Source organism: Kribbella sp. NPDC003557 (assembly GCF_040610805.1).
Classification (GTDB): Bacteria; Actinomycetota; Actinomycetes; order Propionibacteriales; family Kribbellaceae; genus Kribbella.
On sequence record NZ_JBEXMY010000002.1, the window covers coordinates 187,240 to 244,910 of the forward strand.

At 69.6% G+C, this 57,671-nt stretch carries 51 protein-coding genes (1 of these 51 running past the window's edge); 30 read left to right on the top strand and 21 right to left on the bottom strand.

All coding sequences use genetic code 11. From position 1 onward, the window contains the following. The 6 genes from ABZW60_RS06820 to ABZW60_RS06845 all read left to right on the top strand — a co-directional run. The coding region (locus ABZW60_RS06820) for a hypothetical protein (RefSeq protein ID WP_355474780.1) at positions 1–199 on the top strand (199 nt) is incomplete at its 5' end. Then, a complete protein-coding gene (locus tag ABZW60_RS06825) occupies positions 196–417 on the top strand; it encodes a formate dehydrogenase subunit delta (RefSeq protein WP_355474781.1) in 222 nt (73 codons plus the stop codon). The genes ABZW60_RS06820 and ABZW60_RS06825, both read left to right, overlap by 4 nt. Positions 418–533: 116 nt before the next feature. Then, on the top strand, positions 534–2,390 hold the full coding sequence (locus ABZW60_RS06830) for a molybdopterin-binding protein (protein WP_355474782.1): 1,857 nt from the start codon (positions 534–536) through the stop codon (positions 2,388–2,390). Positions 2,391–2,537: 147 nt separating this feature from the next. Continuing rightward, entirely contained in the window at positions 2,538–3,395 is an 858-nt protein-coding gene (fdhD, locus tag ABZW60_RS06835; RefSeq protein ID WP_355474783.1) for a formate dehydrogenase accessory sulfurtransferase FdhD, read from the top strand. Beyond that, positions 3,392–3,880, top strand: a complete 489-nt coding sequence (locus ABZW60_RS06840) for an SRPBCC family protein (protein WP_355474784.1) — start codon at positions 3,392–3,394, stop codon at positions 3,878–3,880. Before fdhD ends, ABZW60_RS06840 begins: the two co-directional genes overlap by 4 nt. 34 nt (positions 3,881–3,914) lie before the next feature. Continuing rightward, complete coding sequence (locus ABZW60_RS06845) at positions 3,915–5,030, top strand: MerR family transcriptional regulator (RefSeq protein WP_355474785.1); 1,116 nt, start codon at positions 3,915–3,917, stop codon at positions 5,028–5,030. 4 nt (positions 5,031–5,034) lie between these two features. Here ABZW60_RS06845 and ABZW60_RS06850 read toward each other — a convergent pair whose 3' ends face one another. Together ABZW60_RS06850 and ABZW60_RS06855 are read right to left on the bottom strand one after the other, a co-directional pair. Further along, positions 5,035–5,460, bottom strand: coding sequence for a MerR family transcriptional regulator (locus ABZW60_RS06850; RefSeq protein ID WP_355474786.1), 426 nt, complete (start codon positions 5,458–5,460; stop codon positions 5,035–5,037). Positions 5,461–5,480: 20 nt separating this feature from the next. Beyond that, positions 5,481–6,515: an aminotransferase class V-fold PLP-dependent enzyme gene (locus ABZW60_RS06855; RefSeq protein ID WP_355474787.1), complete on the bottom strand. Its 1,035-nt coding sequence runs from the start codon at positions 6,513–6,515 to the stop codon at positions 5,481–5,483. Positions 6,516–6,594: 79 nt separating this feature from the next. Between ABZW60_RS06855 and ABZW60_RS06860 the strand changes: the two genes are divergently transcribed. The 3 genes from ABZW60_RS06860 (at position 6,595) to ABZW60_RS06870 (ending at position 8,779) form a co-directional block, all read left to right on the top strand. Further along, the gene (locus tag ABZW60_RS06860) at positions 6,595–7,632 is read left to right on the top strand and encodes an aldo/keto reductase (RefSeq protein WP_355474788.1); all 1,038 of its coding nucleotides are present in this window, start codon (positions 6,595–6,597) and stop codon (positions 7,630–7,632) included. Between the two features lie 529 nt (positions 7,633–8,161). Next, on the top strand, positions 8,162–8,554 hold the full coding sequence (locus ABZW60_RS06865) for a transposase (protein WP_355474789.1): 393 nt from the start codon (positions 8,162–8,164) through the stop codon (positions 8,552–8,554). A 42-nt stretch (positions 8,555–8,596) separates the two neighbouring features. Continuing rightward, positions 8,597–8,779 carry a hypothetical protein gene (locus ABZW60_RS06870; RefSeq protein ID WP_355474790.1) on the top strand — a complete coding sequence of 61 codons (183 nt, stop codon included), beginning with the start codon at positions 8,597–8,599 and terminating at the stop codon, positions 8,777–8,779. A 66-nt stretch (positions 8,780–8,845) separates the two neighbouring features. Here the strand turns inward: ABZW60_RS06870 and ABZW60_RS06875 are convergent, their stop codons facing one another. Both ABZW60_RS06875 and ABZW60_RS06880 read right to left on the bottom strand, forming a co-directional pair. Next, the gene (locus tag ABZW60_RS06875) at positions 8,846–10,531 is read right to left on the bottom strand and encodes a DUF222 domain-containing protein (RefSeq protein ID WP_355474791.1); all 1,686 of its coding nucleotides are present in this window, start codon (positions 10,529–10,531) and stop codon (positions 8,846–8,848) included. Between the two features lie 482 nt (positions 10,532–11,013). Beyond that, the gene (locus ABZW60_RS06880; RefSeq protein ID WP_355474792.1) at positions 11,014–12,135 is read right to left on the bottom strand and encodes a peptidoglycan-binding protein; all 1,122 of its coding nucleotides are present in this window, start codon (positions 12,133–12,135) and stop codon (positions 11,014–11,016) included. Positions 12,136–12,252: 117 nt separating this feature from the next. Here ABZW60_RS06880 and ABZW60_RS06885 point away from each other — a divergent pair, with 117 nt between their 5' ends. From ABZW60_RS06885 to ABZW60_RS06915, 7 genes are all read left to right on the top strand, one after another. Next, complete coding sequence (locus ABZW60_RS06885) at positions 12,253–12,447, top strand: hypothetical protein (protein ID WP_355474793.1); 195 nt, start codon at positions 12,253–12,255, stop codon at positions 12,445–12,447. 51 nt (positions 12,448–12,498) lie between these two features. After that, positions 12,499–13,509, top strand: coding sequence for a LacI family DNA-binding transcriptional regulator (locus ABZW60_RS06890; protein WP_355474794.1), 1,011 nt, complete (start codon positions 12,499–12,501; stop codon positions 13,507–13,509). A gap of 91 nt (positions 13,510–13,600) precedes the next feature. Then, positions 13,601–14,890, top strand: coding sequence for an extracellular solute-binding protein (locus ABZW60_RS06895; protein WP_355474795.1), 1,290 nt, complete (start codon positions 13,601–13,603; stop codon positions 14,888–14,890). Positions 14,891–14,901: 11 nt separating this feature from the next. Further along, positions 14,902–15,843 carry a sugar ABC transporter permease gene (locus ABZW60_RS06900; RefSeq protein WP_355474796.1) on the top strand — a complete coding sequence of 314 codons (942 nt, stop codon included), beginning with the start codon at positions 14,902–14,904 and terminating at the stop codon, positions 15,841–15,843. Further along, positions 15,840–16,709, top strand: a complete 870-nt coding sequence (locus tag ABZW60_RS06905) for a carbohydrate ABC transporter permease (protein WP_355474797.1) — start codon at positions 15,840–15,842, stop codon at positions 16,707–16,709. Before ABZW60_RS06900 ends, ABZW60_RS06905 begins: the two co-directional genes overlap by 4 nt. Positions 16,710–16,745: 36 nt before the next feature. Next, positions 16,746–18,245 carry an alpha-N-arabinofuranosidase gene (locus ABZW60_RS06910; RefSeq protein ID WP_355474798.1) on the top strand — a complete coding sequence of 500 codons (1,500 nt, stop codon included), beginning with the start codon at positions 16,746–16,748 and terminating at the stop codon, positions 18,243–18,245. Positions 18,246–18,270: 25 nt separating this feature from the next. Continuing rightward, on the top strand, positions 18,271–18,897 hold the full coding sequence (locus tag ABZW60_RS06915; protein WP_355474799.1) for a TMEM175 family protein: 627 nt from the start codon (positions 18,271–18,273) through the stop codon (positions 18,895–18,897). On the opposite strand, the gene ABZW60_RS06920 is transcribed toward ABZW60_RS06915, so the two are convergent. Further along, complete coding sequence (locus ABZW60_RS06920) at positions 18,872–19,321, bottom strand: GNAT family N-acetyltransferase (protein ID WP_355474800.1); 450 nt, start codon at positions 19,319–19,321, stop codon at positions 18,872–18,874. The two genes, ABZW60_RS06915 and ABZW60_RS06920, sit on opposite strands and share 26 nt — an antisense overlap. 10 nt (positions 19,322–19,331) lie before the next feature. After that, positions 19,332–20,036, bottom strand: coding sequence for a siderophore-interacting protein (locus tag ABZW60_RS06925; protein WP_355474801.1), 705 nt, complete (start codon positions 20,034–20,036; stop codon positions 19,332–19,334). Positions 20,037–20,126: 90 nt separating this feature from the next. On the opposite strand from ABZW60_RS06925, the gene ABZW60_RS06930 reads away from it, so the two are divergent. Both ABZW60_RS06930 and ABZW60_RS06935 read left to right on the top strand, forming a co-directional pair. After that, positions 20,127–22,742: a GNAT family N-acetyltransferase gene (locus ABZW60_RS06930; protein WP_355474802.1), complete on the top strand. Its 2,616-nt coding sequence runs from the start codon at positions 20,127–20,129 to the stop codon at positions 22,740–22,742. A gap of 781 nt (positions 22,743–23,523) precedes the next feature. Then, a complete protein-coding gene (locus ABZW60_RS06935; RefSeq protein ID WP_355474803.1) occupies positions 23,524–23,946 on the top strand; it encodes a hypothetical protein in 423 nt (140 codons plus the stop codon). Between the two features lie 45 nt (positions 23,947–23,991). Here ABZW60_RS06935 and ABZW60_RS06940 read toward each other — a convergent pair whose 3' ends face one another. From ABZW60_RS06940 to glgX, 5 genes are all read right to left on the bottom strand, one after another. Further along, positions 23,992–24,843 (bottom strand): SAM-dependent methyltransferase, encoded by an 852-nt coding sequence (locus ABZW60_RS06940; RefSeq protein WP_355474804.1) that lies wholly within the window; start codon positions 24,841–24,843, stop codon positions 23,992–23,994. A 163-nt stretch (positions 24,844–25,006) separates the two neighbouring features. Further along, positions 25,007–25,201, bottom strand: coding sequence for a hypothetical protein (locus tag ABZW60_RS06945; protein ID WP_355474805.1), 195 nt, complete (start codon positions 25,199–25,201; stop codon positions 25,007–25,009). A gap of 156 nt (positions 25,202–25,357) precedes the next feature. Beyond that, the gene (gene treZ / locus ABZW60_RS06950; protein WP_355474806.1) at positions 25,358–27,085 is read right to left on the bottom strand and encodes a malto-oligosyltrehalose trehalohydrolase; all 1,728 of its coding nucleotides are present in this window, start codon (positions 27,083–27,085) and stop codon (positions 25,358–25,360) included. Positions 27,086–27,090: 5 nt separating this feature from the next. Beyond that, a complete protein-coding gene (treY, locus tag ABZW60_RS06955; RefSeq protein ID WP_355474807.1) occupies positions 27,091–29,487 on the bottom strand; it encodes a malto-oligosyltrehalose synthase in 2,397 nt (798 codons plus the stop codon). After that, a complete protein-coding gene (glgX, locus tag ABZW60_RS06960) occupies positions 29,484–31,598 on the bottom strand; it encodes a glycogen debranching protein GlgX (RefSeq protein ID WP_355474808.1) in 2,115 nt (704 codons plus the stop codon). Before glgX ends, treY begins: the two co-directional genes overlap by 4 nt. Positions 31,599–31,858: 260 nt before the next feature. Here glgX and ABZW60_RS06965 point away from each other — a divergent pair, with 260 nt between their 5' ends. The 10 genes from ABZW60_RS06965 to ABZW60_RS07010 all read left to right on the top strand — a co-directional run bounded on the left by ABZW60_RS06965 (position 31,859) and on the right by ABZW60_RS07010 (position 42,724). Further along, complete coding sequence (locus tag ABZW60_RS06965; RefSeq protein ID WP_355474809.1) at positions 31,859–32,245, top strand: hypothetical protein; 387 nt, start codon at positions 31,859–31,861, stop codon at positions 32,243–32,245. Further along, a complete protein-coding gene (locus ABZW60_RS06970; protein WP_355474810.1) occupies positions 32,242–34,362 on the top strand; it encodes a bifunctional polysaccharide deacetylase/glycosyltransferase family 2 protein in 2,121 nt (706 codons plus the stop codon). The genes ABZW60_RS06965 and ABZW60_RS06970 overlap by 4 nt, the downstream gene beginning before the upstream one ends. A gap of 9 nt (positions 34,363–34,371) precedes the next feature. After that, on the top strand, positions 34,372–35,142 hold the full coding sequence (locus ABZW60_RS06975) for a serine protease (protein ID WP_355474811.1): 771 nt from the start codon (positions 34,372–34,374) through the stop codon (positions 35,140–35,142). A 113-nt stretch (positions 35,143–35,255) separates the two neighbouring features. After that, the gene (locus ABZW60_RS06980; protein ID WP_355474812.1) at positions 35,256–36,836 is read left to right on the top strand and encodes an FAD-dependent oxidoreductase; all 1,581 of its coding nucleotides are present in this window, start codon (positions 35,256–35,258) and stop codon (positions 36,834–36,836) included. After that, on the top strand, positions 36,833–37,489 hold the full coding sequence (locus ABZW60_RS06985) for a Rid family hydrolase (RefSeq protein WP_355474813.1): 657 nt from the start codon (positions 36,833–36,835) through the stop codon (positions 37,487–37,489). Before ABZW60_RS06980 ends, ABZW60_RS06985 begins: the two co-directional genes overlap by 4 nt. A gap of 10 nt (positions 37,490–37,499) precedes the next feature. Then, positions 37,500–37,868, top strand: coding sequence for a cupin domain-containing protein (locus tag ABZW60_RS06990; RefSeq protein WP_355474814.1), 369 nt, complete (start codon positions 37,500–37,502; stop codon positions 37,866–37,868). A gap of 9 nt (positions 37,869–37,877) precedes the next feature. After that, complete coding sequence (locus tag ABZW60_RS06995; RefSeq protein WP_355474815.1) at positions 37,878–39,182, top strand: hypothetical protein; 1,305 nt, start codon at positions 37,878–37,880, stop codon at positions 39,180–39,182. A gap of 99 nt (positions 39,183–39,281) precedes the next feature. Further along, positions 39,282–41,024 carry a hypothetical protein gene (locus tag ABZW60_RS07000; RefSeq protein ID WP_355474816.1) on the top strand — a complete coding sequence of 581 codons (1,743 nt, stop codon included), beginning with the start codon at positions 39,282–39,284 and terminating at the stop codon, positions 41,022–41,024. Then, a complete protein-coding gene (locus ABZW60_RS07005) occupies positions 41,006–42,157 on the top strand; it encodes a DegT/DnrJ/EryC1/StrS family aminotransferase (protein ID WP_355474817.1) in 1,152 nt (383 codons plus the stop codon). Before ABZW60_RS07000 ends, ABZW60_RS07005 begins: the two co-directional genes overlap by 19 nt. Before the next feature lie 36 nt (positions 42,158–42,193). Next, a complete protein-coding gene (locus ABZW60_RS07010) occupies positions 42,194–42,724 on the top strand; it encodes a CYTH domain-containing protein (RefSeq protein ID WP_355474818.1) in 531 nt (176 codons plus the stop codon). Here the strand turns inward: ABZW60_RS07010 and ABZW60_RS07015 are convergent. From ABZW60_RS07015 to ABZW60_RS07045, 7 genes are all read right to left on the bottom strand, one after another. Further along, positions 42,721–43,524 (bottom strand): ABC transporter ATP-binding protein, encoded by an 804-nt coding sequence (locus tag ABZW60_RS07015; RefSeq protein WP_355474819.1) that lies wholly within the window; start codon positions 43,522–43,524, stop codon positions 42,721–42,723. The two genes, ABZW60_RS07010 and ABZW60_RS07015, sit on opposite strands and share 4 nt — an antisense overlap. Beyond that, entirely contained in the window at positions 43,517–44,494 is a 978-nt protein-coding gene (locus ABZW60_RS07020; protein ID WP_355474820.1) for an ABC transporter ATP-binding protein, read from the bottom strand. Before ABZW60_RS07020 ends, ABZW60_RS07015 begins: the two co-directional genes overlap by 8 nt. Next, a complete protein-coding gene (locus tag ABZW60_RS07025) occupies positions 44,491–45,429 on the bottom strand; it encodes an ABC transporter permease (RefSeq protein ID WP_355474821.1) in 939 nt (312 codons plus the stop codon). The genes ABZW60_RS07020 and ABZW60_RS07025 overlap by 4 nt, the downstream gene beginning before the upstream one ends. Beyond that, the gene (locus tag ABZW60_RS07030) at positions 45,416–46,393 is read right to left on the bottom strand and encodes an ABC transporter permease (protein WP_355474822.1); all 978 of its coding nucleotides are present in this window, start codon (positions 46,391–46,393) and stop codon (positions 45,416–45,418) included. Before ABZW60_RS07030 ends, ABZW60_RS07025 begins: the two co-directional genes overlap by 14 nt. Before the next feature lies 1 nt (position 46,394). Then, entirely contained in the window at positions 46,395–48,182 is a 1,788-nt protein-coding gene (locus ABZW60_RS07035; protein ID WP_355474823.1) for a peptide ABC transporter substrate-binding protein, read from the bottom strand. A 137-nt stretch (positions 48,183–48,319) separates the two neighbouring features. After that, positions 48,320–49,900 carry a malate synthase A gene (gene aceB / locus ABZW60_RS07040; protein ID WP_355474824.1) on the bottom strand — a complete coding sequence of 527 codons (1,581 nt, stop codon included), beginning with the start codon at positions 49,898–49,900 and terminating at the stop codon, positions 48,320–48,322. A gap of 106 nt (positions 49,901–50,006) precedes the next feature. Next, the gene (locus tag ABZW60_RS07045) at positions 50,007–50,447 is read right to left on the bottom strand and encodes a cupin domain-containing protein (RefSeq protein ID WP_355474825.1); all 441 of its coding nucleotides are present in this window, start codon (positions 50,445–50,447) and stop codon (positions 50,007–50,009) included. Between the two features lie 111 nt (positions 50,448–50,558). Here ABZW60_RS07045 and ABZW60_RS07050 point away from each other — a divergent pair, with 111 nt between their 5' ends. Further along, entirely contained in the window at positions 50,559–51,236 is a 678-nt protein-coding gene (locus tag ABZW60_RS07050) for a helix-turn-helix domain-containing protein (protein WP_355474826.1), read from the top strand. Here ABZW60_RS07050 and ABZW60_RS07055 read toward each other — a convergent pair. The 3 genes from ABZW60_RS07055 to ABZW60_RS07065 are packed head-to-tail and all read right to left on the bottom strand — an operon-like array spanning position 51,216 to position 55,556. Next, a complete protein-coding gene (locus ABZW60_RS07055; RefSeq protein ID WP_355474827.1) occupies positions 51,216–52,076 on the bottom strand; it encodes an LLM class F420-dependent oxidoreductase in 861 nt (286 codons plus the stop codon). The two genes, ABZW60_RS07050 and ABZW60_RS07055, sit on opposite strands and share 21 nt — an antisense overlap. After that, positions 52,073–52,630: a TetR/AcrR family transcriptional regulator gene (locus ABZW60_RS07060; protein WP_355474828.1), complete on the bottom strand. Its 558-nt coding sequence runs from the start codon at positions 52,628–52,630 to the stop codon at positions 52,073–52,075. The genes ABZW60_RS07055 and ABZW60_RS07060 overlap by 4 nt, the downstream gene beginning before the upstream one ends. Before the next feature lie 43 nt (positions 52,631–52,673). Beyond that, complete coding sequence (locus ABZW60_RS07065) at positions 52,674–55,556, bottom strand: S8 family serine peptidase (RefSeq protein WP_355474829.1); 2,883 nt, start codon at positions 55,554–55,556, stop codon at positions 52,674–52,676. 103 nt (positions 55,557–55,659) lie between these two features. Between ABZW60_RS07065 and ABZW60_RS07070 the strand changes: the two genes are divergently transcribed. Further along, positions 55,660–57,671 carry the 5' portion of a LuxR C-terminal-related transcriptional regulator gene (locus ABZW60_RS07070; RefSeq protein ID WP_355474830.1) on the top strand. The gene runs 535 nt beyond the window's last position, so 2,012 of the gene's 2,547 nt are visible here — the first part of the coding sequence; it begins with the start codon at positions 55,660–55,662; its stop codon lies off the right edge, out of view.

The window sequence follows — 57,671 nt, forward strand, 5'->3', positions numbered from 1 at the left end:
CACCCCAGAGCCGGTCACCAGCCAGGCCACCCCAGAGCCGGTCACCAGCCAGGCCACCCCAGAGCCGGTCACCAGCCAGGCCACCCCAGAGCCGGTCACCAGCCAGGCCACCCCAGAGCCGGTCGCCGGCGAGGCTGCCCGGGAGTCGGTGGCCGACGGTGTGGCGCCTGAGGCTGTCGTTGCCGGGGGCAAGCGGTGAGCGGCGGCGTGCCGCCGTACGTCCGGCTGGCGAACGAGATCGCCGCCCAGTTCGCCCACCGCACCCCCGATGAGGCCGCCACCGCCATCGCCAACCACATGAAGGCCGTCTGGGATCCGCGCATGAAGCAGGCGCTCATCACCCACGCCGCCTCCGGTGCGACCGACCTGGACCCGACCGCCGCCCTGGCCGCCAAGAAACTCCAGGCTTCCTCGTGACCCCAGGATCGGCGTCCGGGGTGCGGGACCGGTTCGACAAGCCGGGGCGGGTCGGAGAGGCTGGGCCTGTGGAGGACAGGCGCACACCTGGGGCCAGCCGTGGGCGCCGGGACGACATGCCGTGGGATGTTGCTCGGCAGCTGGCGCACGCCGCGGCGCGACCCGGTGCCGTGGTGACGCGGCCGTTGGCCGAGGCCGACGGATGCGTGCTGGCGACGCCGCTGGTGTCGCCGGTCGCGGTGCCCCCGGTAGATCGCGCCGCGATGGACGGCTACGCCGTCCGCGGCGCTGGCCCGTGGCGCGTCATCGGGCACGTGCACGCCGGATGCGCAGACGCCGGCACACTCGAGGACGGCCAGGCAACAAGCATCGTGACAGGCGCAGCAGTGCCAACCGGCACAACGTCCGTCATACGATCCGAGGACGCCGTATTCACAAGCGCGTTGCCGCAAAGCCCGTCCGAAGACACCGTCACCACAGGCGGGGTGCAGGAAAGCCCGTCCGAGGACGCGGGCGTCAGGGCCGGGTTACCAGAGGACCCGCCCGAAGACGCCGTCGTCACCGGCGGGATGCAGGAAAGCTCGTCCGAAGACACCGTCAACACGGGCGGGTTGCTGGAAAGCCCGTCCGAGGACGCAGGTGTCAGGGGCGGGTTACCAGAGGAGCCGTCCGAAGACGCCGTCGTCACCGGCGGGGTACTGGAAAGCCCGTCCGCGGACGCAGGCGTCAGGGCCGGGTTCGTGGAGGGCCTGTCCGCAGACGCCGTCCTCACGGGCGGGGTGCAGGAAAGCCCGTCCGAAGGCGCAGGCGTCACGCGTGGGTTGTTGGAAGGTCCGTCGGAGGAGGGGCGGCACATCCGGCGGGCGGGTGAGGAGTGCAAGCCCGGGGACCAGTTGCTGCCGGCCGGTGTGGTCGTTGGCCCGGCGGTTCTCGGCCTCGCCGCAACAGTTGGTCTCAACCGCCTCACCGTCATCCCACCCCCCACAGTCGCAGCCCTGATCACCGGCGACGAACTGATCCACCAGGGCCCGTCCTCCCCCGGCCGAGTCCGCGACGCCATCGGCCCCATGCTCCCCGGCCTGATCACCAGAGCCGGCGCCATCCCAGCCACCGCACCGACCGCCGCACCCGCCGCCGCGTCGGGCACTGCGCCGAACCCTGCCTCGGGCGCCGCACCGAGCCCTACCACGGGCACCGAGCCGGGCACCGGCTCGGGCGCTGCGCCGGGAGGTGCGTCGGGCGTTGCGCCTGGTGCTGCGCGGGGCACCGCACCGGGTGCTCCTGGCGGCACTGCGGCCAGCACCGCACCTGGCATCACACCCGGTGCTGCAGCCGGCACCGCAGCCGGCACCGCACCGGGTGCTGCGGCCAGTGCTGCGGTCGGCACCGCACCCGGTGCTGCGGCGGGTGCTACGCCCGGCACTGCGGGGGTTCGGTATGTGGCGGACTCGCTGGAGCAGTTGGTTGATGCTCTTCGGGGGACGCGGGCTGACCTCATTCTCGTGTCTGGGTCGTCTGCGGCTGGGCCTGCTGATCATCTTCGGGTGGCGCTGGATGTGCTGGGGGCTGAGTTGATCGTCGACGGGGTTGCCTGTCGGCCGGGGCATCCGCAGGCGTTGGCGCAGCTGCCTGACGGGCGGCTGGTGCTTGGGCTGCCGGGGAACCCGTTCGCCGCGCTCGTCGCGTTCTTGACCCTCGGTGTCGCGGCTATCAACCGCCTGCGCGGCCTCCCTCTCCCCGAGCTCCCCCAGATCGCGGTCCCCGGCGGCATCGCCTGTCACCCGACCAGCACGCGACTCGTCCCGATCCGCCTCACCCCCCAAGGCGCCGTACCGGTCGGCCACGGCGGCGCCGCCATGCTCCGCGGCCCGGCCGCAGCCGACGCCCTCGCCGTCGTCGCCCCCGGCCCCGCCGAAGCCATCGCCGCCCGCCTCCTCCCCCTCAACCCCGGACCCCACCCATGGCCCGCCTGACCGTTCCGGCGCCCGGAACCCGCCTCACCCCGGCGCCGGCCGCCTCACTCAACCCCGGACCCCACCCATGGCCCGCCTGACCGTTCCGGCGCCCGGAACCCGCCTCACCCCGCCGCCGGCCGCCTCACTCAACCCCGGACGCCGGCCATGGGTCGGCTGATCGCGCGTCGGCCGGTCGTCCGGATCACGCCGCAGGGCGGGCGCTCACGGCCGGACTCGATCGCGGTCGAGGAGCCGCTCGAGCTGCGCGTCGACGGGAAACCGCTGGCGGTGACGATGCGGACCCCGGGCCACGACGTCGAGCTCGCACACGGTTTCCTGCACACCGAAGGCGTGATCGGAAACGTCGACGACATCCGTGACGCGCGGTATTGCGACTCCCGCGACGACGACGGCCGCAACACCTACAACGTCCTCGACGTCGGCCTCGCCCCGGGCGTCCCCGCGCCGGTCACCGGCGTCGAGCGCAACTTCTACACCACCTCGTCCTGCGGCGTCTGCGGCAAGGCCTCGCTCGACGCAGTCCGGACGAAGACCCGCCACTCCCCGGCCGCCGACGACGTCACGATCAGGTACGACGTACTCGCCGCCCTCCCCGACGCACTCCGCGAACGGCAGCAGGTCTTCGACCGTACCGGCGGCCTGCACGCGGCGGGTCTGTTCACCCCGGCCGGCGACCTGCTCGTCGTCCGCGAGGACGTCGGCCGCCACAACGCCGTCGACAAGGTGGTCGGCTGGGCCCTGCTGAACGGCCGTATCCCGGCCCGCGGCCTGATCCTGATCGTCTCCGGGCGGACCTCGTTCGAGCTCGCCCAGAAGGCCGTGATGGCCGGTATCCCGGTCCTCGGCGCGGTCTCGGCCCCGAGCTCGCTCGCCATCGACCTCGCCACGGAGTCCGGCCTGACCCTGGCCGGCTTCATCCGCAACGGCAGCATGAACCTCTACAGCCGTCCCGAACGGGTAAATGTCGAGTCCGCCGAGGTGCGTACGACGTCCCGGGCATGAACGACTACGGAGTGACCGGTGCGACCACCGGTGTCGAGGTCCTGATCCAGCTGCCGATCCAAGAGGTCTGGTCCGGCATCACCGCGATCGACAGGTACGGCGAGTGGAGCCCGGAGTGCATCTACGGCGCCTGGCTCGAGAAGGACGCGCGGTTCGAGGCACGGAACCGTTTCGCGAACGGGCTCGAGACCTACGTGACCTGCACGGTCACCGCCTTCGAGGAGCCGAAACGCTTCGGCTGGGACGTGTACGGCGGCGAGCCGGTCCCGTTCGCGCACTGGGAGTACGAGCTGGAGGACCGCGGCGCTGCGACGCTCGTCCGGCAGTCCTTCACGCACGGCCCCGGCGACAGCGGGATGCGCATGGACGTCGTACAGCACCCGGACAGGGCGGCCGAGCACATTCAGCGCCGCCTGGATCAGCTGGCCGCCAACATGCGCTCCACTCTCACCGCCATGGAGTCCGCGCTCAACACACCCGCTTGACCCTCACGCGGCGTCAGGTCCCATAGTCGGTGGCGTGGACGATCACTGGACCGTGGGACGCGTAGCCGACCTGGCCGGCGTGAGCGTCCGCACGCTGCACCACTACGACGACATCGGGCTCGTCCGGCCGTCGGCACGAACCCCGGCGGGCTACCGGGCCTATTCGGCGGCCGACGTCGAGCGACTGCGAGAGGTCCTGGCCTATCGACGGCTGGGCTTCGGGCTGCGGGAGGTCGGCGAGCTGGTCGGCGACCCGTCGACCGATGCGGTCGCGCACCTGCGCCGGCTGCGCGGGCTGCTGGTCGAGCGGCGGGATCGTACCGACGCCATGGTGCAGGCGATCGACAGGGAACTCGAGACGCGGGCGAAGGGACTCAAGGTGACACCGGAGGAGCAACTGGAGGTGCTGGGCGCGCGGCTGTACGACGTGATCGGCGGCGCGTACCCGGCGACGCGGCGAACCGAACCACGAATCGCCGCGCGGATCTGGGAGGCGCTCGGAGACGCGCGGACCGTGCTGAACGTCGGCGCGGGCACCGGGTCCTACGAGCCGCCTGATCGCGACGTGACCGCGGTCGAGCCGTCGGCGGTCATGCGTGCCCAGCGGCCGGCCGGCTCGGCGCCGTGCGTGGCCGCCGCCGCGGAGAGCCTGCCGTTCGACGACGGCTCGTTCGACGTCGCGATGGCCGTCTCGACCGTTCACCACTGGGCGGATCCGATCGCCGGGCTGCGCGAGATGCGCCGGGTGGCGCGGCGCGTCGTGGTGTTCACGTTCGACACCGACGAGCCCGGCTGGCAGGACCGGTTCTGGCTGACCCGCGACTACCTGCCCGAGTTCGCGTCCGTCCTCGAGGGCTTCCCCTCGCTCGCCGGGATGGGCGACGCGATCGGTGCCCGTGCCCAGCCGGTACCCGTCCCGTGGGACTGCGCCGACGGGCTGTTCGAGGCGTACTGGCGCCGGCCGGAGGCCTACCTGGAGGACCGCGTCCGGCGCGCGATGTCGGTGTGGACGAGAGTGGGGCCGGAGGCCGAGCAGCGCGCGGTACGACGGCTCGGCGACGACCTCGCCTCCGGCCGGTGGGCCGAGCGCAACAGCGAACTCGTCGACCTCGACGCGGCCGACCTGGGCCTCCGTCTGCTCGTCGCCTGAATGCTCAGGAGGCTTCGCTGGCTGCCTGTGTCGACGGGGTCACCCACAGGCAGTCGGCGGTGCCGGCGTCGACGTGCTGCTGATAGATGTCGACCTTCCAGGTGATCACGTTGAGGCACTCGTTGAGTTCCTCGATCTGCGCGCGGACGAAGTCCTGGTGGCTCTTGAGCAGGGCCAGCCGGTCCGCCTCGTTGCCGACTCCCTGCCGGACCAGCTCCGTGTACTTGCGGATCGTGTCGAGCGGCATCCCGGACGAGCGGAACTTGATGCACATGGTCAGCCAGTCGACGTCGTCCTCGCTGTAGACGCGGCGCCCGTTCGACTCCCGCCGTACCGGATCCGCGAGCAGGCCCTCCCGCTCGTAGAACCGCAGTGCGTGCACACTCAGCCCGGTCCGCTCCGCCACCTGCCCGATACTCAATCCACCCATGGCGGCACCTTAACTCCCTGCTAGATCAACGGCTTCAGGGCCGAGAGCGCCTGCTGGACGTCGGCACGCGTGGTGTAGATGTGGAACGACGCGCGGAGCCGGCCGTCGCGGACGGCGGCGCGGATACCGGCCGCCGCGAACGCCTCCTGGGCGCCGGGCAGGCTTGTGCTGACGATGGCGCTGTTCGACGGTTCGAGGCCGAGACCTGCGCGGAACTCGTTGGCCAGCGCGAGGTTGTGCTCGTGGATGGTCTCGACGCCGATCTGCTCCACCAGTTCCAGGGCCGACGCCGCGCCGACGAAGCTGAACCAGGCCGGCGACTGGTCGAATCTCCGCGCATCCGGGGCGAGGTCCATCACCGGGCCGTAGTACGACCCGTGGATGTCGCGTCCGGCGTACCACCCCGCCGCCGACGGCCGGCAGCGTTCCTGCAGCCGCGGGGAGAGGTACCCGAAAGCCGCGCCCCGCGGTGACATCAACCACTTGTAGCCGTGGACGACCAGCGCGTCGACGCCGTCGACCGTGATCGGATGCCAGCCGACGGCCTGGGTCGCGTCGATCACCACGAGCGCGCCGATCCGCTTGCTGGCGGCAACAACCGCGGGCAGGTCCAGGACCACGCCGGTCGACGACTGCACCGCGCTGACCGCGACCAGGTCGATCCCCGGGGTGATCGCCGCGACCAGCTCGTCACCCGGTACGGCGAGGACCTCGACGCCGCGGTCGGCGTGCACCTGCCACGGGAACACGTTCGACGTGAACTCGACGTCGTCGGTCAGCACCTTCGCACGGTCCGGCAACGCGGCCGCGATCGGCGACATCGCCGCGGACACCGTGCTGCCGACGAACACGTCCGCCGGGTCCGCCCCGACCAGCCGCGCGAACGCCGTACGGGTCCGGGTCGTCGACTCGTCCCACGGCTCCCAGCTCGTCGCACCGACCCGCCAGTCGGACAGCGCCGCCTGCAGCGCCTCCCAGGCAGGCTTCGGCGGCAAGCCGTACGACGCGGTGTTCAGCCAGCCCGGCTCGGGATCCCACAGCCCTGCGATGTCCATACGCTCCACCCTAGATCGGACTTGACTTAGACAGCGCTCTAGCTTCTAGCGTTCCGGGCAGCGAACAAAGGAGCTGTAGATGCGGTATCGCATGTTGGGTGGGACCGGGATCGAGGTCAGTACGCACTGTCTCGGGGCGATGATGTTCGGCGCGGTCGGCAACCCCGATCACGACGACTGCGTCCGGATCGTCCACCACGCGCTGGACCAGGGGATCAACTTCGTCGACACCGCGGACATGTACTCGGCGGGTGAGTCCGAGACGATCGTCGGCAAGGCGCTGAAGGGCCGGCGCGACGACGTCGTACTCGCCACCAAGGTGCATTTCCCGCTCGGCGAGGGCCGCAACCGCAGCGGCAACTCGCGGCGCTGGATCACCCGCGCCGTCGAGGACAGCCTGCGGCGCCTCGGCACGGACTGGATCGACCTGTACCAGGTCCACCGGCCGGATCACACCACCGACATCGAGGAGACGTTGTGGGTGCTGAGTGACCTGGTCACCGCGGGCAAGATCCGCACGTTCGGGTGCTCGGCGTTCCCCGCGGAGGACATCGTCGAGGCGTACCACGTGTCCGAGCGGCGCGGGTACGGGCGGTTCCGGACGAACCAGCCGCCGTACTCGATGATGGCGCGCGGCATCGAGCGTTCGATCCTGCCTACGTGTCGGCGGTTGGGCATGGGGGTGCTGACGTACAGCCCGCTGGCCTTCGGGTTCCTGTCGGGGAAGATCCGCAAGAACCAGCCGCTGGATCTGTCCGCGCGGGCCGCGCTCGCACCCGACCGGTTCGAGCCGGCGCTGCCCGCGAACGCGGCGAAGTACGAGGCGGTCGAGCAGCTGGTCGAGGTTGCCGAGGGCATCGGTGTGTCGCTGCCGGAGCTGGCGATGGCGTTCGTCACCACGCACCCCGCGGTCACATCGGTCATCGCCGGGCCACGCACGATGGAGCAACTGGAAGGCCTGCTCAAAGCCGCCGACCTGACCCTCGACGACAAGACCCTCGACCGCATCGACGAGCTCGTCCCACCCGGCACAGACCTCTACCGAGCCGACGCCGCCTGGCAACCCCAGTCCCTCACCGACATCACCCAACGCCGCCGCCCACTCGCGGACCGCTGAGGGCCCTGGGAGACCAAGAGAGAAAAGGACAAGAGCTCAAAGGAGGTCTGTTCGGAAGTCTCGAGTTGGCATTTCAGGCAAGAGATTTGAAGAAGAGGGTTATTCAGAAGGTGGGATGGTCTGAAGACAGGAAAAGGTAAGAGAAATATAGAGTGGTTGGCCTGGTGAGAGTCGGCCGATCGGCCGCCGGTTCGGCGTGGCAGATACACATCGACTCACCGCGATAGAAGAATTGGAGTTACCAGGCTCCAAAACTTCATGCAGGTGGGTCGATGCGGTATCACTCTCTCCACTCGGGCTCGATCGCGACGAGATCGCTGAGTTGGTCGGGCGGGTCTTCCAGGTCCTCGACGGCCGGCCGCGGATACCGGGCCGCCAACCGGGTTTGGGGTTGACCGGCAGGTGGTGCTGGTACTGATGTACTGCGGCAGAACGTGAGCCACAGCGTGCTCGCGGACCTGTACGGCGTCAGTCAGCCGACGGTCTCACGGATCTGTCGCTCGGTGATGCCACTGCTGGATCAGGTGCTATGCCTGCACGAACCGAGCCGACCAGCGTGTTGGCCAACCGTGAGGTCATCGTCGACGGGACGCGCGTGCCGACCGGGAACCGGGCGCACAGCAAGCACAACTACTCCAGCAAACGGCTGCGGCAGGGCCTGAACATCCAAGTCGCCGCCGACGCCGACGGCACCCTGCTCGCCGTCTCGGCGCCGGTCGCCGGTGGCCGCCACGACCGGCGCGCGATCACCGAGTGCGGCGGGGAGGCCGTGCTGAACAACTACACCTGGATCGCCGACGCACCCGCAGGTCCGCCGTCGAACGCGCCATCGGCCACCTCAAGAACTGGAAAATACTCACAGGCGGCTCCGCGGCCGACTCACCGAACTACCCAATATCATCCGCACCACCAGCCGCCTTGAGTTCTACCGCCTCGGATGGTGACTTCTGAATAGCCCTCAGATTTGAAGAAGAGTAAGAGATTGAGAGTGGTGGCCGGCTTCGGTGGTCCGCCGTGGGTTTGCCCGCGTGATCTGGGCGTCACTCTGATCGTCAGCGGCCTGATCATGCTGGCCGGCGTCATCGTTGCGTTACTCGGCCCGGGGCATCCCTTCGCTGACTCCGAGAAGGGCTCCGCCGTTTCCTGATCCGCCGCAGCACAACGGTCTCCTGCCCGCAGGTCTGCGGGTAGGAGACCGTTGTGTTGGCCGGCCTCAGCCGGTGGCTGCGAAGTCGGCCGCTTGCTGGAGGGAAGCCTGGTCGGCCCGCCACCGCGAGCGATCGGCGACGGTCTGCACCGCGACGCCCTCGGCCGCCCGCGGGCCAGCCTCGGTGGCCTCGATTTCGCGCGAGCCAGTCATGCCGTCGGGTGGCTGGGCGCGCGGGGTTGCGGTACGTCGCGCTGTGGCAGGCGTGGGAGCGGGCTCGGCCCAGCTGGGGCGGGTGACGTGGACGATGCCGTCGCGGATGGTGATGTGCCAGTGGCCGGCGTGGACGTCGGTGTGGTGGCGGCGACAGAGCAGGGCCAGGTTGTCGACCTTGGTGTCGCCGCCGTCGATCCAGGAGAGCAGGTGGTGGGCGTCGCACATGATCGGCGGTGCACCGCAGACCACGCAGCCGCGGTCGCGGGCGTCCAGGGCGCGCCGCATCGCCTTGGTGACCAGCCGTTCGCGGCGCCCGACATCCAGCGGCTCGGAGTTCGAGCCCAGCACCAGCGGGATGACGTTCGCGTCACAGGCCAGCCGCCGGATCGTGGCCGCCGACAGCCCACCGCTGTACACGGTGCGCCCGATCGCGTCCGCGGTCGCGGCCTTCAGGTCCTCGAAGTCGATCGTGACCGTGATGGTCGCCTTCGCCCTGTACCTGGCCACCCGACCATCCCTCCCCGTACTGCCCGCGTTGCCTGCGCTGCCCGTGGCGGGTGCAGCTGCGGTGGGTGCGGTGGGTGCGGTGGGTGCGGTGGGTGCGGTGGGTGCGGTGGGTGCGGTGGGTGCGGTGGGTGCGGTGGGTGCGGTGGGTGCGGTGGGTGCGGTGGGTGTGGTGGGTCGCGTGGTGTCCCATGCGGCGGCGGCGATGCTGAGGGCGGTGGACAGCGCGTCGGCCTGGCGTTTGTCGCGGGGTCTCGGGTCGGGTTCGCCGTCGATGGTTTTGTGGGGGCGGGCGCCGGCGTGGACGACGGCGCGCAGGAGTTCGGCGTTCTCGCATGCCAGGAAGCCGGTGAGCTTCACGCCGTTGTCGGCGGCGGTGAGGGTGAGGGATTCGCGGGCGTAGGCCTTGTGTTCTTCGGGTTCGGGGCCGTCGGAGTCCAGCAGGTCGGCGATCTCCTTGGCGGCGGTGCGGAGTTCGCCGGGTGACAGGTGGCCGGCTAGCCCGACCAGCTGTTCCGCGGCGGCGTCCAGGTGTTCCACCGGGACCCGGGACCTCACCCGGTCGAGTCCGAACACGATCGCGGCCGCCTGCGCCGGACGCAGCAACCACCCACCGCCCCCGGATCCACCCTCTCCGGCTCCGCTGTCTCCGGCTCCGCCGTCCGATCCGCCGTCCGCGGATCGGCTGTCGTCCGACCCGCTGTCGTCGGATTGATTGGTGTCGGGTGCGGCGGTGGTGGCCGAGGAGGCGGTGCGGTCCAGGGCGGTGGATACGGCTGGGTAGTGGGTGGCGGATTGGGTGAGGCGGAGGGTGCGGCGCGCGGTGGGGGCGTCCAGGCGGTAGCGGAAGCGCAGGAGTTCGGCGGTGTCGCGGGCTCCGAGTTCTTCGGCGTACCCGGTGGTTTCGATGGCGGCGATGACGCTCAGCCGGTAGGCCTCCAGGCGGGCGAGCTCGGACTCGAGCGTGTCGAGGGTGGACAGCAGTTCGCTGCCACTCATCGACCACGCCGGCCGCCCGCCCAGGAGTTCCATGTCCTCGACACTAGACGGTGCCACCGACAGTTTCCGAACCGGAATCCCCTTATTTTGTGGGCTTTTCGTGGGCCCACACCCCAGTAAACACCTTCGCATCCTGCAGGCTGAGCGTCCGCGGCCACGTACGACAGCACCCACTTCGGTCCTCCGTCAGTACCAGCGTTCCTTCAACCAGTACCTTGCGGTTGGCGCGTCCAGATCCGCGAAGGCTGTCTGACTGACGTTTCGGCCCAGGTACATCAGCACCAGCACGAGCTGCCGGGACAACCCGAGCGCAGGCGACCCGCGAAGGCAGACCGAGCCAGCCAGGCACCCAGCCGCTCTATTCCCTTGTCCTTCTCTGCACTTCTTCCTCTGAGAGCTTCTGAGTACCCCCTCAGTGGTTGTATGCCTGGCCAGGTTGGCTTGCGTCCAGAGCCTGCCGAGGCGACGACTGTAAGCGCGGGCCGCGCTCGCGCTGGCCCACGCGACCGAATCCCTTACTTGCCTGACTGGAGGGCTGTCCAGGTGACTGGGCCTGCTACTCCGTCTGGTGTTAGTTGGCGGGTGGATTGGTAGTCCTTGGTTGCGGTTTCTGTTTGGGGGCCGAACTGGCCGTCTATGGTGACGGTTCGGGTCAGGGCTGCGGTGAGGGATCGTTGGAGGCGGCGGACGTCTGGGCCGGTGGCGTTCAGGCGGAGGGTTGGTTGGGTGCCGGCAGCAAGGAGTGCGGTCCAGGTTTTGGGGCCGATGGCGCCGTCGGCGGGGAGGCCTACCTTGGTCTGGAAGGCTTTCGTGGTGTCTGTTGTCGCGGCGTCGAAGGTGCCTGACGGTTCGTTGGTGCTACCAAGGAGACACTGGGCGGCCTTGACTGCCGCGCCGGTGGAGCCGGACTGGATCGTCGGGTACGCCGTGAAGTCCAGGTTCGTGCTCGCGCACGTCTGCGTGCTGTTCACGAAGGCGTTCGCCGCCGCCTCCCCCTTGCTCACCGCATCGGCCGCGTTCTCGATCGGAGTCGACGTGACGCCGGGGAAGAGGATGTACGTGACGACAGCACCGTCCACCCCGCCGGACGACGGGTTCGGGTTGATGCCGAGCTGCTGCGCCAACTTGTACGAGCCCTCCCCGATGATTCCGGTCGGCCCCTGGTCCCCGACCACGGCGTACGCGACCTTGTCCTGGTACACGACCGCGGCCACGGTCCCCCCGCCGACGCCCGCCGTCCGGTAGTCCCAGATCGAGCTCGGCAACGGTACGACGATGAACGGCAGCCCCGCCGAGTTGAGCGGCTTGCCGTCGGACTGATGCCACGACGTGTCGGGCTGGAACGACGGGTCGGTGTTCTCGTTGCACTGCGTCGTCCGCTGCCCGTCGCAGTCGATGTCGAGGTCCGCGGTCCAGTGCACCGCGTCCCCCGACCGGCACACCGCGGCGGTCTTGGCGCCACCTGAGTCGTGCGCGTATTTCCCGCTCGACAACTGCGACTCACACGATGCCCGGCCGCGCAGCTGGTCGGCGCTCGGACCAGCCAGCTCGTCGGCCTGGGATTCGCGGACGGGCACCAGCAACGCCAACCCGGCCAGCGCCAGGACAAGACAGGCAAAAATCCAGCGGCGAACCATCGCAACCTCCGAGGGGCGGAACGGAAGATGAAGGTTTTCGCCCAATACAGTACAGCCAGTCGTTACTAATTAACAGGCCGTACGCTGGTGCCAGCGACAACTGTCAGGGAGGGCGCGATGAGCTTCGACAGGCCGGGCCTGCCGCATCCGGGTCACGAGCTGGATCCGGCGGTGGAGGACACGCTCCGCGAGGAAGGTGTCGAGCTGAGCGGTGACGAGCCCGACATCCCGGAGCACCCGGGCAGCCGGTCGGCCGGTCCGCAGCCCAACCCGCCGCGGCGCCCGCCGCACGACGTACCCGCCACCGACTGAGCGCCGCATGAGCCGTGCACTACCGTGGCTGCCCATGACGGGGATGACGCCATGGCGGTGACGATGCGCGACGTCGCGCGCGAGGCGGGCGTGTCCCCGAAGACGGTCTCGAACGTGATGAACGGATACCCGTACATCCGCGAGGAGACCCGGACCAAGGTGCTCGCCGCGATCGACGCTCTCGGCTACCGGATGAACCTGTCCGCCCGGAACCTCAAGTCCGGCCGCACCGGCGTGATCGCGCTCGCGGTCCCCGAGCTCAGCAATCCGTACTTCGCGGAGCTCGCCGACGCCGCGATCGCGGCCGCCGGCGAACACGGCCTGACGGTGATGATCGAGACCACCGGCGCCGACCGGGAGCGGGAGCTGACCGCGCTCGCCCGGCCCCGCGGGCACCTGGTCGACGGCCTGCTCTACAGCCCGCTCGGACTCGGCCCCGAGGACGTCGACCAGCTGCGCACACACACGCCGATGGTGCTGCTCGGCGAGCGGATCTTCCACGGCCCGGTCGACCACGTGATGATCGACAACGTCGACGGTACGAAGGCCGTGGTCCGGCACCTGCTCGACCAGGGCCGGCGCAAGATCGCCGTGATCGGCATCCGCCCCGGCGAACTGGTCGGCACCGCCGCCATCCGGTACGGCGCCTACGCCGAGACCCTGCGGGAGTACGGCGTCGCCGTCCCCGAGAAACTGGCCGTCTCGGGCGGGAAATGGCACCGGTCGAGCGGCGCCGACGCGGTGGCGGAGCTGCTCGCCCTGGGCGACGACTTCGACGCTGTCTTCGCACTGAACGACACCCTGGCCCTGGGCGCGATCCGGGCGCTCGCCGCGCGCGGTGTGCGGATCCCCGACGACGTGGCGGTGGCGGGCTTCGACAACATCGACGAGGCCAGTTACAGCAGCCCGACGCTGACCACGGTCGACCCGGACCGGGTGCACATCGCCCGGACGGCGGTCGACCTGCTGGTCGAGCGGATGGCCGGCGACGTCTCCGAGCACCGCGAGATCGTCTCGCCGTACGTGCTCCACACCCGGGAATCCACGCTCGGCGCGAACTGAGGCCTTGACGGTCCAGGAGCACTTGGGCATCCTTTCTACACCGATGTAGTACATCGGTGTAGATCCGTGCTCCACTCCGGCTGGAGGACAGATGCGCCCAGACTCCCCACCCCTGCGTCCCGGGCGTCGAGCAGTACTTGGTGGCCTGCTCGGCGCCCTCGCCCTGACCGGCTGCGGAACCCTCCGCAGCAGACCGAAGGTCCGCGAGTGGAACCTGTTCGGCGGCGGCGACGGTGCCCGCCTGCTGCAGATCCACCAGCAGTACGTCGCCGAGCACCCGGACGTCGCGTTCGAGGCCCACACGCTCGCCTGGGGACCGCCCTTCTACACGAAGCTCGCGATGTCCGCGGCCGGCGGCCGGGCGCCCGAAGTGGCGACCCTGCACCTGTCCCGGCTCAAGGGATTCAGCCCGGCCACGATGCTCGACCCGATCCCGGTGGACCTGCTCGCCGACGCCGGCGTCACCGAGTCCGACTTCCTGCCGACATCCTGGAACCGCGCGGTCGTGGACGGCAAGCTGTACGCCGTCCCGCTCGACACGCACCCGTTCGTGCTCTACTACAACACCGAGATCTGCCAGAAGGCCGGGCTGCTCGAGCCGGACGGCCGGATCAGGACCGTCAAAGGCGTCGACGCGTTCCTCGAGATGCTGAAGGCCGTCAAGGACGTCACCGGCAAATTCGCCGCGTCGGTCGAGACCACCAACCCGTGGCGGCTCTGGTGGACGCTGTACGGGCAGCTCGAGGGGAAGTTCTTCGACGACACCGGCACCCGGCTGGTCCTCGACGACGCCAAGGCGCTGGAAGCCCTGAACCTGATGGCGAAACTCGCCGCCGACGGTCTCACACCGCGGTCGTCCAACTACTCGGCCCTGGTCGCCCAGTTCAGCAACGGCGACGCCGGCCTGAGCTTCAACGGCGAGTGGGAGGTGACGACGTACCAGACCGCGAAGATGCCGTTCAGCATGGCGCCGTTCCCGGTCGTGTACGACGTCCCGAAGTACGCCGGTGACGCGCACACGTTCGTGCTGCCGCACCAGAGCAACCGCGACAAGGCGGACACCAAGGCGACCGTCGAGTACATCGCCTGGATGCTCAAGCACAGCGCGGACTGGGCGGCCGGCGGCCACGTCCCGGCGTACCAGCCGGTGGCGAAGAGCCAGGAGTACCTGAACCTCAAGCCGCAGGCGGAGTACCGCAGTGTGGCGCCGGACGTGCTGTTCGACCCGGACGCGTGGTTCAGCGGGTCCGGCGCGCAGTTGCAGAACGAGGCCGCCGCGGCGTTCAGCGGCGTGTTCTCCGGTCAGGCGACGCCGAAGGCCGCGCTCGCGCAGTTCAAGGCCGCAACCCAGAAGCTCCTCGACACCCCGTCACCGGTCTAAGGAGGTCGGTCATGGCCGTAGAGACACCATCGCGCGTCACCACCGGTACGCCGCCGGCCGCGGCGAAGCCGGAGACCGGACAGCCGTGGAAAGAACGCTGGGGCGGCCTGTTCTTCGTCGCGCCGTTCCTGCTGCTGTTCGCCCTGTTCATGCTCTGGCCGATCGTTTCCGGCCTGTGGAACAGCTTCTTCAACACCAGTCTGGCCGGCGTCAAGCACGAGTTCCTCGGCCTGCAGAACTGGCGGGACCTGTTCGGCGACCCCGCCGTCTGGGCGTCGCTGAAGAACACCCTCGTCTTCACCGCGATGAGCACGCCGCCGCTGGTGATCATCGCGCTCGTGATGGCGCTGCTGGCCAACCGGCGCGGTGTGCTGGGCTGGCTGTTGCGGTTCTCGTACTTCGCTCCGTTCGTGCTGCCCGCCACGGTCGTGACGCTGATCTGGGTGTGGATCTACCAACCGGGGTTCGGCCTGGTGAACGGCCTGCTGACGGCCGGCGGGTTCGCCGAGATCGACTGGCTGAACACCGAGAACCGGGCGATGCTCGCCGTGGTGATCACGACCGTCTGGTGGACGGTCGGGTTCAACTTCCTGCTCTACCTGGCCGCCCTGCAAGGAATCCCGGCGCAGGTCTACGAGGCGGCCGCGATCGACGGCGCGAACGGCCGGCAGCAGCTGTTCCGGATCACGCTGCCGTTGCTGAGCCGGACCACCGGGCTGATCGTCGTGCTGCAACTGGTGGCGTCGCTGAAGATCTTCGACCAGATCTACCTGATGACCAACGGCGGCCCGAACTACGCGACCCGGCCGATCATCCAGTACATCTACGAGTCCGGCTTCACCAGCTACCGGATCGGCTACGCGTCCGCGATCTCGTACCTGTTCTTCGCGGTCATCGTGATCGTCGCGGTGGCGCAGTTCAAACTGTTCTCCGGCCGGGGGGAGGAAGCGTGACGACCGCAACGTTGCCAGTAGCAACCAGAACGCCGCGTCGCAGGCAGCCATGGACCTTCCCGAAGGCGGCGAGTGCCGTCGGCGCGGTGATCCTCGCCGTGATCTGGCTGGTGCCCTTGCTCTGGGCTCTGGACACGTCGCTGAAGCCCGAGCCGGAAACCACCCGGGCCCCGATCACCTGGTTGCCTGAGGCACCGACCGCCGACGCCTACCGCAGCGTCATCGACCAGGGCGACCTGATCCGCTGGTTCCTCAACAGCACCGTCGTGTCGATCCTCGTGACCGCACTGACACTGGTCGTCTCGGTGCTCGCGGCGTACGGGTTCTCCCGAACACGGTTTCCGGGCCGCCGGGTGCTGTTCGGGCTGATCATCGCCGGCATCCTGGTGCCGCCGCAGGTGCTGATCGTGCCGCTGTTCCAGGAGATGACCGGCCTCGGGCTGGTCGACACCTACTGGGGCATCGTGCTGCCGCAGGTGGTCGCGCCGGTGATGGTGTTCGTGCTGAAGAAGTTCTTCGACGGCATCTCCCGCGACTACGAGGACGCCGCCCGGGTCGACGGCGCGTCCCGGTGGCGGATCGTCTGGAGCGTGATGGTGCCGATGTCGCGACCGATCCTGGTCGCGGTCGGCATCTTCACGTTCATCGGGGCCTGGAACAACTTCCTCTGGCCCTTCATCGTGACCACCGACCCGTCAATGATGACGATCCCGGTCGGCCTCGCCAACGTGCAGGGCTCGTACGGCCTGCGCTACGCCCAGATCATGGCCTCGGCCGTGCTGGGCGGGCTTCCCCTGCTGATCGTCTACGCCTTGTTCCAGCGCCACGTCGTCCGCGGTGTCGGCGACGCGGGGATCAAGGGCTAGACGCCGCGGCTGATCCACCACGACAGGAGCAACCTGGTGCCCACTGCCCATCTGACCATCGATCCGGCGTTCACGATCGCGCCCGTGAACCGCCGGACCTTCGGGACCTTCGTCGAGCACATGGGCCGGTGTGTCTACACCGGCATCTACGAGCCCGGCCACGCGACCGCGGACGAGGACGGTTTCCGCAAGGACGTCCTGGAACTGACCCGCGAGCTCGGGGTTTCCGTCGTCCGGTATCCCGGCGGAAACTTCGTTTCCGGTTTCCGCTGGGAGGACAGTGTCGGCCCGCGCGCCGACCGGCCGCGGCGGCTCGACCTCGCCTGGCACAGCGTCGAGACCAACGAGTTCGGGCTGGACGAGTTCAGCCGCTGGTGTGCCAAGGCCGGCGTCGAGCCGATGATGGCGCTCAACCTCGGCACCCGCGGCGTCCAGGAGGCGCTCGACCTGCTCGAGTACGCCAACCACCCCGGCGGTACGACGCTGTCCGACCTGCGCGAGCAGCACGGCGCGGCGCCGTACGGGATCAAGCTGTGGTGCCTCGGCAACGAGCTGGACGGCCCGTGGCAGGTCGGGCACAAGACCCCGACGGAGTACGGACGGCTCGCGGCGGAGACCGCGCGGGCGATGCGGATGGTCGACAAGGACCTCGAGCTCGTCGCCTGCGGCTCGTCGTCCTCGCGGATGCCGCTGTTCGGCACCTGGGAACGCGACGTGCTGCGGGAGACGTACGAGTTCGTCGAGTACATCTCCTGCCACGCGTACTACGGCAACGACGACGGCGACACCGCGTCGTTCCTGGCGTCCGCGGTGAACATGGACCACTTCATCGACTCCGTGGTGGCGACCGCGGACCACGTCGGCGCGGAACTCAAGAGCAGCAAGAAGATCGGCATCTCGTTCGACGAGTGGAACGTCTGGTACGGCGACCGCTCCCGCCGGACCGACGGACCGGCGGATCAGTGGGAGGTGGCGCCGCGCCGGATCGAGGACGAGTACAACGTCACCGACGCGGTCGTGGTCGGCAACCTGCTGATCTCGCTGCTGCGGCACAGCGACCGGGTCGGCGTCGCGTGCCTCGCCCAGCTCGCGAACGTGATCGCGCCGATCATGACCGAGCCCGGCGGCGCGGCCTGGCGGCAGCCCACCTTCCACCCGTTCGCGATCACCTCCCGGCTCGCGGCCGGTCAGGTGCTCCGGATCGAGACCGATTCGCCGCTGGTGTCCACGGCGAAGTACGGCGAGGTGCCCGCGGTCGACGCGGTGGCGACGTACGAGGACGGCAAGCTCGCGCTCTTCGCGGTGAACCGCTCGACCGAGGGACCGGTCGAGCTGACCGTCGACCTCAGCCGGGCCGGCGTGACCTCGCTCGACGAGGCCGTCATCGTCCACGACGAGGACCCGCTCGCGACCAACTCGGCCAACCAGCCCGACCGCGTTACCGCACAACCGGCCGACGCACGGCTCGAGGACGGCAAGCTGACGATTACGCTACCGGCGATCAGCTGGACAGCGCTTTCTCTGTCGACCAACTGATCACCGTGGGCTCAGACTGTGGGCCGTGAGCACACAGTCCGACCTTGCCGAGACGAACCGTCTCGAAGCCTTCAGTGACGGCGTCTTCGCGATCGCGATCACCCTCCTCGTCCTCGAACTGCACAGTCCCGAGCTCGAGGAGGGTGAGCGGTTGTGGCCGGCCCTGTTGCACGAATGGCCGCAGTTCGCGGCGTACCTGACCAGCTTCGCGATCCTCGGCATCATGTGGGTCAACCACCACTCGATGTTCCGCCAGATCAAGCGTGCCGACCGCGGGCTGATGTTCCTCAACCTGCTCCTGCTGCTGTGGGCGACGTTGCTGCCGTTCCCGACCAGTCTGTTCGCCGAGCATCTCAAGGACGAGTCAAGCAACGCGCACGTCGCGGCTGCCGTCTACAGCGCGAACCTGACGCTCGCGGCGATCGCGTTCAGCCTGATCTGGTGGCACGTGCTGCGCAATCACCTGGTCGACCACGACATGTCCAAGGCGGAGGTCCGCAAGTCGCTGCTGCGCTACTCGATGGGCACGGTCGTCTACGGAGCCTGCATCGGCATCTCGTTCGTGTCCGCCCAGGTGACGCTGCTGATCGTGTTCCTGCTGGCGCTGTACTACGGATTCGAGCAGGTCAGGACGCGCGGCGGAACTGCGTGATGTAGATGCCGGAGGCAACCTCTACCTCGCCGACCGGGGTGTAGCCGCGGGACTTGTAGAGGTTGACGGCAGGGGGGTTGGCCGAGCCCGTCGAGACCTGGCTGATCGGGCGTGGTTCGATCCGGTCGAGGTGATCGAGGAGGGCTCGGCCGTGCCCGCGGCGGGCGTGCGCGGGGTCGACGATCAGGCGGTCGATCTCCACGGTGTCCGCCGAGACCTCATAGGCGACCGCCCCGACCAGCGTGTTCCCGTCGTACCGCCCGAGCCAGTGTTCGGTCGACGACATCAGCCCGTCGAGGTCCTCCTGCAGCGGCGGGATGCCGTCGAAGCCGATCAGCTCGGCCTCCACGGCGTACGCGGCGTGCTGGATCGTCAGCAGTCGCTCGGCGAGGGTGCGGTCGGTGACGTCGAGCGGCGTGATCACAGCCGTCAGGTTACGCGGCCTTCCAGTAGCCGAGGGACTTCACCCGATGCTTCGGGACGGCGAGGTTCTTCAGGACGTACGACGTGAGCGCGCGGGTGGTGACGGTGTCGCACGCGATCCACACGTAGGTGTCCGGGGTGACGAGCTCCTGGAGGCCGGCCTTCACCTGCTCGACCAGCTGCGGCCGCGGCACGGTCCGGAGGTCGTGGTGGTCCTCGACGCGGAACGGCAGCTCGTGGTCACCGTCGTGGGTGGTCTCGAACCAGATCGTGGCCGGTACCTTCGGCGCGACCGCGAGCAGCGAGTTGATGGCCGGCAGCGAGGCCGGATCGCCGACGACCAGCATCCGCGGCGGCAGCGGATCCGGTGCGTCGAACCCGGTCCCCTGCACGGTCGCCTCGATCGTGTCGCCGGGCTCGGCCTTGCGCGACCAGTCGCTCGCGCAGCCGTCGTGCAGCGCGAACTCCAGGCTGAACGTGCCGGCGTCGACATCCGGATCGACCAGTGTGTACGCACGCTGGTGCGGCTTGCCGGCGTTGTCGAACCACAGCCGCACCCACATCGTCGGGTGCACGCCGAGCGCCCGCAGCAGACCGCCGTCGGTGAAGTGCACCCGGCGGTACCGTTCGGTGACCTGCTCCGCGCCGGTCACGGTGAAGGTGAAGTCCTTCGCCCGGAACAGCTTGAGCACCACGCCTTCCCAGCCATGCCTCACGATGGACCTCCAGCGAGAATTGCGGTTGTCTGGAACGAATGCTGCCGAGTAAGTTAGCGCAGCCTAACCTAACTGAAATGGGGGCTGTTTGTGAACGCGAGGGTGTTCCGGGACACGTACGGCGTACCGCACCTGCAGGCCGGGGATCCGCTCGCGTTGGTGTACCTGCAAGGCGTGAACGCCGCGCGGGACCGGGCCTGGCAGATCGAGCTGGAGCGCCGGCGGTACCTCGGCACGAGCGCCGCGTTCCTCGGCGCCGAGGCGGCGCCGTGGGACGTGTTCGCCCGGCAGGCGCGGCTGGCGGACACGGCACAGCGGTGCTTCGAGTCGCTCGACGACGAGACGCGCGAGTGGGTCACGGCGTACGTCGAGGGCGTGAATCATGCGCTGCCGGGCGGGGCGGCGCGGGCGCCCGAGTTCGCGGAGACCGGGCTGACGCTGCAGGAGTGGGAGCCGTGGACGCCGCTGGGGATCTGGCTGGCGGTGCACATCCTGTTCGCCGGGTTCCCGTCCAAGCTGTGGCGTACCCACGTCGCCGCCCAGCTCGGGGAGGCGTCGCTGGAGCTGTTCTCGTCGGAGGGGCCGCACGGGGCGGGGAGCAACGGGTGGTTGATCCCCGGGTCGCACACCGCCGGCGGGCAGGCGATCGTGGCGGGTGATCCGCACCGCTACATCGAGAGCCCCGGTGTGTATCAACAGATCCGGCTGACCTGCCCGGAGTACGACGTGCTCGGGCTGGCCGTTCCCGGGATCCCTGGGCTCGCACACTTCGGGCATACCGGGGGTGTCGCCTGGGCGATCACGAACGCGATGGCCGACTACCAGGACCTGTACGCCGAACAGCTGCGCCGGACCGGATCGGCGGTGGAGGCCCTGGGGCCGGACGGCTGGGAGCAGGCTTCCGCGCACACCGAGACCGTCGAGATCGCCGGCGCGGACGCCATCGAGGTCGAGGTGATCGAAACCGCCCGCGGGCCGATCATCACCCATGGCCCGAGGAGCACTGGTGGTGTCGACGGAGCCGCGGTGGAGTCGGCGATCGCTCTCCGCTACCCGCCCCGGGTGACCGGGCAGCTGGGTTTCCAGGTGATGAGCCGGTTGCTGCGGGCAACCACCGTGGGAGACGTGGACGCCGCGTTCGACGAGTGGGTCGAGCCGGTCAACGTCGTCCTGGCCGCTGATACCGCGGGTGGGCTGCTGCATCGGACCGCCGGTGTAGTGCCGAGGCGGGAGCGGGCGAACATGCTGCGGGTCGTGCCGGCCTGGGACGCGGCGTACGCCTGGGACGGCTGGCACGAGCTGCCGCGGGCGGCGGTCGACGGGCCGGCGGTGATGGCGAACGCGCGCGGCCTCGCGGCGCCGCTCGGGGTCGAGTTCGCCGCGCCGCACCGCGCCGACCGGATCCGCGACCTGGTGGACGCGCGCGACGACTGGACGGTCGACGGCATGCCCGGTATCCACCAGGACACGTACCTGGGCTCGGCTGGCTCCGTCCTCGACCTACTGACCGGCCTCGACGACCTGTCCCCGCGCGCGGACGCGCTCCGCACCGAGCTGTTCGCGTGGGACCGCCGGATGGACGCCACGAGTACGACGGCCTCGTCGTACGCCGCGGTCCGCAAGGCGCTCGTCTCCCGGCTCACCGACCACTTCACGATGCTCGAGAACGCCGACGTGGCCGCGGTCTTCATGCCGTGGATGGACCCGCTCACCCACGTCTCGTACGCGCTGGAGAGCTTGCTCACCACCGACCTGCTCCCGGACGTCAACGTGCGCTGGCTGGCCCGCGAGGCACTCGAAGAGGTGGCCGCCAACAGCCCGCGCCCGCCGTGGGGCGAGACGCACCAACTCGCGCCGCTGCACGCACTACGCGGCCCGGTGTTCGCAGCGAACGAAGTCCCGTTCGACCTCGGGCTGTCCGGCGACCACCACTGCGTGATGTCGACGTCGAGCCTGCCCGGGCTGACCGACGTGTGCATCCGCGCGTCCGCCGCCCGGTACGCGTGGGACCTCGGCGACCGCTCGGCCAGCCGGTGGATCGTGCCACTCGGCGCGTCCGGCGTGCTCGGCGATCCGCACCACCACGACCAGTTGCCGTCGTGGCTGCGCGGCGCGCTGGTCCCCGCGGAGGGCCCCGCGGTCCGGGAGGATCGCACGTACTCGGTGACCGTCGACGGCTTCGGAGCGGTGCGGATCGAGGAGGCGGATCCGGCGCGCGACCTGGACCTGATCCACGCCTGGGTGACGGCGGAGCGGGCGACGTACTGGGGCATGGGCGAGCTGTCGCGGGACGAGATCGAGGCGACGTACCGGTTCCTGGACTCGGTGCCGACCCATCACGTGTACGTCGTGCGGCTGGACGGCGTGCCGGTCGCGTTGCTGCAGACGTACGACCCGCAGGCGGATCCTGCCGGCGCGGCGTACGACATCGAGCCCGGCGATCTCGGCCTCCACCTGCTGATCGCCCCCGGGGACGCCCGCCCCGGTTTCACCGGCCGGCTGGTCGGCGCGCTCGCCCGCTTCGTCTTCGAGCACCTGGGCCACCCACGCATCGTGGTCGAACCCGACGTCCGCAACACCCGCGCGATCGACCGCTTCCACCGCAGCGGCTTCACCCTCGGCCCGGAGGCAAAGATCACCCAACCGAACGGCACCACCAAAACCGCACAGTTCGCGTTCCTCACCAGATCACAGACCCTGGTCTGACCAGGCCCGGGCGGTGGGACCTGCCGTCCAACAGACGGGCGCATCCATGGGGGCCTGGAGGTCTGGGGCAGGTGGTCCTACCCAGTGAGTGATCAGCCAGAATCCGCCGGCACCGACACCGGTACAAACAGCTCCACGGAGCAGCCGCTTGATTTTCCGGCCGTCGAGCTTCCACTTTCCCGAGATGGTGACGTCGATCTTGACGTTCGGCATTTGCACTCCTGCGGGTGTCGTCGGGGTGATTGGGTTCTCACAACCCTGCTCCTGCCCGAGCCCGCTCGGAGTCGTTCCAGACACAATGCAGCAGCCACCTGACAAAGCCGGATAAAGGACTCCAGTGGCTGCGATACTGCGAGGCGGGCAAACCTGACAAAACCTGACGGAGTGATCGATGGTTGGTGTGGGGATGTGGGGTGAGGATCGCCTACCGCCGGGACCGCGCCGCGACTTGGTCTCCGCGGTCCGGGTCTTCTACGAGCTGGCGGGCAAGCCTTCCACTCGCGCGATCAGCCGGCACATGGAAAAGGCCAACTACGACGGCTGGCTGAGCCATGACGGAGTCCAAACCGCCTTGAGCGGTCGAAGGGTTCCGCGGTGGCCGAATCTCGCAGCACTCGTACGATCGCTGGTCGACCTGCGATCCGTCGGCGAAGGCCCGGATCCCGAGGTCGCCGTACGGCAGATTCATGCGCTCTGGCTGAAGGTTGACGATTCCGTGCAAGCTCCCACGTCTCCACGCGATCGGCCTGACAGCGACCGCGTGGTCCCGTCGGAGGTGCCGGTGCCGAATGAACGTACCGCCGACTCCGCGCCGGACCCGAAGCCACCCGCACGTCAGGTGCCGGAGCCGACGATGCCGGCTGCGGTGCCGACGTCGGTGCCGCGGAGTGCGTTGAAGAGCATCCCGAACTGGCCGAAGGTGACGATCAAGCTGTTCGACGACCACAACGCCGAGGTAAAGCTTGCCGGGCGGAGCCACCCGATCAACCACCACGACCCCCGGCAGGCCGCGATCGTCTTCGTCAGCGAACGCGCCGCCCAACTGGGGCGCCCGGTGAGGGTCACCGCGTTCGAACCCGACGGCTCCTCGTGGCCGTTGATCATCCATCCGGACGGCCAGGTCGAGGCGGTCGAGGAAGTGCGCAGTGCCCAGGCGACGAGACGCCGTCGCTGGCCCTGGGCGCGCGACGCCGAGGTCGAATGAGCCCTGCGTAGCACCGCGTGGGCTTGGTCCTCTCCCGGAGAACAGTCAGTTCTTGACGGCGAGGACGGCGGCGATCAGGCGTTGGTAGTCGGTGAGGTCTTCGGGCTCGTCGGGGTTGCGCCATTGGGAGGCGGGGACGAGGCCCGGGTCGAGGACGGTGAAGCCTTCGCCGAAGAGGGCGAGGATCTGGTCGTCGGTGCGCCAGCGGCCGCGGCCGAGGGAGCCCTGGAGGACCTGCTCGAGCTCCTGGCTGCGGGGGTCGTTCTCGCTGCGGAAGTGGCTGATGAAGACGTGGCTGCCGGAAGCGACCCGGTCTTTCCAGAAGCTGACGAGGCCGGCCGGGTCCTCGTCGTCGTTCACGTGGTGCAGGGTGGCGCTGAAGATCACGCCGACCGGCCGGCCGAAGTCGATCAGCCGCACGGTGTCAGGGTGCTCGATGATCGCCTTCGGCTCCCGCAGGTCGGCCTGGATGACCGTGGTGTTGTCGTTCTCGGCGAGCAGCGCGCGGCCGTGCGCGAGCACGATCGGGTCGTTGTCGACATACACCACCTTCGCGTCCGGCGCATACCGCTGGGCGACCTGGTGCACGTTGTCGGCGGTCGGCAGCCCGCTGCCGAGGTCGATGAACTGACGCACCGGCGTCGTGGTGACGATCTCGCGGACCGCGCGGGTCAGCGCGCCGCGGTTGTCGTAGGCGATCACCCGCGAGCCGGGCAGTTCGTTGATGAACCGGTCGCCGAAGGCCCGGTCCACCGCGAAGTTGTCCTTGCCCCCGAGCAGGTAGTCGTACGTCCGGGCGATACTCGGCTTGGTCATGTCGAAGCCCGGGAACGGTGCGTTCTCCGTCACCTGCTCGTCCGCGTCGGCCATCGCCCGGAATCCTTCCTGTCGAGACATGCGTCACTCTATGCGACGCGGAAACCACTCCGCTTCCCGGCCCGGCCTGTCCTGCCGGGTGCGCGACCGCGGGTGGATCCGGGCATGCCACAGCGGCCGTCGGACGACGGCCGCTGTGGTCGGATCGGTGACCTGGTCTGGCGGGCCCTGCCACCGACGGGTGTCAGTTGAGCGTGTGCTTCGGCATCTCGCGGCCGGCCGCGCGGCGCTCGTGGACGGTGGTCTCGCGCACCGCATGGTCCGGGGTGCGTGGTGCCGGGCAGACCGGGCCACGGCGGATCGGGCCGCCACCCAGCTTCCGGCTCTTCCACTGCTTTTCTTCGTAGTCGTAGTAGGTGTCGACGCCTCCGACTGTCATCCGGTCCTCCCGTCAAACCCCCGTCCCCTGCTGGCCCAACAACAGTCCGCCACGATCACCCCGGCAGACAAGCGATTCCGGAAATCACCACGGATCAACACACTCGAACGCCGCGTTCTGTTGGAATGGCCTACAAACGTGACCCTTTGGAAAGTCTCAGACGGCCACGATCGCGACGCCGTGACCGGGCAACCAGACCCCGCCGGCGGCCAGCTCCCCGGCGCCGTACGACATCACGAGGTACGCCGGGGTCTCGTCCAGCGGCACCACCGTGTCCGCAGCGTCCAGGTTCGCCACCACACGCAGGCTGCCGCGGGACACCACCAGCCAGCCCCCGAGCGGATCGAACTCGACCTGGACCGACGCGAGCCGGTCGTCGCGCAACTCCGGCATCCGGGCCCGGAACGTGAGCAGGTGCCGGTACCAGGCGAGCAGCTCACGGTGCGGCGCGTCGTCCAGCTCGGACCAGTCGAGCACCGAGCTGCGCCAGTTCCGCGGATCCTGCGGGTCCGGGATCTCCTCCGCGTCCCAGCCGAACTCCGCGAACTCGCGCCTCCGGCCGGTCCGCACCGCGTCGGCCAGGGCGGGTTCACCGAAGTCGGTGAAGAAGCGCCACGGTGTCGAGGCGCCCCACTCCTCACCCATGAAGAGCATCGGCGTGTACGGCGAGGTCAGCACCAGCGCGGCGCCGATCGCGAGCTGCCCCGGCGTCAGGCCCGGCCGGTCGCCGAGCGCCCGGTTGCCGATCTGGTCGTGGTTCGAGGTGTAGGCGAGGAACTCACCGCCGCGGTGAGTGCGCGGATCGACCGGCCGTCCCCAGTCCTTGCCGCGGAACGTCGAGTAGCTCCCGTCGTGCAGGAACACCCGGGTCAGCGTCTTCGCGAACACAGCCGGGTCCCCGAAGTCCACGTAGTACCCGAACCGCTCGCCGGTCAGCAGGGCGTGCAGCGCGTGGTGGAAGTCGTCGCTCCACTGGGCGGTCATCCCCATGCCGCCCGCGGACACCGGCTCGACCGTACGCGGGTCGTTCAGGTCCGACTCGGCCACCAGCCCCAGCGGCCGCCCCAGGTCCTTGGCCAGCTCAGCCGTCTCGGTGGACAGCTGCTGGAGCAGGTGCGTCGGGCTGTCGTCGACCAGCGCGTGGACGGCGTCCAGGCGCAGTACGTCGATGTGGAAGTCGCGGAACCAGCGCAGCGCGTTGTCGCAGATCCAGCGCCGCACCTCGGCACTGCCGGTGTCGTCCAGGTTGACCGCCGGGCCCCACGGCGTGGAGTGGCGGCTGGTGAAGTACGGACCGAAGCTGGACAGGTAGTTCCCGCTCGGACCGAGGTGGTTGTAGACGACGTCGAGGCAGACGGCCAGTCCGGCGTCGTGGCACCGGTCCACGAACCGCTGCAGCGCTTCCGGGCCGCCGTACGGCGCGTGCACCGCGTAGAGGTCGACACCGTCGTACCCCCAGCCGTGGACGCCGGGGAACGCGGCGACCGGCAGCAGCGAGACCACCTCGACGCCGAGCACGGCCAGATAGTCCAGGTGCTCGGCGGCCGCGTCCAGCGTGCCTTCCAGCGTGAACGTGCCCAGATGCAGCTCGTAGAAGACCGCGCCTCGTACGTCGCGGCCTGTCCAGCTGTCGTCGCTCCACTCGAAGCGGTCCGCGTCGAAGACCCGGCTGAACCCGTGGACGCCGTCCGGCTGCCACGGGCTGCGCGGATCCGGCAGTGGATCGCTGCCGTCGACGGAGTACGCGTAGTCGGTGCCGTGGTGCGCCTCGGCCACCTGCCGCTGCCACCAGCCGTCCTCGGCGAAGCGCATCGGCAGCACACCGTCCCGCAGTACCAGGTCGACATTGGTTGCCTCTGGCACCCAGACGCGGAAGGTGTGCATGAACGTCAGCTCCTGACCAGCAGGGCGACCGGGAGGTCGGCCAGCAGCTCGTCGATCCGGGCCGCCCCAGTGCCCACCTCACGACCGGTCAACACGTTCTTCCACTGCCCGTCCGGCAGCACGACAGTGCTGTCACCCCAGCCGCCCAGCCGCTGCAGCGCGGCCGGCAGTCTGGTAGCCACGGTGATGACGTCGTCGCCACGGGCGAAGGCGATCGCGTGTCCGCTGGAGGTCGGGAGCGGCGTATAGCTGCCCGCAAAGGCCTCCGGGTACTGCCGGCGGAGGCGCAGCGCCCGGGACGTCACCAGCAGCTTCTCGTCGGACAGGTCCTCCGGCTTGCCGCCGTCGTCCAGCCGCCGCAGCCGCTCGATGCGCTGCGCATAGTCCACCGGGCGCCGGTTGTCGGGGTCCACAAGGGACAGATCGACCAGCTCGGTGCCCTGATACACATCCGGGACGCCGGGCATCGTCAGCTGCACCAGCTTCTGGCCGAGCGTGGCAGCTCGTACGTAGCCGGTCTGCGCGTCAGTGAAGCGGCGTACCGCGTCGAGCACGGTGTCGTCGCGCAGGACTGCGGTCGCGAAGGCGGCAACGGCCTGTTCGTACTCGTCGTCCGGTGAGGTCCACGAGGTGCGCCGCTTGGCTTCGCGGACCGCCTTGAGGAGGTAGCCCTGCATGCGGTCCTCAGCGAGCGGGCCGTCCTCCCAGGTGCCGAACAGCGTCTGCCAGAACAGGTACTCCGTGCTGCCGTCGAGCAGTGGGCTGCGGTGCTCCTCCGAGAGCCTGCGCCACTCGCGGACTGCCTCCGACCAGACGGCGGGCTGCTCGGACAGTACGCCGAGCCGCGCCCTGACGTCCTCGGACCGCTTGGTGTCGTGGGTGGACAGCGTGGTCATCGTCTTCGGCCAGTCCCGGTTCAACTGGGACGCGTACGCGTGGAACTCTTCCGGCGTCACCCCGAAGTGCTCGGGGTCGCCACCGACCTCGTTGAGCGACGTGAGCCGCAGCCACCGGTAGAACGCGGTGTCCTCGACGCCCTTGGCCATCACCGGGCCACAGGTCTGCTGGAAGCGCACGATCAGCTCGGCCCGCGCTTGCTCGTCGACAGGGCTCGTCTCTCGCCCCAGCAGCAAGTGCAGTACGACGTCGAGCGTGGCCTGCCGGTCCTCGTCCAGGTTGGCCCGTGCCTTCTCCGCGGCCCGCTCGACCGCCGCCACCGCCTCGCGCTCCGGCTCCTCGCCCGGTACGACATACGCGCGGTAGACGTCGAACTGGACCAGCAGCTCCACCACAACCTCGTGGAACGCCCGCCTGGTGTGGTCACGCAGCCGTACGTCGTCCTGGCAGATGCGCGCCAGCAACTCGACCAGGCGATGCACTTCGGCGTACTGGCCGTGCTGGACGATCTCGCGCTTGGCCTCCTCGACGACAGGGCCAAAGTCGGCAGGGGCACCGGTGAGCTCAGAGTGCAAGGCTGCGAGCGGCGCAGCACCGGCGGGGTCGACGAACAGACCGCCGACGCGCAGCAGAGCGTCGTACCCGGTCGTGCCGGCGCAGGGCCAGTCGCGGGGCAGCTGCTCGCTGCCCTCCAGGATCTTCTCCACCACGACCCAGGCACCGCCCGTGCGCTCGGCCAGCCGACGCAGGTAGCCGCGCGGGTCCGCCAGACCGTCAGGGTGGTCGATCCGGAAGCCGTTGAGCTTCCCTTCGTGCAGCAGCGCGAGCAGGAGCTCGTGGGTCGCGTCGAAGACCTCCTTGGTCTCCTGACGTACGGCGGCGAGCGTGTCGACGTCGAAGAACCGCCGGTAGTTCAGCTCCTCGTCGGCGACCCGCCAGTGCGCGAGGCGGTACCACTGCTCGGTGACGAGCTCCTCCACCGGCAGCTCCTCGGTCCCGGGCCGCAGCGGGTACTCGTGCTCGTAGTACCGCAGCACCTCGCCCTCGACGGACAGCTCGCCGTCCGCCAGCACCTTGCCGATCCGCTGACCCAGCACTGCCATCAGCAGCGGCTGGTTGCCGGCCCCCCAGTCCACGTCGAACCAGTCCGCGTACGGCGAGCCGGGCCCGAGCCGCAGCACCGACCACAGCGCCGCGTTCAGGCTCTCCGGCGTCGGTACGGCGACATGGTTCGGCACGACGTCCGCGACGGCGCCCATGCGGTGCTCGGCCAGCCGCGCGGACAACCGGTCGAACGCGGGCCGGCCGCCCATCGGCTCGGACAGACGGCTGTGGTCCACCACGTCGTACCCGTGGGTGGATCCGGGTGCCGCTTGGAGGATCGGGGACAGGTACGCGTGGGAGATCCCGAGGCCGTCCAGGTACGGGACCACCGCGGCGGCGTCGTCGAAGCCGAACTCGGCGCGGAGCTGGAACCTGTAGGTGGCCTGCGGGGCCGCCCTCATCCGGCCTGCCTCGACCGGGTCAGGACCAGGGTGCTGCGGGCCTCGAGCCGGACCGTGCTGCTCGCGGCGTGCGGTTCCTCGTCACCGGCGCCGGTCGGGTGGGTCGTGTCGACGGCGACCGTCCAGCTCTCGCCGTACTCCTCCGGCGGCAGCAGGAAGTCGACCGGCTCGAAGTTCCCGTTCAGCAGGACCAGGAACGAGTCGTCGACCACCGGCTCGCCGCGCGGATCCGGCTCGGAGATCGCGTCGCCGTTGAGGAACACCGCGATCGCCCGGGCGTCGTCGCGCTGCCAGTCGCCGTTCTGCATCTCGGTGCCGTTCGGCGTGAACCACACCAGGTCGCCGAGGCCGTCGATGCCGGTGTCGCCGTGGAAGAACCGGCGCCGGCGCAGCACCGGGTGGTTGTTGCGCAGTGTGAGCAGCGACCGGGTGAACTCCAGCAGGTGCTTCTGCGGCTCGTCCAGCTCCCAGTCGATCCAGGAGATCTCGTTGTCCTGGCAGTAGACGTTGTTGTTGCCGCGCTGCGTCCGGCCGAGCTCGTCGCCGTGGGCGATCATCGGCACGCCCTGCGAGATCAGCAGCGTGGTGAGGAAGTTGCGCTCCTGCTTGGCGCGCAGCCGCAGCACCTCGGGGTCGTCGGTCGGGCCCTCGGCGCCGCAGTTCCAGGAGCGGTTGAAGCTCTCGCCGTCCTTGCCGCCCTCGCCGTTCGCCTCGTTGTGCTTGTCGTTGTACGAGACCAGGTCGCGCAGCGTGAAGCCGTCGTGGGCGGTGATGAAGTTGATGCTCGCCAGCGGCCGGCGGCTGTCGTCCTGGTACAGGTCGGAGGAGCCGGTCAGCCGGGAGGCGAACTCGGCCAGCGTGTACTTCTCACCCCGCCAGTAGTCCCGGACGGTGTCGCGGTACTTGCCGTTCCACTCCGTCCACAGCGGCGGGAAGTTGCCCACCTGGTAGCCGCCGTCGCCGACGTCCCACGGCTCGGCGATCAGCTTCACCTGGCTCACCACCGGGTCCTGCTGGACCAGGTCGAAGAACGCCGACAGCCGGTCGACCTCGTGGAACTGGCGGGCCAGCGTGGCCGCCAGGTCGAAGCGGAAGCCGTCCACGTGCATCTCGGTGACCCAGTAACGCAGCGAGTCCATGATCAGCTGCAGCACGTGCGGGTGCCGCATCAGCAGGCTGTTGCCGGTGCCGGTGGTGTCGTAGTAGTGCCGCTTGTCCGCGTCCACCAGCCGGTAGTAGGCCGCGTTGTCGATGCCCTTGAACGACAGTGTCGGGCCGAACTCGTTCCCCTCGGCGGTGTGGTTGTAGACGACGTCGAGGATCACCTCGATGTCGGCCTCGTGCAGGGCCTTCACCATCGCCTTGAACTCGGTCACCTGCTGGCCGCGGGTGCCCGTCGAGGAGTAGGCGTTGTGCGGCGCGAAGAAGCCGATCGTGTTGTAGCCCCAGTAGTTCGACAGGCCGAGCTCCTGCAGGTGACCGTCCTGGGCGAACTGGTGCACCGGCATCAGCTCGATCGCGGACACGCCGAGCTCCTTGAGGTGCTCGACGATCGCCGGGTGACCGATACCGGCGTACGTACCGCGGATGTTCTCCGGCAGCCCGGGGTGGGTCTTGGTGAGGCCCTTGACGTGCGCCTCGTAGATCACGGTCTCGTGGTAGGCGTGGCCGGGCGGCCGGTCGTTGCCCCAGTCGAAGAACGGGTTGGTCACCACCGACAGCATCGTGTGCTCGCGGTTGTCCATCGTGTTCAGCTCGTCCGGCTTCGCGAAGCGGTAGCTGAACAGCGACTCGTCGCCGTCGATCTGGCCGTCGACCGCCTTCGCGTACGGGTCCAGCAGCAGCTTGGACGGGTTGCAGCGATGCCCCTCGGCGGGGTTGTACGGCCCGTGCACACGGAAGCCGTACCGCTGCCCGGGCTGCACTCCCGGCAGGTACGCGTGCCAGACGAAGCCGTCCACCTCGGTCAGCTGCACCAGTTGCTCGGTCCCGTCGTCGGCGACCAGCGCGATGTCCACTCGATCGGCAACCTCCGAGAACACCGCGAAGTTCGTCCCGGCACCGTCGTAGGTGGCGCCGAGAGGGTAAGGACGACCAGGCCATTTCTGCACCTGACGACAGTAGCCACCCCGGCCCCCGGTCACCGCACGGCGGGGTGTTTCGGTGTCGAGAATTCACCGGGCAAGGGCTTGCAGAAGGTAGCAAGACCCGCAAGATCCCAATTTCCGCTCGGTTCGGCTAAGCTCTCGCCCTTGTGAAGCCGCCTTCCGCTCGGCGGCCGGTTTTTCTGGACTCGACCGGGCGTCGTCGTCGCAGTATCCGCAGAGCAGGGGCATTCCTCGCGGTACCTACCGTCGGTTACCTGGTGCTCATGGCCAGTAGTCTTCTGGGCGGACCGCGGATGGACACCCCGTTCATCCCGCTCCCCGAAGCCGCCAAGCCCAAGCACCGTCCGACCGCACCGCCGGCCGAGATCGCACTCGAGACCCCGCGCCCGACGACCGGGGACAGCAGTACGCCGCAGGCCACGCCGACCCCTGCGGCGCCGCCGACCTCGACTCCGACCAGAGTGCCGACCAGCCTTCCGTCGGTGACGTCCCCGCCGGTGACCGTCGTACCGACCACGGCTCCGACGACCACGACGAGCACGCCGCCGGGCCGGACCAAGTCACCGACCGCGGCGCCGACGGCGACCACGACGCACGGCAACAAGCCGACCGCACCGCCTGGTAAGACGAGGACGCCGGCCGCCCCGTGAGCAGACCGGTCGCGCGGCGGGCCAAGCAGGTGCCGCTCCGGACGCACTGGATCGTCCTGACGATGTTGCTGGTCTGTCTGGCCAGCATGCTGCTGCTGAACGGCTACACCCACCACATGTACGGCGTCGAAGCCGACGGCGCCGCCCGCGCGACAGGGCCCGCGGGGGCTGTGCCGAAGCAGATCGTGAACGGCGGACCGGTCATCGACGCCGGCGACGGCACACCCCGATCCGTGTCCCCGAAGGCGCGCACCATCGCGCTCACCTTCGACGACGGGCCGGATCCGGTCTGGACCCCGAAGATCCTGGACGTCCTGCGCAAGCAGCAGGTGCACGCCACCTTCTTCGTGGTCGGGACCGAAGTCGCCGCGCACCCGGACCTCGCTCGCCGGATCGTGGCCGAGGGGCACCAGATCGCAGTGCACACCTTCACGCACGCCAACCTCTCGACGGTGGCCGATTGGCGGCGTTCACTCGAACTCCAGCAGAGCCAACTGATCCTGGCCGGCGCCACAGGTGTCACTACGACGCTGCTCAGGCCGCCGTACTCCTCAGAGCCCGATGCGTTGAGCAACCGCGACTGGGCCGCACTGCAGCAAGCCCGTCAGGAGGGCTACCTGGCCGTGCTGAGCAGTCAGGACAGTGAGGACTGGCGGAAGCCCGGCACGCAGCAGGTCATCGCCAACTCGATGCCGCGCAGCACGGCCGGACAGGTGCTGCTGATGCACGACGCCGGCGGAGACCGCACCCAGACCGTCGAGGCCCTGAGCAAACTGCTGCCCCGCCTGAAGGCGCGTGGCTTCCGGTTCGCCACCGTCAGCGACTCGGTCGGCCTCCCAGACCCGACGCGGAAAGCGAGCGTGCTGGACCGCGGACGGGGTCTCGCGGTGATCGGGGCGATGCGGATCAGCGACGGCGTGCTGACCGTGCTCGGCTGGCTGCTGTACGCCGCCGGCGCGCTGAGCGTGCTGCGCGCCATCACCACCGTCGTCGCGGCCCGGCGCCACGCCCGGATGCGGGGCTGGACCTACGGGCCGCCGGTGACGGAACCGGTCAGCGTCATCGTCCCGGCGTACAACGAGAGCGCGGGGATCGAGGCCGCGATCCGCTCGCTGGTGGCGTCGGACCACCCGCTCGAGGTGATCGTCGTCGACGACGGTTCGACCGACGGCACGGCGGAGCTCGTCGAGGCCTTGGGGCTCCCCGGCGTGCGCGTGATCCGCCAGGTCAACGCGGGCAAGCCGGTCGCTCTCAACACCGGGCTGCGCGCGGCACGGTTCGAGCTGGTCGTGATGGTCGACGGCGACACCGTGTTCGAGCCGGACGCCGTGCGCAAGCTCATCCAGCCGTTCGGGCACCCTGCCGTCGGTGCGGTGTCCGGTAACGCCAAGGTGGGCAACCGCCGCGGCCTGCTCGGCCGCTGGCAGCACATCGAGTACGTGATCGGCTTCAACCTGGACCGCCGCTTGTTCGACCTGGCCGAGTGCATGCCGACCGTGCCCGGTGCCGTCGGCGCGTTCCGCCGTACGGCGCTGGAGCGGATCGGCGGGCTGAGCGACGTGACGCTCGCGGAGGACACCGACCTGACCATGGCGCTGTGCCGGGACGGGTGGCGGGTCGTGTACGAGGAGAGCGCGGTGGCGTGGACCGAGGCTCCCGCGTCCCTGGGCGCGCTGTGGCGGCAGCGGTACCGCTGGTGCTACGGCACGCTCCAGGCGATGTGGAAACACCGCGGGGCGATGGTGCAGCGCGGCCGGGCCGGCAAGTTCGGCCGCCGCGGGCTGACGTACCTGATGCTCTTCCAGGTGCTGCTGCCGCTGCTGGCACCGGTTGTGGACGTGTTCGCGATCTACGGCCTGATCTTCCTCGACCCGGTGCGCGTCCTGTCGGTCTGGGCCGGCTTCGTGCTGCTGCAGGTGGCCATGGGCTTCTACGCGTTCCGCCTGGACGGAGAGCGCGCCGGGCCACTGTGGACGCTCCCGCTGCAGCAGTTCGTGTACCGGCAGCTGATGTACCTGGTCGTCATCCAGTCGGTCTTCACCGCACTGGCGGGCACAAGACTCCGCTGGCAGCGCATGGAGCGCTACGGCAGCCTGGAGGCTCCTGTCGTCCGCTAACCTAAAGCGATGATCGTCTCACGGAGAGTGCAGGCCGTGCTGTTGGCCGCTGTCCTGCTGGTTGCCACCGCCGGAGCGAAGCCGGTGGTGGTCGGGGGGACGGTGGCGAGCACCACCGAGGCACCGTGGGCGATCGCCCTGAACAACACGCTGTCCGCGGGCGCGGGCGGCCGGTACTGCGGGGCCGCGCTCGTAGCGCCCGACAAGATCGTGACCGCGGCCCACTGCATGGACGAAGCGGTGTCGACGTACTACGCCGTCCAGGGCCGGGCGGATCTCGCGGACGAGTCGGTCGGGCGGGTGTCGGAGATCAGCAAGGTGTGGATCCACCCGGGCTACAACACCAAGGACAACCGGTACGACGTCGCGGTGCTGACCTTGGCGCGGCCGTTCGCCGGCGTACCGGTGCTGCCGCTGGAGACCCGTGCGCGGGCGGACCGGGCGGGCGCCGTACCGACGGTCTACGGATGGGGCGACACCCAGGGGACGGGCCCGGACGAGACCCTGCAGAAGGCCGCCGTACCGGACCTCGGCGACAAGACCTGCCTGGCGAACAAGAGCTACGTCTCCAACGGCTACGCCGCCGCGACCAACGTCTGCGCCGGGTACCTCCGTGGCGGCATCGACGCCTGCCAGGGCGATTCCGGCGGACCGCTCGTCCTCAACGGCCGTCTGCTCGGCCTCGTGTCCTGGGGACAAGGCTGCGCCCAGGCCGGCAAACCCGGCGTTTACACCGAGGTCGCCGGGGTAGCGCGGGCGCTGCTCCAACAGGTTCGTTAATCCGAAACATACCTGTCAGTACGAGCGTCATTCCGTCACGGTCCTGACACGCTGCGAAAACACCATGTCCTTACCTTTCTGGTCAGCTACCCCGTTGCCCAGTGAGGAGAAACATGGCGCAGACCAGACGTCAGTTCCTGCAACAGGTCGGTATCACCGGTGGAGCAGGTGTGCTGTACTCCACCATGTCGGCGCTCGGCCTCACGGGCGTCGCCGAGACCCCCGCGTACGCCGCCCCGTCGCGGGCCGATCTCAACGGCCGCACCGCCAAGCACGTCGTCGTCCTCGGCGCCGGTATCGCCGGACTGACCTCGGCGTACGAGCTCCTGAAGGCCGGCTACAAGGTCACCGTGCTGGAGGCGCGCACCCGCCCGGGCGGCCGGAACTGGACCGTGCGCGGCGGCACCGTCGAGACCGATCTCGCCGGTAACACCCAGCGCGCGACGTTCTCCCCCGGCCAGTACATGAACGCCGGGCCCGGGCGGCTTCCGCAGCACCACGTGACGCTCGACTACTGCCGCGAGCTCGGCGTCGCGATCGAGCCGTTCGTCAACCAGAACGCCGACGCGTACCTGTACCGCGAAGGCACCAGCAGCCTGTCCAACAAGGCGATCCGGCACCGCACCGCCAAGGCGGACGTGTACGGCTACGTCGCCGAACTGCTCGCGACGGCCGCCGACCAGGGCGCGCTCGACGCCAAGCTGACGGCGGCCGACAAGCAGGCACTGATCAGTTTCCTCAGCAGCTTCGGCTCGATCGGCAACAAGGCCTCCGGCTTCGCCTACACCGGGACCGACGGCCGCCGCGGCTACACGGTCGAGCCGGGCGCCGGGCTGGAGGGCGGCACGACGGCCGCGCCGTACGCACTGAGCGACGTCTTCGCCAGCGGTGTCGGCAACTACTTCTCGTTCGAGTTCGGCTGGGACCAGGCGATGATGATGTTCCAGCCCGTCGGCGGGATGGACCGGATCCCGTACGCGTTCGAGCGCGCGATCGGCAAGGACAAGATCCGGTACGGCGCCGAGGTGACCGGCCTGACCAACACCGGCTCCGGTGTCCAGGTCACTTACACGAGCGGGACGCGGACCCGGATGGTCACCGCGGACTTCGCGATCTGCACGCTGCCGCCGCACCTGGCCGCGAAGGTGCCGTCCAACCTGCCGGCCCCGATCGTCGAGGCGCTCAAGTACGCCCGGCCGACGAACGCGGGCAAGATCGGCATCGAGTACGGCCGGCGCTGGTGGGAGGAGGACCACCGGATCTACGGCGGCATCACCAACAGCAGCCTCGACACCTCGAACACCTGGTACCCGTCGTACGGGTTCCACGGCGAGCGCGGCACCGTGATCGGCTACTACAACACCGGCACGAACGCGAACCTGTACGGCGCGATGACCCCGGCCGGCCGGCTGGAGCGCGCGTTGCTGCAGGGCGCCAAGATGCACGGCGACGTGTACTCGAAGGACGTGAAGGCGTCGTTCTCGGTGAACTGGATGGGCACCAGGTACTCCGAGGCGTCCTGGGTCAGCTGGCCGTCGCAGACCGACGGGATCTACGCCCGGCTGCTCGATGCCACCGGCAACATCTACTTCGCCGGCGACCACCTGTCGCACGCCATCGCCTGGCAGCACGGCGCGATGGTGTCCGCCCGCGCGGCCGTGACCGCCCTGCACAGCCGGGTGGCGAGCCGATGAAGAAGACTCGCCTGATCGCCGGGGTCGTCGCCGTCGTCGTCTCGTTCACCGCCGGCGCCGGGACCGCGGCCGGCTGGTGGGACAAGCCGAAACCGCCGAAGCCCGGCACCGTCGTCCCCGCCCTGCCCGCGGGGCAGTCCAACCCGATGATCGCGAGCGGTGTCGGGATCGGCGCGAACACGCCCGTCTACAAGACCAGCGGGATCGGCCCTTCGGCGCTCAACACGGGCGCTCCGGCCGGCTCCGAGGCGTCGTACGTCGACACCGCGATCTTCCCCGGCGGGACGCTGCCCGCGGGCGTCACGATCACCGAGGCCCAGGGCATCAACGCGCTCCGGCGGATCGGCGAGAACCTCGCGGCGGCCGGGCTGTCGTACGCCGACGTGTACACCATGCGGGTCTTCCTGCAGAACCCGGCCGGCGCGACGGTCGCGGACTTCGCCGGCTGGAACCGCGCGTACCGGCAGTACTTCGCCAACACCGATCTCACCACCGGCGCTTACGTCCCGGTCCCCCTCGGGACGGCGCCGCCCGCGAAACCGTTCGTCGTGAACAAGGCGCGCCCGTCCCGGTTCGCGCTGGAGATCGAGAACCTCCCGGTGTCCGGCTGGCTCGTCGAGGTGGAGGTCGACGCGGCTTACCCCCAACGCTGACACTGGAGGTATGAGCGACCCAGTCCGTGTGATCAAGGCTGGTGACCTGGTCGCCGCCGACCCGACGTCCGGCATGCTCCGGATGCGAGCCTTCGAGCTCCCGATCCTGTGGGCCGGCCAGGTCACCACCCAGCCCGGTGCGATCTCCGGATGGCACCACCACGACAAGAACGAGAGCAGTCTCTACATCGTGTCCGGGGTGCTGCGGCTCGAGTTCGAGGGCTCCGACGAGTACCTCGACGCGGTCGCCGGCGACTTCGTCCACGTGCCCGCGTTCACGATCCACCGCGAGAGCAACCCGACCGGCGAGCCGTCGCTGGCGATCATCGCGCGGGCGGGCGGCGGGATCCCGACCGTCAACGTCGACCCGCCCCGTTAACCTGACCAGGTGGCGACCCACGAACAGGTGACGGTCGGCGTCGTCGGCGCCGAGCAGATCGTGCACCGGATCATGAACCTGGCGCGCGAGCTCGACAATCCCGCCCTGCGGCTCGTCACCGCCGTCTACACCGACGAGCACGACGCGCACGAGCAGGCGGCCCGGATCGCGTCCCGCGTGGACGCGTTCCTGTTCGCCGGACCGCTGCCGTACGACGTGGCGGTCGCGGGCGGCCTGCCGGTGCCGGCGACGTACGTGCCGAGCGGTGGGCCGGCGCTGTTCTCGATCCTGCTCCGCGGCGTCCTGGAGAAGGTCTTCGACCCGGCCCGGATCAGTGTCGACACCATGTCCCGCCGGGATCTGTCGCACGTCTACGAGGAGATCGGCCTGAGCGCGTCGGGCGTCCGGCTGAAGGAGTACACCGGGCCGGAGTCGGCCGAGACGTTCCTCGACTTCCACCGGACGCTGTACGAGCGCGGCCGCACGACCGGGGCGGTGACGACGGTGCCGACCGTCGACGTCGCGCTGCGGAAGGCCGGCGTGCCGACGCTGCGGATGACGCCGTCGTCGATGACGATCCGGCAGGCGCTGACCACGGCCGTCCTGATGGGCGGCGGCGCGAAGCTCGAGGAGTCCCGGATCGTCACGATGATCGTCCGGGTGCCGGCCGCGTCCCTGCCGGCACATGCCAGCGCCAGCGCGTACTGGTACCAGGAGCTCCGGCTGTCGCTGCACCGCGAACTGCTGCGCGACGCCCGCCCGATGGACGCGGCCGTGGTGCCGCGCGACGAGCACAGCTTCCTGATCGTCACGACGATGGGGTCGTTGCGGCTGGCCACCGACAACCTGTCGATGGCGCCGTTCCTGGACCGGATCTCCGAGGAGCTCGGGATCCGGCTGGAGGTCGGCATCGGCCTCGGTACGTCGACCCGGGAGGCGGAGGTGAACGCGCAGTCCGCCGTCGACAAGGCGGCCGGCGGCGACACCGCGTTCGTGGTCGGGCCGCACGGCTTCGTGCTCCGGATCCCCGGCGAGCGGACCCGGACGGCCGAGCGCTCGGTCCCCGCGGACTCCCGGGCGCTGCAGATCCTGGCCACGCTGGCCGAGCAGCTGGAGAACGCGAACGACACCGAGCGGGTCGTCGACGCGGAGAAGGTGGCCGAACTGCTCGGTGTCACCCTGCGAACAGCGCGCCGGACACTGAGCACGCTGGTCGACGAGGGACTCGCCTGGCCGATGCCGCCACCCCGCTCGAGCAAGCTCGGCCGCCCGCCGCGCCCGTACCAGCTGCTGGTCGAGAAGATCCCGCGCTAGTTATTACGGACGTCCATAAGACATATTCAGGCCTTGCCGAAGTAATCCGGCTACGGCAGGGTTGGTCGCGTGCCAGAACCCCTTCCTGCAGTCGCGGTGGTGGACAGTCAGGCGGCAACCGAGCGGGCCCATCAGGCGGGTCAGGACGCCTGGTGGGCCTACCTGGCCGAGGTCCTCGGGCATCTCCGGCTGCCCTACCGCTCCGTCGCGGCCGCCGCGCCGCCCGGCGACGCCTCCGTCCTGATCTACCCGACCACGCCCGACGGGGGTCCGGCCGGCCACCTCGAGCCGTGGGTGCACGACGGCGGCGCGCTCATCCTGGTCGGCGATCCGGGACCACTAGCAGCGCTAGCGGGTGTCTTCGCGGATGGTGCGGTGCCCGAGGACCACGTCGTACTCACGGACAGCCCGGTCTGGCCGTCCCGTCCACCGGTCGCGCTGCACGCCGTCGGCGGGAATCGGCTGACCGGCTCCGGGGTCGAGGTGCTCGCACGCTGGCAGTCCGACGACGCGCCGGCGGCCACGCTCCGCAGGCTCGGCGCGGGCGTCGTGCTGACGTACGGCGTCGACCTGTGGCAGACGATCGTCCGGATCCAGCAGGGGTACGCCGTCACCGCCGACGGCGAGCCGGCCGCCGACGGTACGGCGCCGATCGACGACGGCGTCCTCAAGTGCGAGGACGGGATGGTGCTCAGCTTCGAGCGGGACCGGGCGATGCCGCCGGGCGAGCCGGCGCTGGATCCGGCGTACCAGCACGTCTACCCGCCGCCGAGCGCCGTACCGATGTTCGACCAGCCGCAGGCCGACTGGTGGTGCTCGCTGTTCGCGCAGAGCCTGTGGTGGAGCGCCGCACAGACCGGCGCCACCGTACCGTGGCTGTGGTACTGGCCGTCGGGTGTCGACGCGGTCGCGCACATGTCGCACGACTCGGACCAGAACGTCGAGGAGCACGGCCAGGCGGCGCTCGACGCGTTCGCGGAGGCCGGCGTCGAGGTCACCTGGTGCCACGTGTTTCCCGGCGGATACTCCCCCGAGCTGTACTCGGCGATCACCGCGGCCGGGCACGAGAACGCCCTGCACTACAACGCGATGGGCGACGCGGACCTCGCGGTGTGGGGCTGGCCGTTCGCCCGGGCGCAGTACGCGTGGGCCCAGGCCGTCACGGGCACAGAGCAGATCGTCTCGAACAAGAACCACTACACCCGCTGGGAAGGGTGGACCGACTTCTACACGTGGTGCGAGCGGCTCGGCATCCAGATCGACGAGTCGCGCGGGCCGAGCAAGCAGGGCGACGTGGGCTTCACGTTCGGCGCGTCGCACGTCTCGTTCCCCCTCGCACCCGTTGCCGAGGGCAATCGGCTGTACGACGTCCTCAACCTGCCGCTGCACACGCAGGATCTCGCGTGGGCCGGGCATGTCGCCGTCCGGGACGTGATCCTGGACGGCGCCCAGGCGGTCAACGGCGTCGCGCACTTCCTGTTCCACGGGCCGCATCTGCATCTGCGTCCGCCGACACGCGCGGCGTGCATCGAGCTCGCGGCGGAGGCACGGCGGCGCGGGATGCCCTGGTGGACAGCGTCCCGGATCAACAGCTGGGAGCGCAGCCGGCGCGGCGTCGTCCTGTCGGTCGAGCCACATCCGGACGGGCTGGCGGTGCTGGCCGAGGCCGTCGAGGCGGTGCCGGGCGCCGCGGTGCTGCTCGCCGTACCGAACGCCGGCACCGGGCCGATCGTCAAGGAGGGCAGCGGATCCGCGCGGACGGTGGTCCGGTTCGGCCGGCCCTTCGTCGAGCTGACCGCCGACATCGTTGCTGGAGACAACAGATGGGTGATCACACTATGACGGCCTGGCCGCAGTACGGTGACGAGGAAGCCGCGGCGCTGCTGGAGGTGCTGAACTCCGGCAAGTGGGGCAGCACGAGCGGCGATGTCGTCGCGACCTTCGAGCGCGAGTTCGCCGAGTACCAGCAGGCAGGGCACGCGGTGTGCCTGGCCAACGGGACGCTCGCCATCGCCGTGGCGCTCCGGGCGGCCGGTGTCGGTATCGGCGACGAGGTGATCGTGCCGCCGTACACCTTCATCGCGACCGCCTCGGCGGCGCTGTTCGTCGGTGCGGTGCCGGTGTTCGCCGACGTCGACCCGGACACCCACCTGCTCGACCCGGTCGCCACCGAGGCCGCGGTCACCGAGCGGACCAAGGCGATCGTCGTCGTCCACCTCGCCGGGCGTCCCGCGGACCTGGACGCGTTCACCGCGCTCGGCGCCCGGCACGGGCTGACCATCGTCGAGGACGCCGCGCAGGCGCACGGCGCGGCGTACAAAGGCCGGGCGGTCGGCGCGATCGGCGACCTCGGCACGTTCAGCTTCCAGAGCAGCAAGAACATCACCGCCGGCGAGGGCGGCGTCGTCCTCACCGACTCTCCGGAGCTGGCCGGTGCGGTGTACTCGCTGGTGAACGTCGGGCGGGTTCCCGGCGGTGGGTGGTACCAGCACGAGAGCGTCGGGTACAACCTGCGGCTGACCGAGTTCCAGGCAGCGATCCTCCGCGTGCAGCTCCGCCGTCACCCTGCCCTGCAGGAGCAGCGCGAACGCAACGCCCGCCTCCTCACGGACCTGCTGTCCAAGGTCGACGGCATCCAGCTGCCGCCCGACGACCCCGCCGTCACCGCCCACGGCCGCCACCTCTTCATGCTGCGCGCCCCTGGCCGGCGCGACGCCGTACTCAAGTCCCTGGCCGCAGCGGGTTACGACAGGGCCTCCTCCGGCTACGTCCCCTTGCACCGCAACGCCGCCGTACTCCGCGAGGCCAAAGCCATCACCACCCGCCTGAATCAGCCCTACCCCGAACTCCGCTGCCCCAACGCCGACGAACTCTCCACCGACACCATCTGGCTCCCCCAGCCCTACCTCCTCGGCACAGCCACCGAAACCGAAGCCCTCGCCACCACAATCACCACCGCGGCAACAGCTACCTGACCGCTCGGCCCGCGCTGCCTGTGGAAGAGTGGCGGGATGCCGATCGAGTTCGAGGCCAAGGTGCTCGACATCGCGCCGGATCAGCTGGCTGACAGAATCCTTGCTGCCGGCGGGCGTCGCGTGGCGGAGCGTCTGATGAGGCGCTACGTGTACGACGTTCTGCCTGGTGACGAGTCGCGGTGGATTCGGCTGCGGGACACGGGAACGGCGGTCACGTTGACGGTCAAGGAGATCGCGCACGACGGGATCGACGGGACCACCGAGACCGAGGTCGTGGTCGGCGACTTCGAGACCACCAGCGAGTTGCTGGGACGGATCGGCTTTCGCCCGAAGTCGTACCAGGAGAACCGGCGCACCAGCTTCGAGCTGCAGGGCGCGGAGCTGGAGATCGACGCGTGGCCGCTGATCCCGCCGTACCTCGAGATCGAGGGACGCTCCCGCGAACACGTCATCGAGGTCGCCGGCGCGCTGGGCATCCCCGAGGAGCAGCTGACCGGGGAGAACACCACCAAGGTGTACGCCCGCTACGGCATCGACCTGACCACGATCCCCGACCTGCGCTTCTAACCCGCTTGGTCCTGGCGGATGGGCAGGACCGCGGAGAGGAGTTGTCGGGTGTACGGGTCCTGGGGCTCGCGGAACAAGGACTCCGTTGAGCTTTCCTCGACCAGTTTGCCCTTGTTCATGACGGCTACGCGGTCGGCCAGGCGTTCGACGACCGCGAGGTTGTGGGAGATGAACAGGAAGGACAGGCCCAAGCGGTCACGGAGGTCGGTGAAGAGTTCGAGGATCTGGGCCTGGATGGAGACGTCCAAGGACGAGGTCGGCTCGTCGCAGACCAGCAGGTCCGGCTCGAGGGCCAGCGCCCGGGCGATCGCGATGCGTTGTTGCTGGCCGCCGGAGAACTGCCGCGGGTACAGCTCCGCGTGACGGGTGTTGATACCGACCAGGTCCAGCAACTCGAGGGCCTTGGTACGGCGGGATTCCTTGTCGCCGCGCTCGTGCAGACGTAGCGGCTCCATGACGTTGCCGATCGCGCTGAAGTGCGGGAGCAGCGAGCCGTACGGGTTCTGGAAGACCATCTGCATCCGCGGCCGCAGCAACCGCAACTCACGGGCCGGCAGGGTGCCGAGGTCGCGCCCGTCGAACGTGACCTGGCCGGACGTCGGCGTCTGCAGGCCCATCATCAGCCGCGCCATCGTGGACTTGCCGCTGCCACTTTCGCCCACCAGGCCCAGCGTCTCGCCACGGTGCACGGTCAGCGACACGTCGTCGACCGCACGAACCTCACCGGCGCGAGTGCGGAAGACCTTCGTCACCGATGCGGCGCAGACCAGTTCGTCAGGGCGGACCAGTTCGTCAGGCATCGACAGCCACCTTCCAGCACGCGGCGTCCCGGCCGGGACCGATGGTCAGGATCTCTTGCTCGGTGGTGCAGCGCGGCAGCTCGGCCTGCGCACACCGCGGATGGAACGGGCAACCCTCCGGCCGCCGGGACAGGTCGGGCGGGCTGCCGGGGATCGGCCGCAGCGGCAGGTCGCGGCCGCCGACCTCGACACCGGACCCGAGCAGACCGACGCTGTACGGGTGGCGCGGGTCGTCGAGCAGCCGGTCCATCGGGGCCCGCTCGACCACCCGCCCGGCGTACATCACCACCGCGTCGTCGCAGAAGTAGCGCGCGACGCCGAGGTCGTGGGTGATCATGATGACGCCGGTGCCGCGGTTCTTCAGCTCCGCCAGCAGGTCGAGGATCTGCCGCTGGACGGTGACGTCGACCGCGGTGGTCGGCTCGTCGGCGATCAGCAGCGCCGGCTCGGTCACCATCGCCATCGCGATCATCGCCCGTTGGCGCATGCCGCCGGACAGCTGGAACGGGTACGTCCGGATCCGCTTCTCCGGGTCCGGGATGCCGACGTCGCCGAGCGCCCGGATCGCGCGCTTGCGAGCCTCGGCCTTCGTACACAGGCCGTGCCACAGCAGGTGCTCGGTCAGCTGGCGTTCGAGCGTCAGCGTCGGGTTCATCGCCTCCATCGCGCTCTGGAACACCATCGCGATGTCGCGCCCGCGGACCTTGCGCAACTCCTTGTCGCCGATCGCCAGCAGGTCCCGGCCGCCGAACATCGCCTGGCCGCCGGTGATCCGCGCGGTCCGCGGCAGGATGCCCATCACGCTGCGCATCGTGACGCTCTTGCCGCTGCCGCTCTCGCCGACGATCGCCAGCGCCTGTCCACGGCGGACGTCGAACGACACCCCGTCGACCGCGGTCAACGGCTCCGCGCCGTCACGCCGGAACGTCGTCCGCAACCCACGCACCGACAGCAAAGCCTCGGAGCTCATCGCTGCTCCCCACTCGGGTCGAAGGCGTCGCGGACGCCGTCACCGATCCACGTGAACGCCAGCAGCGTCAGCCCGAACAACACTGCCGGGGCGACCAGCATGTGCGGCGCGGCCAGCAGGTACCGGCTGCCCTCGCTGATCATCGCGCCCCACGACGGCGTCGGCGGCTGCACGCCGAGTCCCAGCAGCGCGAGCCCCGCCTCGGCGGCGATCGCGGCCGGGATGGCGAAGCTCGTGGTGACCAGGATCGGGCCGATCGCGTTCGGCAGGATGTACCGGATCGCGATCGTGCTGCCCTTGGCGCCCATCGACCGGGCCGCCTCGACGTACTCGCGTTCCTTCAGTGTCATCACCTGCGCGCGGACCAGGCGGGCCTGGGTGACCCAGGACGCGATCCCGATCGCGACCACCAGCGCGAAGATGCTGCGGCCGAGCACCGTCACCATCACCACCGCGAACAGGTAGCTCGGGAACGCGTACATCACGTCGGTGAATGCCATCAGCAACTGTTCGACCCGGCCGCCGAGGTAGCCCGCGAGCAGACCGATCGCGAGCGCCAGCGCGAGCGCGGTCAGCTCGGCGCCGAACGCCACGGTGAGCGCGGTCTGCAGACCGTAGATCAGCCGGCTGAGGATGTCCCGCCCGAGCAGGTCGGTGCCGAGCAGATGCCCCGCGGAGCCCGGACCGGCCAGCTTGTGCTGGATGTCGGTCTCCTCATAGCCGTACGGCGCGATCAGCGGCGCGGCGATCGCGGTGACGATCAGCAGCGCGCAGAAGACCAGGCTCCCGAACGCCAGCCGGTGCCGACGGAACCGGGACCACGCCCGCGACCACGGCCCGCGCGCAGTCGTCCCGCGCTCGAGCGGCTCCGGCTCGCTCGCCGTCCCGACGACAGCCGCTTCGCCGGCCGCCTCGACGCCCTCAGTGGCCGTCATCGGATCCACCTCCCACGGTGCGGATTCGAGGATCGAGGAGTCCGTAGACCAGGTCCACGACCAGGTTGGTCACCATCAGGATCAGCGCGAAGAACAACGCAGTACCCATCAGCAGCGGCATGTCCCGGCTGGCGGCGGCGTTCGCGAAGTACAACCCCAGGCCGGGGATCCGCAGCAGCGCCTCGACGAACACGGTGCCGGTCATCAGCGCCGCCAGCAGCGGGCCGGCGACGGTGACCAGCGGGATCAGCGAGTTGCGCAGCGCGTGCCGGACGATGACCGTACGCCGCGGGCCACCTTTGGCGAGCGCCGCGGTCACGTACTCCTCGCGCAGCGTCTCCAGCATGCTGGACCGGACGTACCGCGCCAGCACCGCCGCCGGGCCGAGGCTGAGCGCGAGCACCGGCAGGATCAGGTCCTCCGGCCCGTTCCAGCCGCCGGACGGCAACAGCTTCAGCGTCGCGGAGAACAGCAGGATCATGAACGCCGCGGTCAGGTAGCTGGGCAACGCGTGCCCGAGCGTGACCGCGAACATCGTCGCGTGATCCGTCTTCGTGTTCTGCCGCAGCGCCGCGAACACCCCGACCGGCACGGCGATCAGCAACGCGAGCAGCACCGCGAGAACGGCGAGCGTGGCCGACACCGGGAACGCCTCGGAGATGATGTCCTGCACGTTCCGGCTGGCGTACTTGTACGACGGGCCGAAGTCCCAGACGACGGCGCCCTTCATGAAGATCAGGTACTGCTTCCAGACCGGTACGTCGGCGCCGTAGCGGGACTCGAGCTCGCCGACCATCGACTCGGTGCCGACGCCACCGAAGTTGGTGGCGCCGCTGTTCACCCGCTGCAGGTCGGCGAAGTTGCCGGGCGCCAACTGCAGCAGGGTGAACGTCAGAACCGAGACCGCGACCATGGACAGGACCAGCCGGACCGCCCGCTTGCCGATGTAGACGGCGAGCCCCACGTCAGCTCTCCACGCTCAGCGGCTTGAGGTAGAAGTAGTCCGGATAGGCCCGCAGCTGCAGGCCCTGCACCTTCGGCTTGACCGCGTGGAAGAGGCTGAGCCAGAGCACGGGCAGATAGAGGTACTGCTCCTCGCGCAGCTTCGCGGCCTGCTTGTACAGCCCCAGCCGCTTCGCGTCGTCCGGCTCCTTCGCGGCCTGATCGACCAGCGCGGCGATCTCCTGCGCGGGCTTCGAGGCGTGCGCCGACAGGATCGCGTTGAGCTGACCGGTCTTCTCCGCCGGCTTCAGGTTCTTGTTGTCCTGCACCGCCTGGTACGCCGACCACTGGTCGCTCGGCAGGCTGATCTCCTGCACGTTCTTCGGCGACCAGAGCGAGCCGACCATCGTCGGCCAGGTCGGCAGGCCGGCGAAGGTGCCGTAGTAGAAGCCGATGTAGTTGCCCTTCTGCACCTGCCAGCGGCGCTCGGTGTAGACGCCCGCCTCGACGTGGTCGACGCTCGCCTTGATACCGAGCTGCTTGGTCCAGCTGTCCACCATCGCGTCGGCCAGCGTGGTGTCCGGTACGCCGACGAGGATGCGCACCGGCGGCAGGCCCTGACCGTTCGGGTAACCGGCCTCGGCGAGCAGCCGCTTCGCCTCGGCGACGTCCTCCTTGATCGCGATGCTGTCGTCCCAGCCCGCGGTCCGGCTCGTCACCAGCGACACACCGGGCTGCTGCCCCGGCTGCACACCGGCCAGCGTCTTGCGGTCGAGCGCCAGCGACAGCGCCTTGCGGACCCGGACGTCCTCCATCGCCTTGTGCTGGCTGCGCAGCTTCGCCAGGTAGAGGATGCTGTAGTTCTCGGTCTGTTTGAGCTCCTTGGACAACGCCTCGCTCTTCTGGAACCGCAGGACGTCCGGACCGGCGAGCTGGACCAGGTCGGTCTCGCCGTTCTCGTACGGCACGGTGGCGGTCGCGGCGGCGCTCGGCTCGACCAGGTTGACCTGGATCCGGCCCAGCTTGACCTTGTCGCGGTCCCAGTACTTCGCGTTCGGCGTCAGGATCAGCCGCGAGTTCGCCACCCACTCGGTCACCGTGTACGGCCCGTTGGACACGTAGTTCGGCGGGTTCTGCCAGTCCTTCGGCTTGCTCTCGACCAGGTCCATCGGCAGCGGCAGCATCGCCGGATGGGTCAGCGCGAGCAGGAAGTCCGGGTTCGGGTTGGCCAGCGTGAGCACGAGTTCGTGGTCCCCGCTCGCCTTCACACCCACCTGCGCCCAGTCGGTCAGCACGCCGGACAGGAAGTCCTGGGCGCCCTTGATGCCGGTGGCGGTCTGGTAGCTGTTGGCGCCGAGCGTCGTACCGCCCGCGGAGCCGCCGGCCGGCGTGAACAGCCGCTTGTACGTCCGCTCGAAGTCCTGCGCGACGACCGGCTTGCCGTCCGACCACTGGGCGTTGTCGCGCAACGTGAACGTGTAGGTCAGATGGTCGTCGGAGACCTTCCACTCGGAAGCGACGCCCGGCACGACGCCGTCGCCCTTCTCGCTCTGGGTGACCAGCCCCTCGGAGATCCCCCGGCTGAGGATCCACATGCCGTTGGTGATCACCTGCGGGTCCAGCACCTCGACCGGCACGTAGTCGATCTTCAGTGTCGACTGGCCGTCGGCCGCTTTGCTGTCGTCGCCGAACAGGCCGCAGCCGGTCAGCGACCAGCTGCCGCCGAGCGCGGCCACGGTCAGGCCGGACAGTCGCAGGAAGTCACGCCGGGTCTGGCCGGCAGGGGGGACCGAGCTCGCGCGCTTCGCCATGGGGAGCCGCCTTTCTGGCGTCCTGAACTCGACTTATGGGCGCGACCGTATGGCCGTCGAAGCGTCGATGTCAACGCTTTACGGCCATAACCGTAATTAAGGTCGAGAACAGTTATCCAGCCAGGCGTGACCCTGGTTCAGCTGAAGCGTTCGTACGCCGGGAGGGTCAGGAAGTCGACGTACTCGTCGGCGAGGGCGACCTCGAGGAACAGCGCCCGCGCGGCGTCGTAACGCTCCGCGTTGCCGAGCTTGCCGATCTCCTCGTCGGCGATCCGCTCGACGAGCTCGGTGCTGACGGTCTCGCCGGTGTCGAGGGTGACCCGGTTGCGGCGCCACTGCCAGATCTGCGAGCGCGAGATCTCCGCGGTCGCGGCGTCCTCCATCAGGTTGAAGATGCCGACGGCACCGGTGCCCTCGAGCCAGGCGGCCAGGTACTGGACGGCGACGCTGACGTTGCTGCGCAGACCGGCCTCGGTGATCTCACCCGGCGTGGCCGCGACGTCGAGCAGCTGGTCCGCGGTGACCGCGACGTCCTCGCGGAGCTTGTCGAGCTGGTTGGGCCGGTCGCCGAGCACGCCGTCGAACACCGTGCGGCAGGTGTCGACCATCCCGGGGTGCGCGACCCACGAGCCGTCGAAGCCGTCGCCGGCCTCGCGGGTCTTGTCCGCCTCGACCTTCGCGAACGCCTGCTCGTTCACCGCCGGGTCCTTGCTCGGGATGAACGCCGCCATCCCACCGATCGCGTGCGCGCCGCGCTTGTGGCAGGTCCGCACCAGCAGCTCGGTGTAGGCACGCATGAACGGCACCGTCATCGTCACGCCGTTGCGGTCCGGCAGCTGGAAGTCCGTGCCGCGGGTCCGGTGCGTCTTGATCACGCTGAACATGTAGTCCCAGCGGCCCGCGTTCAGCCCGGCCGAGTGCTCACGCAGCTCGTACAGGATCTCCTCCATCTCGAACGCGGCCGGGTACGTTTCGATCAGCACGGTTGCGCGGATCGTCCCGCGCGGGATGCCGAGCGCCTCCTGCGCGGTCACGAACACGTCGTTCCACAGCCGCGCCTCGAGATGCGACTCCATCTTCGGCAGGTAGAAGTACGGCCCCTGGCCGCGATCGAGCTGCAGCTGTGCGCACGCGCTCAGGTAGAGCGCGAAGTCGACCAGCGAGCCGGACGTCCGCTCGCCGTCGACGAGGATGTGCTTCTCCGGCAGGTGCCAGCCGCGCGGCCGGACGACGATCGTCGCCAGCTCCTCGTCCGGCTTCAGCGCGTAGCTCTTCGTGTCCGTGCTGAAGTCGATCCGCCGGGTGATCGCGTCCAGCAGGTTCAGCTGGCCGCCGACAACGTTTTCCCAGGTCGGCGTGTTGGCGTCCTCCTGGTCGGCCAGCCACACCTTGGCGCCCGAGTTCAGCGCGTTGATGGTCATCTTCCGGTCGGTCGGCCCGGTGATCTCCACCCGCCGGTCGACCAGCCCCGGAGCGGCGGGCGCGACCCGCCACTCCGGGTCGTCCCGGACGTCCTTCGTGTCCGCCAGGAATCCCAGCGAGGCCCCGGCCGCGATCTCCGCGACCCGCTCCTTACGGCGCTCGAGCAGCTCCCGCCGTCGCCCGTCGTACGCACGGTGCAGCGTCTCGATCAGTCCGAGCGCGCGCTCGGTGAGGATCTCGTCGTACCGCTCGCCCATCGGGCCGGTGACCTCGACTGCCACTGGGGACTCCTTCATCAAGTACTACGACTTCGTGATCGGTGATCCGGTCTACCCCGACCGTAATCCAGCCGTCCTGTTCCTTCACCTCCACCTCACCCCCCGAGACCGCCAACCGCCGCGTCTAGACGGGGACGGAGTCGTAGCGGGACGAGACCTGGCGGCGGGTTGTGGGGTCGGTGATGGCGTTGGGTGGGAGTTCGCCGAGTTCGACGAACATCTTCTCCAGGCCGCCGGGGACCATCAGGGTCAGGAACCGGCCGCCGCCGGGGCCGGCGGTGATCGTGTGGGCGGTGTCCTTCGGGACCAGGACGTACGTGCCGGGCGTGGCCGTGATCGGCTTGCCGGCGACGGTGAAGGTGAATTCGCCGTCCAGCACGAAGAACGACTCCTCGAAGCCGTGGTGCAGGTGCGGGACGGTCCACGGTCCGGCGGTCTCGCCGGCGAACTCCGTCAGTGAGAAGGCACTGGTGACGGCGTCGTCGGCCAGCACCCGCATCCGTGCGACGCCGAGGTCGACGGTCCGCCCCTCGCCCGATGTCACCACATGTGCGTGACCTGTCATCGTCCCCACCACCTTCTTGGTCGTCTGCTTCCACGGTCGTCCGGCGGCGGGTGCGCGGCAACATCAGATTCTGAAGTTGCCTTCCACCGCGGCCGGGGCGACGCTGATGTCGTGCGCGAGTACGGCCAGTTCTGCCCGATCGCCAGGAGCTCCGAGCTGCTGGCCGAGCGCTGGACGCCGATCATCGTCCGCAACCTGCTGAACGGCTGCCGCACGTTCAACGAGATCCGCCAGGGTGCACCCGGCATCTCCACCGCGCTGCTCACCCAGCGCCTCGACACACTCGAGCGCCACGGCGTGCTGCGTCGTACCGTCGACGGCCGATCCGTGACGTACGGCCTGACCGAGATGGGTCAGGCGCTGCGGCCGGTCCTGGATGCCATGGGGCAGTGGGGCGCGCGCTGGCTGGAGATCGAGCCCGGGCACCTGGAGCCGGCGTACGTGCTCTGGGCAACGATGAAGCTGGTGGACGTCGACAAGATCCCCGACGGTACGACGGTGGTCAGGTTCGAGCTGCGTGATCGCCCGGCGGAACAGCACTGGATGCTGCTCCGCCGACCGCAACCCGAGCTGTGCAGCAGGTCGAGCGGGTACGCCGAGGACCTCGTCTGCCGCACGGACGCGCGCACACTCGTCGACCTGCACCTGAAACAGCTGGCGTACCAGCGCGCGATCCGTACCGGCCGCGTCGAACTCATCGGGGCGCCGCGGCTGTGCAAGCAGTTCCCGGGCTGGTTCCGCAGCAGCCCGTTCGCCGCGTACGTGCCGTCAGTCGCGCAGGCGCGGTAGTACGTCGCGCAGGACCTGGGCGTGCTCCTCCGGGCGGGACAGCCCCAGCTTCATCGTGTTGACGCCGAGATGGGTCGCGCCGAGCTCCCGCCAGCCGTCGGCGAAAGCGCGCCAGTCCTGCTCGGGTACCGCGCCCAGCGTGAGACGCGCCTCGATGCCGATCGTCCCGGGGTCGCGGCCGGCCTCTTCGGCTGCCCGGCGGATGTGGGCGATCTGGTCCCGCGCCGTCGCGTCCGGCGCCGACTGCGGCATCCAGCCGTCGCCGATCCGCCCGGTACGACGCAGGACGGCGTCCGCGCTGCCGCCGAACCAGATCGGGATCTCCCGGCCGGGCAGCGGATTCAGGCCGGCCTCCTCGATCTCGTGGTACTTGCCGTCGTACGAGATCACCGGCTCCGCCCACAGCCTGCGCAGTACGTCGACCTGCTCCTCCAGCACAGCGCCACGCTGCTTGAACGGCACGCCCAGCGCCTGGTACTCGACGTGGTTCCAGCCGATGCCGACGCCGAGGCGGAGACGGCCCCCGCTCAGGACGTCGACCTCGGCGGCCTGCTTCGCGACGAGCGCGGTCTGGCGCTGCGGCAGAACCAGGACGCCGGTGACCAGCTCGAGCTCGGTCGTGATTCCGGCCAGGTAGCCGAAGAGCACGAAAACCTCATGGAACAAGGACTTGTCGGTGTACCCGGTCCAGCCGGGGCGGTGCGCCGGATCGGCGCCGAGCACATGGTCGTACGCGAGGACGTGGTTGTAGCCCGCGTCCTCCACAGTCGTCGCCCACTCGCGCACCACCTTCGGGTCCGCGCCGATCTCGAGCTGCGGAAACACCGCACCGATCTTCATCTCGCTCCCAACAGGTCGATCAGTCCCTGGACGGCGAGCTCGAACGGTTCGGTCGAGTCCGCGGCACGGGCGAGCACGTACCCGCCCTGCAGTACGGCGGCGATCGTCGCGGCGGTCCGCTCCGGGTCCAGCGACTCCGGGTACTCACCCGCACGCTTGCCTTCAGCAACCACCTCGGCGAGCCGGCCGCGCAACCATTCGAACGTCTCCGCGACCGGTGCCCGCAACGCCGGATCCGCAACCACGTCGGGGTCCGCCGCCAGCCGCCCGATCCGGCAGCCGCGCAGCACCTCCCGCTCCCGCCCGAGGTACCCGCTGATCCGCTCGGTCGCCGTCCCGTCGGACCCCAGCTGCTCCTCGGCGGCCGCGCGCAACTCCGCCCCCGACCGCTCGATCGCCACCTTCGCGAGGTCCGCCTTGCCGGTGAAGTGGTGATACATACTCCCCTGCCCGGCGTCGGCGGCCCGCTGGATCGCCTTGGGCGAGGTCCCGACGTACCCCCGCTCCCACAACAACTCCTGCGTACTGCGGATCAACCGCTCGACCGTCTCCACCCACCTAACTGTACCCAGAGGTACAGTCAGGTGGGCGGGCCAGTCAGCTGACGGTGAGGATCTTGTTGACCGTGTACGCCGGGGCGTGGTCGGCGTCGCCCGGGAAGTAGACGCGGTAGGCGATCTGGCCGCGCACCGCGGGCTTGATGCCGAAGGCGTACTTGCCGGAGGTGCTCAGCTTCACCGACGCGATCGACTTCCACACCTTGCTGCCGTACTGCTGCAGGTAGACGGTCTGCCCGGCGTGGGCCGGGGCGACGTAGCCGCTGAACGCCGTCGTGCCGCCCAGCCGGATCGACGCCGGCGACAAGGCGGCCGAGATCGTCGGCCTGACCTGGACGGTGACGTCGGCGGTCCGGGTGCCCATCAGGGTCCCGTTGCCCGGGAACGTCAGCATGTAGACCGACGACACCAGCGGCTTGTGCACCACCGACAACGTCCCCGTCGACGACGTCTTCGACGCCGCCAGCAACGTGAACTTCGACGAATTCTTCGGCCGCACATACACGTTCACCGGCAACCCGGCGTACGCCAGGTTGTCGATCCGCAACGTGCTGCCCTTGATCGTGATCGCCCCGCCGTAGTTCAGCAGCGTCGACGTCACGCTGATGCCCGACTTCATCCCGAGCAGCTGCTTGATCGCGATCGGGCTGTAGTGACCAGTTCGGTCGACGACCCAGCCGGCGTAGGTGTAGGTCGTGCCCTGCGCGAGCCCGGTGTTCTTCACCGAGGTCCCGGTGCCCGCGTACACCAGCGTCCCGGTCGTCGGCGTCGGCGCCTTGCTGCCGACGTTCCGCCGGACGATCACCTGGTCGAGATCCGGAGTCGACGGAATCGTCCACGCCAGGTTCACGGCCAGATACGCGCCGCTGCCGGTGAACGTGGTCAACGACTTCGGCGCCAGATCAGCCGTGCTGAAGACGCTGCTCCACGGCAGCATGTTCACATCGGAGCCGGCACGCCGGACACCGGTCACGTCGATCCTGTACGGCGTGCCCTCGAGCAGCGGCGCGGTGGGTGTGACGACCACCTGTCGCGTGCTCCGGTCGTACGCGCCGAGGGTGGTCGGCACCACCGCGCCGGTCTTGCCGTTCAGCAGCCGCAGGGTGTTGCTGCCGATCGAGAACGCGTCCATGTCCTGCCCGAACGTCACCGTCGGCGTCGTAGCCACTCCGACGTCGAGGCGGTTGTCGTCCGGCGTGACATCAAGCATCTGATAGGCCGGCGGGATCTCGCCAGGGTTGACGGTTCCGCCCTCACCGTAGCTCAGGGTGTAGGGCCGGGTGTCCCGCGAGCCGTTGTCGTTGCGAACGGCAATGAAGACGTCGCCGTCGGGTGCGAGGACCGTGGTCTTGGCGACCTGCGCGCCCCAGATCGGGCGGTCAGTGCTCGGGTCGATGTCCGGGAACGCCTTCACGGCCGAGCCGAGCCCGTTCAGGTTCGCGTCGTACACGTCGATCCGCGGGCCGAAGTTCGCCGAGTACTTGTCCCCGTTGAACTCGGGGCCGGTGAGAATCAGCTGGACGCCACGCGACGCGGTCGCCGGCACCCGGTACCAGTCGACCTCGCCCTCGGTGTTGATCGTCGCGCTGATCGTGCCCGGCGACAGCGGGACCGCGCGGGCCGGCTGGTCGTTGCCGTCCGGGGCGTTGACGCCGAAGTCGGTCGTCGGCTTCCCGCCGAGGGCGGCGTACGCGTCGACGATGCCGTGGCCGTAGTACGGGTCGGTACCGCGCGGCCCCGCGTCCCGGGCAAGCGCCTCGATTCGCTGGGAGACCTGTGCCGGAGTGAACGAAGGCCACTTGTTCCTCACCAGTGCCGCGATGCCGGTGACGATCGGCGCCGAGCAGGAGGTGCCGGTGCAGTACCAGTACGGCAGGTAGTCCGGATCGGTCAGCGCGCGTGAGCCGGTAGTCAGGATGTCCCAGCCCGGTGCCGCGACGTCGACCCAGTTGCCGTACGAGCTGAAGTCGGTCAGTGCCCCGCCGGCCGTGGTCGCCGCGACCGCGATCGCATCGGGGTACGCCGCCGGGTACTGCACCACGTCGGTACCGTCGTTGCCGGCCGCGACCACCACGACCACACCCTGATTCGCCGCATTGGCCACCGCGTTGCGCAGGATTGCGCTGTCCCCCGGGCCGCCCAGCGACATGTTGATCACCTTGGCGCCGTGGGCGACGGCCCAGTCGATGCCCTCGGCCACGTCCGAGTCGTACCCCTCGCCGTAGGCGTCGAGGACCTTGACCGGCATCGCCTTCACGTTCCAGCCGGCGCCTGCGACGCCGATGCCGTTGTTCGCGGCGGCGGCGATGATGCCGAGCGTCATCGTGCCGTGGCCGTTGTCGTCGACCGGGTTCGGCCGGGTGCTGGAGACGGCGTTGTAGCCGGGGACCAGATGACCGATCAGATCCGGGTGTCCCGCGTCGACGCCCGTGTCCAGTACGGCGACGATCTGGCTGCCGGTCGTCTTCGACAGGTCCCAGGCCTGCGGCATCCGGACCGTGTTCAGGTACGCCGCCTGGTCCGTGGCGTAGTACTCGTCGTTCGGTACGGCGGTCGCGTAGCGCTTGTAGTTCAGCGCGGCGAGCTCGACGTTCGGGTCGGCCTTCAGCTTCTTCAGCAGCTCGGGCGCCGACGCGTCGCCCTTGATCTTCACAACCTTCGAGGACACCGAGTCCTCGGCCGTCGCCCCGGCCCGGGAGACCGTGGCCTTACGCGCCGCGGCCGTGGCCTTCGGCTTGAATTTCACCAGCACGGCGTTCGGCTCGAACTCCGCCTTCGCGGCGGCGTGCTTCGCGGCGAACGGCGGGCGGTACGGATGGCGGGGCTCGGCTGCGGAGCCGGACGAACCGGTCAGCGCCACCAAACCACTGGCCACGACGGCCGCGGGCACGGCCAGGCGCAGCAAACGAGTACGACGGGACAACGGGGACCCCCAAGATCCTGAGCGGGCCGACTACTTTCGGTCCTTGCCCTAAATCGTTGGAGTGGCCCTCGGCGTTACAGGGCGGCGGATCTATCATCCAGAGGTGTCGACGACGGTGCTCGCCACGAAGCTGTTCCCGCCTGCTCGGCGGTCCGGGCTGGTGGCGCGGCCGTGGCTGCTGGAGCGTCTGGACGGCGTCCTGATGCCCGGTCATCGGCTCGCGCTGGTCTCCGCGCCGGCCGGATTCGGCAAGACGACAGTCGTGGGCGAGTGGGCGGCGCGGCACGAGCGTGTGGGCTGGTTGTCGCTCGACGACGGGGACAACGCTCTGCCGCGATTCCTGGCGCATCTCTGGGCGGCCCTGCCCGGTCTCCGGGTCACGCCGCCCGCTGCCGACGTACCGACGATGGCCGCGCTGACCGCGCTCGTGAACGACTACGCGGACCGGGCGGACGAGCAGACCGTGCTCGTGCTGGACGACTATCACGCCATCGAAGCGCTGGACGTGCACGAGGCTGTGGCGTTCCTGCTCGATCACCTTCCGGATCAGCTGCACCTGGTCCTGGCGACGCGCGCGGACCCGCCGTTCCCGTTGGCCCGGCTGCGTGCGCGGGGGCAGTTGATGGAGATCCGGGTCGACGACCTGCGGTTCGCCGAGGCGGAGGCGGGCGCCTTCCTCAACGACGTCATGGGGTTGCGGCTGGCCGGTGACGACGTCCGGGCGCTGGAAGGGCGCACGGAGGGATGGGCCGCGGGGCTCCAGATGGCGGCGCTCTCGCTGCGCGGCGTGCCCGATGTCGCCGGGTTCATCGACGCTTTCACCGGGAGTCATCGGTTCGTCATCGACTACCTGGCCGACGAGGTGCTGGCACGGCAGCCTGCCGCCGTCCGCGACTTCCTGCTGCGGACGGCGGTTCTCGACCGGCTCACCGGCCCTCTGTGCGACGCGGTCACCGGTCGCAGCGGCAGTGCCCAGGTGCTGGACGAGCTGGATCGCGGCAACGTCTTCCTGGTCGCGCTCGACCCGGACCGGGTCTGGTACCGCTACCACCACCTGTTCCGGGACGTACTGCGCGCCCGCCTGCTCGCCGAGCACCCGGAGGAGCTGCCACGCCTGCATCGTGCCGCGAGCGACTGGTTCGCCGCGCAGCACCTGGCCCCTGAGGCGGTACGGCACGCGCTGGCGGCTGACGACCACGAGCGGGCCGCATGGCTGATCCAAGAAGCCCTGCCCGAGGTACGGCGTGCGCGGCAGGACGCCATGCTCCTCGCGTGGGTCGGGTCGCTGCCGGAATCCGTCGTCCGGCGGAATCCGGTGCTGTGCATCGCGGCCGGATGGTCGGCGATGATGGCCGGCGAGCTGGACCGGATGGCGCGCTGGCTCGACGCGGCGGACGCGGCGCTGGCCGCCGGGGCGCGGGATCCGGAGCTCGCCGGGACCTGGGCGGACACCGAGGATCTGCGGACCGCTCCGGCGACGATCCTGATCTACCGGGCCGCGCTGGCACAGGCGCGGGGCGAGGTCCGGGCCACCGTCGAGTCAGCGCGGCGCGCGCTGGAGCTGGCCGCCGCCGAGGACCACTTCGTCCGCGGGGCCGCCGACGGGTTCCTGGCGCTGGCGGCGTGGGCGGCGGGGGACGTGGAGGAGGCGCTGGCGACGTTCTCGACGGCGGTTCGCGAGCTGCACTCGGCGGGCAACCTGGTCGACGAGCAGGACAGTGCGGTGGTGATCGGCGATCTGTGGCTGGCGGCCGGACGGCCGTCGCGCGCGCGGCAGACCTTCGAGCACTCGCTGGCCGCGGCGACCCGCAACGGTGAGCCGTATCCGCGGGTCACGGCCGACCTGCACGTCGGCCTGGCCGAGCTCGACCGGGAGCTGGACGATCTCGACAGCGCGGAGGCCCACCTCGAGACCGCGCGGATCCTCGCCGAGCAGGGCTCGATCACCGAGAACCGGCACCGCTGGTACGTCGCGATGTCGCAGGTGCAGGTCGCGCGCGGCGACTTCACGGCCGCCCTGCAATCCCTGGACGAGGCGGAGAAGCTGTACCGGCGCGGGTCGTATCCCGAGGTGCGGCCGATCGCGGCGATGCGCGCCCGCGTGCACCTCGCGGC

Coding starts and splice junctions, on each gene's coding strand:
- aceB (WP_355474824.1), bottom strand. CDS start 49,900: ATGAAGGAGTCCCCAGTGGCAGTCGAGGTCACCGGCCCGATGGGCGAG.
- ABZW60_RS06900 (WP_355474796.1), top strand. CDS start 14,902: ATGGCCGTAGAGACACCATCGCGCGTCACCACCGGTACGCCGCCGGCC.
- treY (WP_355474807.1), bottom strand. CDS start 29,487: ATGAGGGCGGCCCCGCAGGCCACCTACAGGTTCCAGCTCCGCGCCGAG.
- ABZW60_RS06985 (WP_355474813.1), top strand. CDS start 36,833: ATGAAGAAGACTCGCCTGATCGCCGGGGTCGTCGCCGTCGTCGTCTCG.
- ABZW60_RS06850 (WP_355474786.1), bottom strand. CDS start 5,460: ATGGGTGGATTGAGTATCGGGCAGGTGGCGGAGCGGACCGGGCTGAGT.
- ABZW60_RS06975 (WP_355474811.1), top strand. CDS start 34,372: ATGATCGTCTCACGGAGAGTGCAGGCCGTGCTGTTGGCCGCTGTCCTG.
- ABZW60_RS06965 (WP_355474809.1), top strand. CDS start 31,859: ATGGCCAGTAGTCTTCTGGGCGGACCGCGGATGGACACCCCGTTCATC.
- ABZW60_RS06890 (WP_355474794.1), top strand. CDS start 12,499: ATGGCGGTGACGATGCGCGACGTCGCGCGCGAGGCGGGCGTGTCCCCG.
- ABZW60_RS06940 (WP_355474804.1), bottom strand. CDS start 24,843: ATGTCTCGACAGGAAGGATTCCGGGCGATGGCCGACGCGGACGAGCAG.
- ABZW60_RS07015 (WP_355474819.1), bottom strand. CDS start 43,524: ATGCCTGACGAACTGGTCCGCCCTGACGAACTGGTCTGCGCCGCATCG.
- ABZW60_RS06840 (WP_355474784.1), top strand. CDS start 3,392: ATGAACGACTACGGAGTGACCGGTGCGACCACCGGTGTCGAGGTCCTG.
- ABZW60_RS06990 (WP_355474814.1), top strand. CDS start 37,500: ATGAGCGACCCAGTCCGTGTGATCAAGGCTGGTGACCTGGTCGCCGCC.
- ABZW60_RS06885 (WP_355474793.1), top strand. CDS start 12,253: ATGAGCTTCGACAGGCCGGGCCTGCCGCATCCGGGTCACGAGCTGGAT.
- ABZW60_RS06855 (WP_355474787.1), bottom strand. CDS start 6,515: ATGGACATCGCAGGGCTGTGGGATCCCGAGCCGGGCTGGCTGAACACC.
- ABZW60_RS06895 (WP_355474795.1), top strand. CDS start 13,601: ATGCGCCCAGACTCCCCACCCCTGCGTCCCGGGCGTCGAGCAGTACTT.
- ABZW60_RS07055 (WP_355474827.1), bottom strand. CDS start 52,076: ATGAAGATCGGTGCGGTGTTTCCGCAGCTCGAGATCGGCGCGGACCCG.
- ABZW60_RS06875 (WP_355474791.1), bottom strand. CDS start 10,531: ATGGAACTCCTGGGCGGGCGGCCGGCGTGGTCGATGAGTGGCAGCGAA.
- treZ (WP_355474806.1), bottom strand. CDS start 27,085: ATGCACACCTTCCGCGTCTGGGTGCCAGAGGCAACCAATGTCGACCTG.
- ABZW60_RS06830 (WP_355474782.1), top strand. CDS start 534: ATGCCGTGGGATGTTGCTCGGCAGCTGGCGCACGCCGCGGCGCGACCC.
- ABZW60_RS06880 (WP_355474792.1), bottom strand. CDS start 12,135: ATGGTTCGCCGCTGGATTTTTGCCTGTCTTGTCCTGGCGCTGGCCGGG.
- fdhD (WP_355474783.1), top strand. CDS start 2,538: ATGGGTCGGCTGATCGCGCGTCGGCCGGTCGTCCGGATCACGCCGCAG.
- ABZW60_RS07045 (WP_355474825.1), bottom strand. CDS start 50,447: ATGACAGGTCACGCACATGTGGTGACATCGGGCGAGGGGCGGACCGTC.
- ABZW60_RS06945 (WP_355474805.1), bottom strand. CDS start 25,201: ATGACAGTCGGAGGCGTCGACACCTACTACGACTACGAAGAAAAGCAG.
- ABZW60_RS07005 (WP_355474817.1), top strand. CDS start 41,006: ATGGGTGATCACACTATGACGGCCTGGCCGCAGTACGGTGACGAGGAA.
- ABZW60_RS07010 (WP_355474818.1), top strand. CDS start 42,194: ATGCCGATCGAGTTCGAGGCCAAGGTGCTCGACATCGCGCCGGATCAG.
- ABZW60_RS06860 (WP_355474788.1), top strand. CDS start 6,595: ATGCGGTATCGCATGTTGGGTGGGACCGGGATCGAGGTCAGTACGCAC.
- ABZW60_RS07020 (WP_355474820.1), bottom strand. CDS start 44,494: ATGAGCTCCGAGGCTTTGCTGTCGGTGCGTGGGTTGCGGACGACGTTC.
- ABZW60_RS07035 (WP_355474823.1), bottom strand. CDS start 48,182: ATGGCGAAGCGCGCGAGCTCGGTCCCCCCTGCCGGCCAGACCCGGCGT.
- ABZW60_RS06980 (WP_355474812.1), top strand. CDS start 35,256: ATGGCGCAGACCAGACGTCAGTTCCTGCAACAGGTCGGTATCACCGGT.
- ABZW60_RS07025 (WP_355474821.1), bottom strand. CDS start 45,429: ATGACGGCCACTGAGGGCGTCGAGGCGGCCGGCGAAGCGGCTGTCGTC.
- ABZW60_RS06865 (WP_355474789.1), top strand. CDS start 8,162: ATGCCTGCACGAACCGAGCCGACCAGCGTGTTGGCCAACCGTGAGGTC.